This is a genomic window from Methylobacter svalbardensis (genome assembly GCF_037671525.1).
Lineage (GTDB): Bacteria > Pseudomonadota > Gammaproteobacteria > Methylococcales > Methylomonadaceae > Methylobacter_A > Methylobacter_A svalbardensis.
Map to the genome: position 1 here is coordinate 1 of NZ_JAWPOH010000004.1, position 57,671 is coordinate 57,671.

Annotated in this window: 46 protein-coding genes and 1 other RNA gene; 29 read left to right on the top strand and 18 right to left on the bottom strand. The window is 49.8% G+C overall.

The genetic code is table 11. The annotated features are described in order from the left end of the window. Positions 1–221: 221 nt before the first annotated feature. The 4 genes from RW114_RS02530 to RW114_RS02545 are packed head-to-tail and all read right to left on the bottom strand — an operon-like array spanning position 222 to position 4,900. Complete coding sequence (locus RW114_RS02530) at positions 222–2,384, bottom strand: prepilin-type N-terminal cleavage/methylation domain-containing protein (protein ID WP_340121139.1); 2,163 nt, start codon at positions 2,382–2,384, stop codon at positions 222–224. A gap of 32 nt (positions 2,385–2,416) precedes the next feature. Further along, entirely contained in the window at positions 2,417–3,727 is a 1,311-nt protein-coding gene (locus RW114_RS02535) for a PilX N-terminal domain-containing pilus assembly protein (protein WP_340121140.1), read from the bottom strand. Beyond that, positions 3,714–4,364 (bottom strand): prepilin-type N-terminal cleavage/methylation domain-containing protein, encoded by a 651-nt coding sequence (locus RW114_RS02540; RefSeq protein ID WP_340121141.1) that lies wholly within the window; start codon positions 4,362–4,364, stop codon positions 3,714–3,716. The genes RW114_RS02535 and RW114_RS02540 overlap by 14 nt, the downstream gene beginning before the upstream one ends. Beyond that, positions 4,361–4,900 (bottom strand): GspH/FimT family pseudopilin, encoded by a 540-nt coding sequence (locus RW114_RS02545; protein ID WP_340121142.1) that lies wholly within the window; start codon positions 4,898–4,900, stop codon positions 4,361–4,363. The genes RW114_RS02540 and RW114_RS02545 overlap by 4 nt, the downstream gene beginning before the upstream one ends. 165 nt (positions 4,901–5,065) lie before the next feature. Between RW114_RS02545 and RW114_RS02550 the strand changes: the two genes are divergently transcribed. The 8 genes from RW114_RS02550 (at position 5,066) to RW114_RS02585 (ending at position 12,480) form a co-directional block, all read left to right on the top strand. After that, the gene (locus RW114_RS02550) at positions 5,066–5,485 is read left to right on the top strand and encodes a type IV pilin protein (protein WP_340121143.1); all 420 of its coding nucleotides are present in this window, start codon (positions 5,066–5,068) and stop codon (positions 5,483–5,485) included. A gap of 104 nt (positions 5,486–5,589) precedes the next feature. After that, positions 5,590–6,567: a tRNA dihydrouridine(20/20a) synthase DusA gene (dusA, locus tag RW114_RS02555; RefSeq protein ID WP_340121144.1), complete on the top strand. Its 978-nt coding sequence runs from the start codon at positions 5,590–5,592 to the stop codon at positions 6,565–6,567. A gap of 208 nt (positions 6,568–6,775) precedes the next feature. Continuing rightward, positions 6,776–7,324, top strand: a complete 549-nt coding sequence (gene folE, locus RW114_RS02560) for a GTP cyclohydrolase I FolE (protein WP_340121145.1) — start codon at positions 6,776–6,778, stop codon at positions 7,322–7,324. A 25-nt stretch (positions 7,325–7,349) separates the two neighbouring features. Further along, entirely contained in the window at positions 7,350–8,318 is a 969-nt protein-coding gene (gene hemH, locus RW114_RS02565; RefSeq protein ID WP_340121146.1) for a ferrochelatase, read from the top strand. 101 nt (positions 8,319–8,419) lie between these two features. Beyond that, complete coding sequence (locus RW114_RS02570) at positions 8,420–10,018, top strand: MutS-related protein (protein WP_340121147.1); 1,599 nt, start codon at positions 8,420–8,422, stop codon at positions 10,016–10,018. After that, positions 10,015–11,217: a formate-dependent phosphoribosylglycinamide formyltransferase gene (purT, locus tag RW114_RS02575; protein WP_340121148.1), complete on the top strand. Its 1,203-nt coding sequence runs from the start codon at positions 10,015–10,017 to the stop codon at positions 11,215–11,217. Before RW114_RS02570 ends, purT begins: the two co-directional genes overlap by 4 nt. Before the next feature lie 8 nt (positions 11,218–11,225). Continuing rightward, complete coding sequence (locus RW114_RS02580; RefSeq protein WP_422614778.1) at positions 11,226–11,990, top strand: lytic transglycosylase domain-containing protein; 765 nt, start codon at positions 11,226–11,228, stop codon at positions 11,988–11,990. 43 nt (positions 11,991–12,033) lie between these two features. Continuing rightward, complete coding sequence (locus RW114_RS02585; RefSeq protein ID WP_340121149.1) at positions 12,034–12,480, top strand: DUF1810 domain-containing protein; 447 nt, start codon at positions 12,034–12,036, stop codon at positions 12,478–12,480. A gap of 177 nt (positions 12,481–12,657) precedes the next feature. Here the strand turns inward: RW114_RS02585 and RW114_RS02590 are convergent, their stop codons facing one another. Continuing rightward, positions 12,658–13,596, bottom strand: coding sequence for a DMT family transporter (locus RW114_RS02590; RefSeq protein WP_340121150.1), 939 nt, complete (start codon positions 13,594–13,596; stop codon positions 12,658–12,660). Between the two features lie 275 nt (positions 13,597–13,871). Here RW114_RS02590 and RW114_RS02595 point away from each other — a divergent pair, with 275 nt between their 5' ends. From RW114_RS02595 to RW114_RS02625, 7 genes are all read left to right on the top strand, one after another. Continuing rightward, complete coding sequence (locus RW114_RS02595; protein WP_340121151.1) at positions 13,872–15,032, top strand: ABC transporter permease; 1,161 nt, start codon at positions 13,872–13,874, stop codon at positions 15,030–15,032. Between the two features lie 159 nt (positions 15,033–15,191). Then, the gene (locus RW114_RS02600; protein ID WP_340121152.1) at positions 15,192–15,890 is read left to right on the top strand and encodes an ABC transporter ATP-binding protein; all 699 of its coding nucleotides are present in this window, start codon (positions 15,192–15,194) and stop codon (positions 15,888–15,890) included. Positions 15,891–16,119: 229 nt separating this feature from the next. After that, entirely contained in the window at positions 16,120–17,079 is a 960-nt protein-coding gene (locus RW114_RS02605) for an efflux RND transporter periplasmic adaptor subunit (protein ID WP_340121153.1), read from the top strand. Continuing rightward, on the top strand, positions 17,076–18,524 hold the full coding sequence (locus tag RW114_RS02610; protein ID WP_340121154.1) for an efflux transporter outer membrane subunit: 1,449 nt from the start codon (positions 17,076–17,078) through the stop codon (positions 18,522–18,524). Before RW114_RS02605 ends, RW114_RS02610 begins: the two co-directional genes overlap by 4 nt. 103 nt (positions 18,525–18,627) lie before the next feature. Further along, on the top strand, positions 18,628–19,953 hold the full coding sequence (locus RW114_RS02615) for an alkaline phosphatase PhoX (RefSeq protein WP_340121155.1): 1,326 nt from the start codon (positions 18,628–18,630) through the stop codon (positions 19,951–19,953). A gap of 474 nt (positions 19,954–20,427) precedes the next feature. Beyond that, positions 20,428–20,982 (top strand): cytochrome b/b6 domain-containing protein, encoded by a 555-nt coding sequence (locus RW114_RS02620; protein WP_340121156.1) that lies wholly within the window; start codon positions 20,428–20,430, stop codon positions 20,980–20,982. 93 nt (positions 20,983–21,075) lie between these two features. Next, a complete protein-coding gene (locus tag RW114_RS02625; protein ID WP_340121157.1) occupies positions 21,076–22,434 on the top strand; it encodes a deoxyguanosinetriphosphate triphosphohydrolase in 1,359 nt (452 codons plus the stop codon). 389 nt (positions 22,435–22,823) lie between these two features. Here the strand turns inward: RW114_RS02625 and RW114_RS02630 are convergent, their stop codons facing one another. The 6 genes from RW114_RS02630 to RW114_RS02655 all read right to left on the bottom strand — a co-directional run bounded on the left by RW114_RS02630 (position 22,824) and on the right by RW114_RS02655 (position 32,974). Then, entirely contained in the window at positions 22,824–23,186 is a 363-nt protein-coding gene (locus tag RW114_RS02630) for a hypothetical protein (protein WP_340121158.1), read from the bottom strand. A 181-nt stretch (positions 23,187–23,367) separates the two neighbouring features. Next, positions 23,368–24,045, bottom strand: a complete 678-nt coding sequence (narI, locus tag RW114_RS02635) for a respiratory nitrate reductase subunit gamma (RefSeq protein ID WP_340121159.1) — start codon at positions 24,043–24,045, stop codon at positions 23,368–23,370. A 13-nt stretch (positions 24,046–24,058) separates the two neighbouring features. Then, positions 24,059–24,769: a nitrate reductase molybdenum cofactor assembly chaperone gene (gene narJ / locus RW114_RS02640; protein ID WP_340121160.1), complete on the bottom strand. Its 711-nt coding sequence runs from the start codon at positions 24,767–24,769 to the stop codon at positions 24,059–24,061. Between the two features lie 95 nt (positions 24,770–24,864). Further along, a complete protein-coding gene (narH, locus tag RW114_RS02645; protein WP_340121161.1) occupies positions 24,865–26,451 on the bottom strand; it encodes a nitrate reductase subunit beta in 1,587 nt (528 codons plus the stop codon). Then, entirely contained in the window at positions 26,451–30,209 is a 3,759-nt protein-coding gene (locus RW114_RS02650) for a nitrate reductase subunit alpha (protein WP_340121162.1), read from the bottom strand. The genes narH and RW114_RS02650 overlap by 1 nt, the downstream gene beginning before the upstream one ends. An 89-nt stretch (positions 30,210–30,298) precedes the next feature. Continuing rightward, positions 30,299–32,974 carry a nitrate/nitrite transporter gene (locus tag RW114_RS02655; RefSeq protein ID WP_340121163.1) on the bottom strand — a complete coding sequence of 892 codons (2,676 nt, stop codon included), beginning with the start codon at positions 32,972–32,974 and terminating at the stop codon, positions 30,299–30,301. A 636-nt stretch (positions 32,975–33,610) separates the two neighbouring features. Here RW114_RS02655 and RW114_RS02660 point away from each other — a divergent pair. The 4 genes from RW114_RS02660 to RW114_RS02675 all read left to right on the top strand — a co-directional run bounded on the left by RW114_RS02660 (position 33,611) and on the right by RW114_RS02675 (position 37,151). Continuing rightward, a complete protein-coding gene (locus tag RW114_RS02660; RefSeq protein WP_340121164.1) occupies positions 33,611–33,994 on the top strand; it encodes a response regulator transcription factor in 384 nt (127 codons plus the stop codon). Next, positions 33,991–34,605: a chemotaxis protein CheX gene (locus tag RW114_RS02665; protein ID WP_340121165.1), complete on the top strand. Its 615-nt coding sequence runs from the start codon at positions 33,991–33,993 to the stop codon at positions 34,603–34,605. Before RW114_RS02660 ends, RW114_RS02665 begins: the two co-directional genes overlap by 4 nt. Further along, on the top strand, positions 34,602–35,579 hold the full coding sequence (locus RW114_RS02670; RefSeq protein ID WP_340121166.1) for a sensor domain-containing diguanylate cyclase: 978 nt from the start codon (positions 34,602–34,604) through the stop codon (positions 35,577–35,579). Before RW114_RS02665 ends, RW114_RS02670 begins: the two co-directional genes overlap by 4 nt. Positions 35,580–35,693: 114 nt before the next feature. After that, a complete protein-coding gene (locus RW114_RS02675; protein ID WP_340121167.1) occupies positions 35,694–37,151 on the top strand; it encodes a M48 family metalloprotease in 1,458 nt (485 codons plus the stop codon). Positions 37,152–37,575: 424 nt separating this feature from the next. On the opposite strand, the gene RW114_RS02680 is transcribed toward RW114_RS02675, so the two are convergent. Beyond that, complete coding sequence (locus tag RW114_RS02680) at positions 37,576–39,903, bottom strand: TonB-dependent receptor (RefSeq protein ID WP_340121168.1); 2,328 nt, start codon at positions 39,901–39,903, stop codon at positions 37,576–37,578. Positions 39,904–40,123: 220 nt separating this feature from the next. On the opposite strand from RW114_RS02680, the gene RW114_RS02685 reads away from it, so the two are divergent. Together RW114_RS02685 and RW114_RS02690 are read left to right on the top strand one after the other, a co-directional pair. Then, on the top strand, positions 40,124–41,074 hold the full coding sequence (locus RW114_RS02685; protein WP_340121169.1) for a ZIP family metal transporter: 951 nt from the start codon (positions 40,124–40,126) through the stop codon (positions 41,072–41,074). Between the two features lie 69 nt (positions 41,075–41,143). Continuing rightward, the gene (locus RW114_RS02690) at positions 41,144–41,851 is read left to right on the top strand and encodes a TMEM165/GDT1 family protein (RefSeq protein ID WP_340121170.1); all 708 of its coding nucleotides are present in this window, start codon (positions 41,144–41,146) and stop codon (positions 41,849–41,851) included. Between the two features lie 259 nt (positions 41,852–42,110). On the opposite strand, the gene leuB is transcribed toward RW114_RS02690, so the two are convergent. Beyond that, positions 42,111–43,223, bottom strand: a complete 1,113-nt coding sequence (gene leuB, locus RW114_RS02695) for a 3-isopropylmalate dehydrogenase (protein WP_340121171.1) — start codon at positions 43,221–43,223, stop codon at positions 42,111–42,113. Positions 43,224–43,609: 386 nt separating this feature from the next. Between leuB and RW114_RS02700 the strand changes: the two genes are divergently transcribed. Continuing rightward, on the top strand, positions 43,610–44,077 hold the full coding sequence (locus tag RW114_RS02700; RefSeq protein WP_340121172.1) for a hypothetical protein: 468 nt from the start codon (positions 43,610–43,612) through the stop codon (positions 44,075–44,077). Positions 44,078–44,104: 27 nt separating this feature from the next. Here the strand turns inward: RW114_RS02700 and RW114_RS02705 are convergent, their stop codons facing one another. The 5 genes from RW114_RS02705 to RW114_RS02725 form a co-directional block, all read right to left on the bottom strand. Continuing rightward, positions 44,105–44,788: an esterase/lipase family protein gene (locus tag RW114_RS02705; RefSeq protein WP_340121173.1), complete on the bottom strand. Its 684-nt coding sequence runs from the start codon at positions 44,786–44,788 to the stop codon at positions 44,105–44,107. Then, a complete protein-coding gene (locus RW114_RS02710; protein WP_340121174.1) occupies positions 44,751–47,849 on the bottom strand; it encodes an efflux RND transporter permease subunit in 3,099 nt (1,032 codons plus the stop codon). Before RW114_RS02710 ends, RW114_RS02705 begins: the two co-directional genes overlap by 38 nt. A 15-nt stretch (positions 47,850–47,864) precedes the next feature. Then, entirely contained in the window at positions 47,865–49,541 is a 1,677-nt protein-coding gene (locus tag RW114_RS02715; RefSeq protein WP_340121175.1) for a hypothetical protein, read from the bottom strand. Between the two features lie 151 nt (positions 49,542–49,692). Next, a complete protein-coding gene (locus tag RW114_RS02720; protein ID WP_340121176.1) occupies positions 49,693–50,112 on the bottom strand; it encodes a hypothetical protein in 420 nt (139 codons plus the stop codon). 75 nt (positions 50,113–50,187) lie between these two features. After that, positions 50,188–51,669 carry a RimK family protein gene (locus RW114_RS02725; RefSeq protein ID WP_340121177.1) on the bottom strand — a complete coding sequence of 494 codons (1,482 nt, stop codon included), beginning with the start codon at positions 51,667–51,669 and terminating at the stop codon, positions 50,188–50,190. 142 nt (positions 51,670–51,811) lie between these two features. Between RW114_RS02725 and RW114_RS02730 the strand changes: the two genes are divergently transcribed. From RW114_RS02730 to RW114_RS02760, 7 genes are all read left to right on the top strand, one after another. Further along, a complete protein-coding gene (locus RW114_RS02730; RefSeq protein ID WP_340121178.1) occupies positions 51,812–52,909 on the top strand; it encodes a DUF2817 domain-containing protein in 1,098 nt (365 codons plus the stop codon). Beyond that, entirely contained in the window at positions 52,906–54,006 is a 1,101-nt protein-coding gene (locus tag RW114_RS02735) for a peptidase C39 family protein (protein WP_340121179.1), read from the top strand. Before RW114_RS02730 ends, RW114_RS02735 begins: the two co-directional genes overlap by 4 nt. A gap of 296 nt (positions 54,007–54,302) precedes the next feature. Then, positions 54,303–54,399, top strand: an RNA gene (ffs, locus tag RW114_RS02740) — signal recognition particle sRNA small type. A 36-nt stretch (positions 54,400–54,435) separates the two neighbouring features. Beyond that, a complete protein-coding gene (dnaX, locus tag RW114_RS02745) occupies positions 54,436–56,037 on the top strand; it encodes a DNA polymerase III subunit gamma/tau (protein ID WP_340121180.1) in 1,602 nt (533 codons plus the stop codon). Positions 56,038–56,070: 33 nt separating this feature from the next. Then, positions 56,071–56,394, top strand: a complete 324-nt coding sequence (locus RW114_RS02750) for a YbaB/EbfC family nucleoid-associated protein (protein ID WP_340121181.1) — start codon at positions 56,071–56,073, stop codon at positions 56,392–56,394. A gap of 1 nt (position 56,395) precedes the next feature. Then, positions 56,396–56,992 (top strand): recombination mediator RecR, encoded by a 597-nt coding sequence (recR, locus tag RW114_RS02755; RefSeq protein WP_340121182.1) that lies wholly within the window; start codon positions 56,396–56,398, stop codon positions 56,990–56,992. Positions 56,993–57,036: 44 nt separating this feature from the next. After that, complete coding sequence (locus tag RW114_RS02760; protein ID WP_340121183.1) at positions 57,037–57,375, top strand: histidine triad nucleotide-binding protein; 339 nt, start codon at positions 57,037–57,039, stop codon at positions 57,373–57,375. Positions 57,376–57,671 lie beyond the last annotated feature (296 nt).

Consider the following 57,671-nt stretch of genomic DNA (forward strand, 5'->3'; position numbering starts at 1 on the left):
AAATACGGAGCGGCAGAAATATCAGTTCCCGTATAAAAAAATTGGGACAGCGCCATTCAGCTGGAGTGTGAACAGGGCTCTATCTTAAATTAAGGCATTATTTGTCTGGACAATGGGGTCCACTATAGGACTCAACGAGTCGCAATAGCAACAAATCGCCACTATTTTTGAAGCTATGGTGAATTGCCTATTGGCGAATCCACCATATCCACAATATCAGCTTAGTTACAAAGTAGAGCACACGCTGCCGAATTACCTGACTTACTCATCTCAATTGAGCATGTTTTGGTTCCACTCAGCGAAGCAACAGTTAAAGATATGGACGATGGGCAGCTAAAGGTATTTCCTGAGCCAGGATATACGCACTGCAAGCTATTCGTATTACTTGCAGTTACCGTTACTGATGATTGTACGCTTGAATATTCCAGGCAAGACGACGCTCCCCCAGAAGAAGGTGAACAAGCTAAAGTAATGTCGCTCCAGGAACCAACATTTTGAGAGCTATATGTAGGTGCGTTGTTACCAGTCCCCCATGTAAGAGGGCAAGATAGACTCGCATTTGATGCGAGAGAAATTGAATGTGTGGAGCTGCCGCCACTGCTGCTACCGCCGGTAAAAGGCACGGTGACTGAAGCCGAAACCAATGTCGCATCTGTTGAGCCGATTGCAGATGTCCCAACCACACCCGTGTTGCTTGTCTTCATCTGTGCAACAATTTTAATGACAGAGGTGGGGGCATTAGCGTCTGTTCCTATTCTAAAAGCACCTTTTTCTAAAGTTTGGTTTTGGTTCGCATTTGCAACTTGTGAAACCGTAGGACTGTCAACACATGTGTGGTTGGCGCTGGCATTATTGCCTGTTAGCGGACAAGGACTCGCTGTACTTGTGTTAGGACTACTATCGTCAGTTTTGGTTGTCTTCCAATCAGCCAAATTTGTGACATGGTATTCATAAAACGGCACCTCTTGAGGCACTAAGCCCGCTAAGGTAAAGTTTAATCCGGTTTTTTCAGATGGAGCCATGTAATCGACAAATACACCACGCGCCATCATTTGCGTCCCATCTGCTGGAGTAGTTGGTGTAGGCGCAGTCCAAAGGGATGCAGCCGTACCACTGTCTACTACATAAGCATTGACTGTACTTGCCACATAATTTTGATAACTGGTTAAATTAGCGGAATTCGTTAGGTCGTTGCGGACAAAGACGTTGAAGCCTACCAAATTCCAATCACTGACCGCTGTCCAATAACCATCCACACGCTTTAAGCGACACGCCTCAAGGTAAGTCCCTGATGAAACAGCGGTTGACGAACCAGACGTTGCGTAATGCTTATGATTGCCTCCAGAAAATTCACTATCGCCGCGAAAAGGGGTGTAACAATTTTTTCTGCCTTCTGCGGTTGAGGTATCACATACATGATCGCCCGTGGTGTTTTCGTGATGATCACTACAACAGGTGTCGCAAAGCGCATTTTGCCCATTGCTCTGACCTGATTTGACACCTGTTTGTGACTTTGTCACTGCCTTATGTTCTTGATCATAGCCTGGCCCGGTGACGTTGGTTAATTCACAGGAGCAGTTAAGCGTGAAAAATTCCTCTTTTTTAAGTGCAATAGGTGTCGTACCTGACCCGCAGTCTTTATAAGTTGTGGTTGAAAAGCTGACTAAATTGTTATCCGCAGTACCGCCACTGTTAGCGTCGATAGTTGGATCGGGTTTGTCGGTTTCCGTGTAAATGTCGCATGTTCCACCTGAAGACGATGTTGACGACGTTGAAGATGTAGACGATGTTGACGACGTTGAAGATGTAGACGACGTTGAAGATGTTGACGATGTAGACGGAATTCTTTGTTGTGCAACGACATCGGGCGCGGCTTGCTGGGTATAATTGACTACCGGCTTTTCCCCGCTACCACCGGCTGTGTATCCTACCAGCGAGCCGGAAGCATCCGAGGGGTTTTTGTTAATAACATGGGTTAATGCTACTGTATCGCTATTGGCATCAGGATCATTCCATGAAACCGTTACCGTAATCGCTTTTTGGTCAACGCTGCATGGACTACCGCATGGGGTGGTTAAAGCACCGGTGTTATTATAATAGTAATCAGTTGAAGTCCAGGATCGTGCATAGGTGAATGCTGTGCCGCTAGTTGGTGTTGGATTATCTGTGCCACCAGCAATAGCGGAAAAATCAGTGGCGTGAAACTCATCTAATTTTGCTTGAGCCATGCTGACTGCCGTGGCACGAGCATTGGCATTGCTGCCACTCTGAAAAAAAGTTCCCTGTAATTTAACTACCGCACTAATACCAACGGCAAATACCAAGGCAGCTATCAGCACCTCGATTAGTCCCACGCCCTGTTGTTTTTTTCTTTGACTGTTCATGATAGTTTCTTCTTTTGGAGATAATGTGTAAATTAGAAATCGCGCCAGCTACCAGGTATAGAGGCAACTTGACGATAGCTTTCACCAGAGTTGTTTTGGATATTGTCAAATATGTTTTTATCCCAAACGACAGCAACTGTGCCCGTACCACCAGCAATATCAACACCCGAAATCAATGACCCTATAATTTTCGTACCGCCGCCGATGTCAAGATCTGGATCATCAGAATTATCCGCGGGGGTCTCATCAAATAAAAACACAATGCCATAAATCGTCACATTACCCCCAATACTTAGGTCATGATTTTGCACCACAAGAATAACGGGATTCGCCTCGCTACCAATAGTGGCATTAGCATTGATTTGGCAATCGCCAGTAATCCAGATAATACCCTTGGAACTGGAATCAAGGCTGTTGCAATCTGAATATACCTGCGAAGGCGTTAAGCTTTCCGCAGCTGACTTGATAGATTGCCATTGCGTATAAGGCACACCAAAGATATATTCGAATAAATCAGGGGGAAAATTTCCAGCGGGTGAATCAGTTGTATAAGGATCGATTTGGATAATATCAACGCCTTGATCGGGTCCATTGGTTAGTTGTGTATGCAAATCATCAAGACTGGGATTAGGACATTGCCCGCCAGGAAAGAAGCCCAAAATATGACAGGTGGAAATAGAACTTCCCGTATCAACTGCGTTATGCGTCCAAACCGAAACCGCACAACCTGTGCACGAACCGTTGGGATTGGCTACAACATGCATATTTCCCGATACAGCCATGCTGCCGTCAGCAATAATCGGTGTATCAGGGGTATTACCGGCAGTTATAGACCGAATAACTATTTGCTCACTAACCGATGCCGTACCTGTTCTGTCTATCGATTCACCTACTGAAGTTAAGGTGTAAACCGTTACACCACCAGAAGTAGTGGTGCCAACACTCGCAGTAAATCGTGCTTCGCTACCGCTAGCCGTTCCTCCAGCCAGATTATTGTTACTCAGAAATGGATTTGGAATGGCATCTGCGTTGCCGTCTTTATTCGGATCGTATTTATAATCTCCGCCGCTACTGCCAACAGTTTTAATAAAGCTAACATTTTCAGTAAATTGCTGAGTTGCGTATTCCAAACCCCCATCAGCAGCGGCAAAAGCCTCTTTATAACGGTATTCGTTAGCGGACATCCGCTGATCAAATATGCCCACTTTGGCAGCAAAAAAGACCATTAGGGTAATGATTATTAGTACAACGACAGTTACGACTAATGTTGCCATCCCTTTTTGATGGGTGGAAGGAGTACCTTGGAAACCCAGCTTTTCTATGTCTCGCTTAGTATTCATCATTTCGAATCTCCACTGTCTCGGCAATAGTTCGGCGAACGGAAGTGTCACGAACCAGCTGCCCGGTTAATTCAATCGTTATTTGGTGGGTAGTGATGCCAGCGGAGGTCTTGCCTGGGGTAACGGTTTCTTCGGGGTCGTCACCAACTAAATCTGGATCGCTAACGCTGAAGGCAGTTATTTCTACTAGATTTTCATCGGTTATATTTTGCCATGTCGCAACGCATGAAGAAGTGTACCCTCCACTTTGAATTGCGCCGCTGTTTAAGCGAAAGCCGAAGCGTTCGCTATCGCAGTCATTTATGCCATCGTTGTTCACATCATAAGCGAAATTAACAGAAGTTGCCGTAGTCGCCATTAATTCGAAGGGATTGGCTGTTCCTGCTATAACGTGTGTTGCAGCAAGTCCGTTATAACCCGATCTGCGTAAATCCCGCGTAATTAAACTCATCACAGACCTCAGTTCCTGATTGAGCCTAACGGATTTAAGATAGTCATTATCGGCTTTGACCATGGAAACAAACATACCGATGACAGCAGCTAGGATGATGAGTCCTATTACCATAGAAATCATCAGTTCGATAAGAGTAAATCCCCGTTGTGTTTTGTTTAACACTTTTGATTTGATTGCCGGGATCATGGGCATGCTCCACTATCGGAATAGCTGCCGATTGTCGAAGTTGTATCCTTACAGATACGGATTCTGCCAAGCGTAGTTGTGGTAACGCCAAGGGTTTTGTTGTTGCCGGCAGAAAATGTAACTGTCCCTGATGTCCCTGTACCACGCAATGGGCTGAAGTTACGCGATGCTGAGGTATTAAAATTAACGGTTATGCCGTTGAAATCAGAGCTTTGTACTACGCTTCCTGATGCGCAATCACCAGCGACAGTGCAATCACAAGTCGCTGCAGCTGTCGCCATACCATAACACCAAGTGCTCAGATCAGTGCCTGTTGTTATAGGGGTAAAAAAAATGCCCATAGAAGCATTGCTTTTAATCGCCTCGGCTTTGGTATTTTGCAAGGCCGCAACCAACCCTTCCGCTGCGCCTTCCATGCGCTGCTGCTTCATCTGTTCGCTGAACGATGGCGCTGCCATAGCCGCAAGAATACCGATGATGGCAACAACTATCATTACCTCTAGCAGGGTAAAACCGGCGTGTTTTTGTCTGTTCATGTCTATCCACCTTTTTATGTAATCTGATTATAGATTACTATCGATTTTAATCCGTTAGCTAATCTACATTTTGCCGATTAAATTTGAACATTATTCAATATTATCTTCGCGTGTATCGGTTATGCTATATTTGCATCCATTTAATAACTTTAAAAAGGTGTAACAATGTACACGTTTAAACGATCTTCCGGTTTTACCTTAATAGAATTGATGATTGTAGTCGCCATTATCGGAATTCTGGCGAGCATTGCTTATCCGGCGTATACCGAATATGTGATCAGGGCAAAACGGTCTGATGCCAAGGCGGCGCTGCTGCAGGTGCAATTGGCACAGGAAAAATGGCGGACTAATCATACAAGCTACGGCACACTTGCAAATATAGGTGTCAGCGCTACTTCACCTGATGGTCATTACACTATTGCCGTCTCGGGAAACACCGCTACGGCTTACACAGCTACTGCGACTCCGCTAGCGCCATTTGCAGACGCCACATGCGGTACTTTCGCTGTTAATAAAGATGGAAAGACGACTTCGCTTGTCACTCAAACGACTGCCGCAAAAGTGACTGAATGCTGGGGAAAATAATTTTTCTCTCGTGTTTCGCTTGGCAACGCTGGAGCGTTGCGGGATGCGTTCCCACGCTCCGGCGTGGGAATGCCGCCAGGGACGCTCCACATGCATAAAAACTCATGACAAAACCAGATAATCCAAGGCATCGGCTATGTGTTGCCCCGATGTTAGATTGGACTGACAGACACTGTCGTTATTTTCATCGGCTGATTTCTAAACACGCGTTTTTATATACCGAAATGGTGACGACCGGCGCGTTGATTCATGGCGACCCTCACCGGTTTTTGCACTTTCATCCGGCTGAAAATCCGATGGCGTTTCAATTGGGCGGCAGTAATCCACGGGAGCTGGCCCTCTGCGCCAGGATGGTTGAAGATTACGGCTATGACGAGGTCAATTTGAATGTCGGCTGCCCCAGCGATCGGGTTCAGAATGGCCGTTTCGGCGCTTGCCTGATGGCGGAACCCGAGCTGGTCGCAGACTGTGTCGCGGCAATGCGTCAGACGGTTTCATTCCCGGTTACGGTCAAATCGAGAATCGGTATTGATGAGCGCGATTCTTATCAGGAGCTGGTGCACTTTGTCGCGACGGTTGCCGATGCCGGTTGCGAAACCTTTATTATCCATGCAAGAAAAGCCTGGTTAAGCGGCCTATCGCCCAAGCAAAACCGCGATGTTCCGCCATTACGCTATGATATGGTCTATCAAATCAAACAGGACTTTCCTGGGCTTGAAATCATCCTGAACGGCGGCATCACCACATTGGATCAGGCCGAAGACATTTTGCAGCATGTTGACGGCGTCATGGTCGGCCGGGAGGCTTATCACAATCCTTATCTATTGGCCGATGTTGATCGGCGGTTTTATGGCGAACCCAAAGAACCCCGGTCACGGGCAATGATTATGGCGTTGTTAATCCCCTACATTCAGCAGCAACTTGAGCTTAACGATGGCGTTCGTTTAAACAGTATATCCCGACATATTTTGGGGCTTTTTCATGCTGAACCGGGTGCCAGGGCTTGGCGCCGACATCTGAGCGAAAATGCCTGCAAACCCGGCGCCGACATCAATGTTATTTTGGAAGCTTTAAAATTCTGATTGCCGGACGGGGCATGCAGCCCTGTTCGAAACGTTTTTCGTCCGTTAAATGAAACCACTTAGCTCAGCCATCGCAGAAACGTTAGGAACGGGGTTGCAAACCCCGTCCCGCTCGAAACTACATCCCTGTAGGTAAAGAGCGAAGCTTTAAAATTCACAACGCCATGCTGTATACTGACCGACTATTTTTATTACTGAGATTGAGACTATGGAACAGCATTTTGCCAGGATTATCGAAGCAGTCGGTGAAGATTTAAATCGCGAAGGCCTGATCGATACGCCAAAACGCGCAGCCAAGGCTTTCAAGTTTTTAAACAACGGCTACGAAAAAACGCTGGAAGAAGTGCTGAACGGCGCTATTTTTAACGCCGATACCGAAGACATGGTCATCGTGAAAGATATTGAACTGTATTCTTTATGCGAGCACCATTTACTGCCGTTTATCGGCAAATGTCATGTGGGTTATCTGCCGCAAGGTAAGGTGATGGGCTTATCCAAAATAGCCCGCGTTATCGATATGTACGCACGCCGCCTGCAAATTCAGGAAAAACTGACCAAGCAAATAGCGGACGCGATTGAACTGGCAACCGGCGCCCGAGGTGTGGCGGTGGTTATTGAAGCCAAACATTTGTGCATGATGATGCGCGGTGTTGAAAAGCAAAACTCGGTCATGACGACTTCAGTGATGACCGGAATTTTCCGTAAGGAAATCAGCACCCGCTCGGAATTTTTAAATCTGATCAGCCGACATACCTGATCCTGTGGTGAGCGAAGCCGAACCAATGTCAGCAAAAAAAACCGGCGTATTACTGGCAAATCTGGGTTCACCTACCGCACCGACACCCAAGGCGGTCAGGCGATTTCTCAAAGCGTTTCTTTGGGATCCCCGCGTCGTCAACCTGCCCAGGCCGTTGTGGTGGGTGATACTGCATTTTTTTGTACTGCCTTTTCGTCCCCGAAAATCGGCCTTAGCCTATCGCAAAATCTGGGATGAAAAAGGTTCGCCGTTAATTTTTCTGACTTTGCAATTGGCCGAACGGGTTGCCGACAAGCTGAATGCCAAGGGCGTGACAACCCGGCATGTGATGCGCTACGGCGAACCCTCGATAGCGAAGCAGTTAAAAGCCTTCAAAAAGGCAGGCATTGATAACTTGATCATCCTGCCGTTGTACCCCCAATATTCCTCGACAACTACCGCATCAATCTATGATGACGTGATTAAGGAACTCAATCAGTGGCGACATCTGCCCAGCATCCAATTTATCAGTGATTATCACCAGCACAGCCACTATATTGATGCGGTTGCGGAATCCATCGAGCAGAGCTGGCGGGATCACGGCAAAAACGAGCTGTTAGTGATGTCTTTTCACGGTTTGCCCGAGCAACTGACTCAATGGGGCGATCCTTATTTCCACCAGTGCCATAAAACCGCAGCCTTGATTGCCGGGAAATTGGGCATTGACCAAAAACAATGGATGATTGTGTTCCAATCACGGTTCGGCAAGGCGCAATGGCTAAAACCTTATTGTGTGGACACGTTAAAGAGCCTTCCTGGACAAGGCATTAAGACCATAGATATTGTCTGTCCCGGGTTTGCGGTGGATTGCCTGGAAACGCTGGAAGAAATAGCAATGGAAAACAAGGCTATTTTTATGGAGTCCGGCGGCGTGGAGTATCGCTATATAACGGCGCTGAATGATTCAGAAACTCATGTTGCTGCTATAGTTAATCTGATTGAACAGAAGCTTTAACCACTGGAGTGCAGGCTCTGCCTGCAAGTACAAGCAAAGCTTGCACTCCCGTTGAAATAAAACTTTTAGTGATGCAAACAGCGAACCAAAAGGCTAAAAAAATGAAACGAACACTCTTACAAAACTGGCAGAATAGCAGCTGGCCGGCCATCAAATCCAGCAAACCACTGGAAACCGGCGACGGTGTTATTGACCAAAGAACCTTCAATACGATTGAAGTCGATCAGCTGTTCGACGCCGTCAATCACGCCTCAACGATTGCCGGGCAAGCGGTGTTATTTCGTTCGTTAACCCAGCCTCTGGATACGCTGGATCAGATTAAAGCCAAACAGCAAGCCGTTGAAGAACTGCGCAACAATCCGGCACTCAAAGAGCAGCTTGAGCGCATCGTTCAACACGCGCTACTCGATGAAAAAAACTTCTATTTGCTGTTGTTCGGCGAATTTTTAGGCTCGTTCGGCACCGCCAGAGAAGAGCACGAAATTGAAGGCTACGGCTATCTGCAATATAAACGCGGCATCCGTTTTATGCTGGAACTGGTCGATCAAATTCAAGCGGTAGAAGCCCCCCAAAGCGACTATCTAAAAGCTATTTTCGAGCAAATAAAAACTTTTTCAGAGTCAAGACCTTATTCGCTGATGGAAGGGCCTGTTTATATTGTTGAAAATAATCTCCAGTGCAAGGAACAGCGGAAGGCGTCGTTTTCGCCTGCGATTATTTTTAAACCCCGCCTGTTCAAACCGCTGCTGATCACGCTGTTTTTCGGAGCCATCTGGGCGCTGGCGCATTTTTTTCCCACCGACATGTTCAAGGTTTCAGTTGAGGCTATCCCGACCGCGACTATTTTCCTGGTGCCTTTGTTGCTGGTTTATTTTCCGATTATCGGCGGCTTTGATCGCGACAGCTGCATTATCCCGCTAAGAAATGAATTTAAAAAATCCCCGGCGGTAGCTGACACTTTAGATGCGCTGGGCAAGCTCGACGAATTGCTGTCGTTTATAAAATTTTCCGAGGCATTCGGCGGGAGTCATGTATTGCCCGAACTGATTGATGCGACGCATCACCGGATAAATCTGGTTGATGCCAGGAACCCGGTTTTAGGCAAACAAAACCCGGATTATGTCGGCAACGATTTTGTCTTGGATGATGACAAACTGGTACTGGTCACCGGCCCCAATAGCGGCGGCAAGACCGCTTTTTGTAAAACGGTCACCCAGATCCAGCTGCTCGCGCAAATCGGCTGTTATGTTCCTGCCAAATCGGCAATACTGACCGTCGCCGACCGGATTTTCTACCAGGCACCCGAGATCAGTCATCTGGATGACGGCGAAGGCCGGTTCGGTACGGAATTGAAACGCACCAAAGACATCTTTCTGGCGGCTACCCCTAAAAGCCTGGTGATTCTGGATGAATTATCCGAGGGCACGACCTTCGAAGAAAAAATGGAATCGTCGTCGAATGTGCTGAACGGCTTTTACCGGAAAGGCAACAGCACTATTTTAATTACCCACAACCATCAACTGGTCGATCATTTTGTCGCTCAGGGAACAGGCTTGCCAAGACAGGTCGAGTTTGCCAATGACGCGCCAACCTACAAACTGGTCGCAGGCATTTCCCGAGTCAGCCATGCCGATCGCGTGGCGAAAAAAATCGGTTTCTCCAAAGAAGACATAGACAACTATCTGGCGGATTCAGAATGAAAATAGGCACCCCCTTATCAAACAGCGCAACCAAAGCCCTGCTGCTCGGCAGCGGCGAGTTGGGCAAGGAACTGGCTATCGCACTGCAACGCTACGGCGTGGAAGTGATTGCCGTAGATCGCTATCCGAATGCACCGGCACAACAGGTGGCGCATCGCAGCCACGTGATCGATATGACCGACACGGTAGCGGTCAAAAAGCTGATTGCGCTGGAACAACCGGATTTCATCATCCCTGAAATTGAAGCGATTGCGACCCAGGCGCTGGTCGACATTGAAGCGGAAGGGTCATGTACGGTGGTACCTAACGCCAGAGCGATACAGTTGACCATGAACCGGGAAGGCATCAGAACCCTTGCCGCCGAGCAGCTTAAAATCCCCACCTCGAACTATGCGTTTGCACAAAGTTTTGATGAACTACAAGCGGCAGTTGATGCAGGCATCGGTTATCCGTGCTTTATCAAACCGACTATGTCGTCATCCGGCAAAGGCCAATCGATGGTTAAAAACGCCGATCAGCTGAAAGCCGCCTGGGATTACGCCAAATCCAGCGGGCGAGTGGATACCGGCAAGGTCATTGTCGAAGCAAAAATCGACTTTGATTTTGAAATTACCCTGTTAACCGTTCGTTTCCTGAATGATGGCGGCGAAGTCGAGACTTGCTTTTGCGCACCGATAGGCCATGTGCAGGAAAACGGCGATTACCGGGAAAGCTGGCAACCGCAAACCATGAGTGCCGCCGCGATCAAAGCATCGCAGGATATTGCGCTTAAAATAACCGATGAAATCGCCGGACTCGGTCTGTTTGGCGTTGAATTGTTTGTCAAAGGCGATACCGTCTGGTTTAGCGAAATCAGCCCCAGACCGCATGATACCGGCATGGTGACGCTGGTCACCCAACAACAAAACGAATTTGAATTACATGCCAGAGCCATCTTAGGCTTGCCCGTCGATACCGGCATACACAGCCTGGGAGCTAGCGCGGTGATCTTAGGCGGCCTGGATGCACAAGGCGTGATTTACCAAGGACTGGATAAAGCCTTGTCTGTCCCGACCAGCGAAATCAGATTGTTCGGCAAGCCTGAAGCTTTTACCAACAGGCGCATGGGAGTTGCGTTAGCCACCGCTGAAACTGTCGATGAAGCCAGAAACAGAGCGGTTAAGGCCGCGAGTATGATCGTTATTAAACCTGATAGATAGGTGTAGCCATGATGAGAATTCACGTCAGGCTATCCTGCCTGCCGCCCTTCGGGTTAATGCAAATCTGTTCCAGACAGATTTGTCACGTCAGGCTATCCTGCCTGCCGCCCTTCGGGTTAATGCAAATCTGTTCCAGACAGATTTGTCACGTCAGGCTATCCTGCCTGCCGCCCTTCGGGTTAATGCAAATCTGTTCCAGACAGATTTGTGCCATTATCTTAGCCAGTTTACTCATCTCAAACGAGGTGCAGGCCGACATCTATAAATTTATCGCCAATGACGGCAGCATCTACTATACCGACAAGCCTAAAAACAGCCTGTACAAACGCATCATACGAACGAGGCCGGTAAATTATGCCGCAGCCCTACCCTATATGGGCTCCAACAGGAAGAGATTCGCCGACCTTATTACCGAGGCGGCCAACCGGCATCAGGTTGATGTTAGACTGGTACACGCCGTTATCCAGGCGGAATCCGCTTACAATGCCAGAGCAATCTCCACAGCCGGGGCCGTAGGCTTAATGCAGTTAATGCCCGACACTGCAAGACGCTATGGCGTTGTTAACCGGAATGATCCTGTGCAGAATATTGACGGCGGCACCCATTACTTGAAGGATTTGCTCAGAATGTTTAATTCGAATCTGGATCTGGCCGTTGCCGCCTATAACGCCGGCGAAGGGGCGGTGATGAGATACCATAACTCCATCCCTCCCTACCCTGAAACGCGCAATTACGTCAAAACTGTGATGGCTTTGTATAACAGGCGCTCTTGAGCTGGATCGTAACCTGCCGGGGTAGATCAACAAGGAGATCAGCATGATAAACGCAAGCGACAACGTCGACTTAAGTCGTTTCACGAGTGCGCAAGAAAGCATCTATGACAGCGTCCTCGCAGAGTTAAGAAACGGCCGGAAACGCACTCACTGGATGTGGTACATATTCCCGCAAATTGATGGCTTGGGGCACAGTACAACGTCAAAACACTATGCCATTAAGAGCATAGAAGAAGCTCGACAATACCTGAACCACCCTGTTCTTGGAAAAAGGCTGTTGGAATGCGCAGAAGCGGTTTTTACCGTTGAAGGACGATCAATTTCAGAAATATTTGGTTATCCTGATAATCTAAAGCTTAAATCTTCCATGACACTGTTTGCCTGTGTGGCAGATCCATACTCCATGTTTTCCCGTATCCTTGACAAGTACTTTAATGGAGAGAAGGATGCTTTGACGCTCCAATTATTAGAGAAACTTAAGACGAAATGAGCCAAATGTGTAGGTCGGATTGGGCGCGCCGGTCATGGAGTTCAGGCATCTTTGCTTTCCACGCCGTAACCCGACATGGGAAGCAGGAATAACTCTGATTACGTTAAGCCAAGCCGATAAACCAGGGTCACACCCGTTGGGTTACGGCGCAAAAAGCCGCGCCTAACCCAACCTACTTCACTTAGCCCGGCTGACCACATAAACGCCGATTAACACCAAAGCAGTCCCGGCCAGTTGCGCCGCGGTCAATGTCTCGCCTAACAATAAGAAAGCCAGCGCCAGAGTGCCTATCGGCCCTATAGAGCTGATAATGGATGCCGAACCGGCGCCGATGCGCCTGATCCCTGCATTCATTAAAAATGCCGGAAGTACGGTGGAAAAAATCGCCATGATCAGCGCCAGCCAATAAACATTGGCCGGCAAATTCAACAGTTTAACGCCGTGCTGAATCACGAAATGCAACCCGGTTGCCAAACACGCTACCGTCATCGAGTAGGCGGTAAAACGCGTCGAGCCTATCCGTTTAACCATCATGCCGCTGCCCATCAAAAAAAAGGCAAACTCGATCGCACTACAAAAAACCAATGCCGAACCTAACAATAAGCCCGATGATGCCATTGCCGCCCTATTGTCAGCAAACACCAACATCATCCCCGCATAGCTTAAAGCCAACGCAACAGCTTGATGACGGTTAATGGCCCGGCGTTGCAGCGCCGCCGTGAACAAAACCACAAAGGTCGGATAAAGGAAGACTATCAAGCGCTCAAGACCGGCCGAGATATATTGCAGCCCGGCAAAATCAAGGAAGCTGGCAATGTAATAACCCAATAGTCCCAAACCGAAAATCATCAGCCAGTCTTGTTTGTTTAAGCGTTGCGCATCGTTTGTTTTTGCCGAATCATGAGCCGACCATAACGCCACTACCAGAAAAAAAGGCAATGAAATCGCCATGCGCAGCACCATCAAGGTGATGGCATCCAGTTGATGACTGTAGCTGTAAGCCAGTTTGACCAATACCGCTTTAGCAGAAAAGCCAAACGCGCCGAGTAAAACAAACAGATAACCGAAAATAACCTGACGATTGTTTTGCGATATAACGGATTCGGGTTGATGCACAAACTTCTCCTTAGAATGGAAAACTGCGAATCTTGCCGGAAAGACTACCAAAGCAACCGCGACAAGACCCGCAGTTGCTTTGCTAAAATGGAATTAATGAACCAAAAACACAGCACTGCAGTGAAAGCTAATAATCTTTCGCAGCCATCGTGTGTTGAGTTTTAGCAAAAAAGTCATTTGGTTCATGATTTGTATTCTATGAATACGGTTGTACGTTGTCAATTTGCGTTGCATGATAAAATTTCTTAATTTCAGCCAACCAAGAGCCCAAAGCCATGAATCACATTGCCTTAAAAATGCTGATGGGAGATCGAGGCAAATATCTCGGTATCGTCATGGGTCTGACTTTTGCATCGTTGATCATGACCCAGCAACCGGCTATTTTTTTGGGGCTGATGTCGCGCTCTTACAGTTTCATTTCGGATGTGGGTTTGCCCGACATATGGGTGATGGACTCGAAAGTGCAGTTCGTCGATGACATCAAGCCCTTGCAGGATACCGAGCTTTACCGGGTACGCGGCATTTCCGGTGTGGAGTGGGCGATGCCGATGTACAAGGGGCTTTTAAAAGCGCGGCTTGCCGACGGCACTTTTCAAACCTGCAATGTCGTAGGCTTAGACGACGCCACATTAATCGGCGGCCCGCCGGTCATGCTCGAAGGGACAATTGAAGATTTGCGCCGTAGCGACGGCGTCATCGTCGATATAGACGGCGCCAGGGATAGACTGGGCAAGCCTTCGCCGACACCCGGCGGCAAACCCATTCCGCTTAAAGTAGGCGACAGCCTGGAGTTAAACGATCACCGCGCCATCGTTGTCGGCATCGCCAAGGTCACCCGCACTTTTCAGTCCCAGCCCGTGGTCTATACCACGTATTCCCGCGCCAAAAGTTACGCGCCCAAGGAACGCAAGCTGCTGTCCTTCGTTCTGGTTAAAGCCAAGCAAGGACAAGATCTCGCCGAATTAACCCGCCGCATTCACGCAACAACCGGTCTGGCGGCTTATACGAGTGAGGAGTTTAAATCCCTCACTTATGAGTATTTTATGCGCAACACCGGCATCCCGATCAACTTCGGCATTTCGGTGCTGTTGGGTTTTATCGTCGGCGCGGCCATTGCCGGGCAAACTTTCTACAACTTCACGCTGGAGAACCTGCGTCAATTCGGCGTGCTGAAAGCGATGGGCACCAGCAACTGGATATTGCTGCGCATGATTTTGCTGCAGGCGGTTTTAGTCGGTACTATCGGTTACGGTTTAGGCGTGGGTTTGACTGCGGTGTTCGGCTATTCGATGCGCCATTCGATACTGGCGTTCAAGTTTCCGTGGCAACTGCTGGTGTTTAGCGGCGCGGGGGTTAGTACGATTTGTGTTTTTGCGGCGCTGATCAGCATCCTTAAAGTAATCCGTCTGGAACCGGCTATCGTGTTTAAAGGCTAGCAAGACTATGAAAAATTGCCAAAAAAAAATATTCACCACGAAGGACATGAAGAGAATAATTTCATTCATTCAACGTATTGAAACTTCATGCCCTTCATGTTCTTCGTGGTTATTTTTTGAGTCAATACTAATAATGAATTTTTTCAAAATCCCTAAGACATGAATCCATCATCATTGGCGGTACGTTGTCAGAATGTGGTCAAGATTTACGATACCGGCGACCAAAAAGTGACCGCGCTTAACGGCGTAAACCTGGATATTGCGATGGGCGAGCTGATGATGCTGGTCGGCCCCTCAGGCTGCGGCAAGACCACGTTGATTTCAGTCATCGCCGGCATTCTCGATCAGGACAGCGGCTATTGCGAGGTATTCGGCGAGGATTTGCTGAACATGAGCAATCAGCACAAACTGAATTTCAGGGCGCGCAACATCGGTTTTGTTTTTCAAGCTTTCAACCTGTTGCCTGCACTCAGCGCGGCAGAAAACGTGTCGGTACCGCTGATCATCAACGGCATGAAACGCAGCGATGCCGAGCGCAAAGCCATCACCGTGCTGGAGCAAGTAGGCTTGGGCGCGCGGGCGACAGCCTTACCCTCGGAGCTTTCCGGCGGCCAGCAGCAACGTGTCGCCATTGCCCGAGCGCTGATTCATAGCCCGAGACTGATTGTTTGCGACGAACCCACCAGCTCACTGGATCATGAAACCGGACATAATGTGATGACCTTGCTCAAGGAAGTGGCCTTGCACAAAGACCGGGCGCTGGTCATCGTAACCCACGACGCCAGGATTTTCGACTTCGCCGACCGCATTGCCGAAATGGATGACGGGCATATTGTTAAGGTCAAAGAGGCAAGGTGAAAGGCATGTTTTGCATCGTCTATTCTGAAACAATCATAGTAGGGTCCACGAAAAACACAAAAAGCACGAAAAATAAGATCATTACCCAAGGGATAAATTGCTAATGCGATTAGTCTATTGCTTAATTTCGTGTCTTTCGTGTCTTTCGTGCTTTTCGTGGACAACAACCATTAAATTAAGCCGCTCGTAGTGAGCTTGTCGAACCATAAAATTATCCACAGGAGGTGATATGCAAGTCAAATACACATTACCGATACTGGCAGCGGCCGGATTCCTTTTTGCGGCTTATACGGTCGTCAACAGCAATAAGCCGATACCCATTGCTCCCGCCGTTGCGGTGCCTGCCTCCGCGCCGTTTAAATCGTTTATTGCCGGATCGGGTATTGTCGAGGCAAAAAGCCAGAACATCGCGATCGGCACGCCTTTGTCCGGCATCGTCAAGACCGTGGCCGTCAAGGTTGGCGATAAGGTCAAAGCTGGCGCGCCGCTGTTTTATCTGGACGACCGAGATACCCGTGCAGAGTTGGCCGTTAAACGTGCCGATCTCGCCAAAGCTCGGGCAGGCGTTAACGAAGCCTTAGCCTCAGTCAAAGATACCCAATCGCTGAGCGATTTGGCCGAAGCCATAACCGACCGGCGCGCCATCAGTTCCGAGGAACTGCTTAGACGCCGCAATGCGCTGCTGATCAACTCAGCCAGACTGGACAGCGCCAAGGCCCTGGTGCAACAGGCCGAAGCCGCGCTGACAACGACACAAACCACGCTGGCCCGGCTCGCCATTCAAGCGCCGGTCAATGGCGAAGTTTTGCAAGTCAACATCCGACCTGGCGAATTCGCCCAGGCCGGAGCCCTGAACACGCCTCTGCTGGTGCTGGGCAACATGGACCAGCTGCATGTGCGGGTAGACATCGACGAGAATGATGCCTGGCGGTTCGACAAAAACAGCAAGGCCGTGGCCTTCCTGCGCGGCAATCGAAACTTCAAAACCGACCTGATTCCGGCTTATGTGGAGCCTTACGTCATACCCAAAAAATCACTGACCGGCGACAGCACCGAACAGGTGGATACGCGGGTATTGCAGGCGCTGTACAGTTTTGACAGGAACCAACTGCCCGTCTATGTGGGCCAGCAGATGGACGTATTCATTGAAGCCAAGGATTATTCCGGCGACGGCGGTTCACCGTTATGATTTGTCGTCCCCTTGCGCTTTTTGCCGCGCTGCTGTTATCCGGCTGCTTTGCTGTCGGCCCCGACTATCAGCGCCCGAAAATACCGGTTCCCCGGCAATGGACTGAATCGACTGCGGCTACAGGTTCCCAACCGGACAAATGGTGGAAGGCTTTTAATGATCCGGTACTCGACCAACTGATCGGCGACGCGATCGCGTCCAACCTGGATTTAAAGCTTGCCTTGGAACGGGTTAAAGATGCCCGCGTCCTGCGTTCTGCGACCATTGCCACAGGCTTGCCCAGCTTGGACGCCAAGAGCAACGTCAGCAGGCGGTTCAACAACTCATCCTCATCGGCTTCCCAGTCCGGCACATCCTCTGCGGGCGGCGGTTTTGGCATCGGTAATCAGTTCATCAACATTTTCCAAATGGGCTTTGACACCCAATGGGAGCTGGATTTTTTCGGCGGCGTCAGACGGGCGGTGGAAGCCGCCGATGCAACGATTGATGTCGAAGTGGAAAACAGCCGGGATGTACTGATCACCCTGCTGGGGGATGTCGCCCGCAACTACATCGAGCTACGCGCCAATCAACGGCTGATCGCAATAACCCGTGAAAATTTACACGCGCAACAGGAAACCCGGGAACTGACGCAAATCCGCCAACAGACAGGGCTTGCGAGCATGCTGGAAGTGACCCAAGCGCAAGCCCAGGCCGCCACGACCGAGGCGCAGTTGCCGAACTATGAAACGGCAGTCAAGCAATCGGTACACGCACTCAGCGTGTTGCTCGGCAAGGAACCCGGTGCGCTGGTCGTTCGGCTTGATCGACAAGGCATTATCCCGACCATTGCTACTAAGGTGATAACCAACCTCCCCTCAGAATTATTACAGCGCCGACCGGACATTCGCCGCGCCGAACGGCAGCTGGCCGTCGCCAACGCATCGGTCGGCGTTGCGACCGCCGAGCTGTACCCGAAAATCAACCTCGCGGCATTCATCGGCTTGCAAAACACCACCATCACCGACTTCACCCCACTCGGAAAATCATGGTCGGCAGCGTCGTCATTAACGATGCCAATCTTCAACTGGGGAAAATTGAACGCCAATATCAACAGCAAAAAAGCACAATTTGAACAAACCTTCCTGACTTATCAATCCACGGTTTTATCCGCTTTCAAGGAAGTCGAAGATGCACTGATCGCCTACAGCAAAGAACAGGAACGACACAAGGCGCTGGCGCAAGCCGTTGCAGCAAACCAGCTGGCGGTTCAACTAGCCAACGAACGCTATCAAAAGGGCCTGACCGCATTTCTCGATGTACTGACAGGCCAAACGACGCTTTATCAGGCCCAGAGCTTGCTGGTCAGCAGCGAGTCCCAGCTCTCCAGCAACATGGTTGCCCTGTATAAAGCGCTAGGCGGCGGCTGGCAAACCGAGGCTATTGTAGATAATGTTAAAAAATAACTTAACCAAGTTGTAACACTACCCACTCCGTTTTGTAACATAAGCTATTTACTATAAGCGTTGGCTGCCAGCCAAATAACCCTATGCTATCCTGGAGTACATAATGAAAGTTACAAAAACACTATTATCGCTTGCTATTAGCGCAATTATCCCGACTCTTGCAATTGCCGATTCTGAAATTCAAGGGCCTATGGCGTTTGATTCTATTTCCGGTTCCGCCTACGGCCAGCAAAACGCTACCGACCTTAACACTACACCCTGGATCATCCCAGAAGGCTATAGCCAATCTATCATTTCTGACGAAAACGACCTGAACATCTATGTCGGCACCGACTGGAACGACATGAACACCGTGAACGAAACCCAAAAACACGCGGGCCGTTATCTGTACCGCACCCATGAAGTTCGCGGCGGCGCCATCGGCAACGATGGCAATTCTCTACGTGTTGATGGTAATAGCGGCGGCGCGGTTTCCGTCGTTGACCTGAAAACCGGGGAAGCCAAGGAAGTGGTCGGACGCGACGATTGGGAAGCGATCGACGGTATCGTCTGGACACCATGGCATACTATACTGTTTTCGGAAGAAGTCATCGATTCTCAGCGCCCTGATCCGGATGCTCCACTAGCCGAAAGCGGTCTGGTCTATGAGCTGAAACTGAAAGCCGGCGACCCGACCACCATGGAAAGCGTGACCGTTCTGCCTAAACTCGGTTCTCTGTCGCATGAAGGCCTGGAAATCGATGTCGAAGGCAATGTCTATGTGATCGACGAAGATAAAAAAGGCTCGATCTACAAATTCATGCCGACTACTTATGGCGATCTAAGCGGCGGACAGCTTTACGCATTGAAAGTGAATTCAGGTAAAACCGGCGCGGCGGAATGGATAGCTCTGGATATGAACCAAGCGCAAATCAGTGCCCGCGTAGCGGCAACTGCTGTCGGCGCAACCCCATTCTGTCGCCCTGAAGACCTGGAACGCATTGGCAAGACCCTGTACGTCGCGCTGACTTGCGAGGATGTCGATAACGCTACCAACACCAGTGGCCGTAGCGCAGTCTTGGCCGTAACACTGGAAGAAACGCCATCAGTCAAATATGCCGTTGCTGCCGGCAAGAATGCGCCGATCGAAAATCAGGCGACTGGTGCGACCGGCTTCGCGAAAGTAGACAATCTGGCCAGCGGCCCTGACGGCAAGTTGTGGATGGTGGAAGACAACGGCTTCAGCGACATCTGGGTTTATGACCCAGCCTCTGAAGATGCCAACAACGACGGTTATCAAGACGGCGTACACCTGTTCGCTTCCTTGAAAGACGAATCGGCAGAAGGCTCAGGCATTTACTTCGGTAAAGACCCTCACACCCTGTTCGTGAGCGTCCAGCATTCTGGTACAGGTAACGACAAAACGATGGCGATCACTAATCGTAAATAATCCGATTATTTAGTTCAAGAAAACGGCACCTGCGGGTGCCGTTTTTTTTGGCCTGATTTTTAACAGATTTACGTTGTCATCCAATTCTAAGCCGTTATCCTAGAAAAATCATTTGCTCCACGAAAGACAAAAAAAGCACGAAAAGATTTAAAGAGATACCAAATGTGAATCGCCACCAAAAGGGTGAATGGCTGTGTAATACAACATACTGATTTTTTTCGTGTCGCCTAGAGGCGCCTACTTTTGGCTTTCGTGCTTTTCATGGACTAATTGCGGTTTTTAGGGTTATCGAACAGGTTGTTACAAAAAAACAGTCCCTATTAAAATCACTTAGCGCGAAATGGTATTTCCGGCTTGCCGTGCGATAACTGCAAAGCTAATGATCTACCCGTTTTTTTTATGTCATGTTAAGCTCGATTGCATTTTCAATTTCTCTCAATACCCTATCCACACAACAGAAACAGGAGTACAAAAATGGAATCGCAAGAATTAGTTAAAGTATGGGATCTTCCGCTTAGAATTTTTCACTGGCTGCTGGTTGCCGGATTTTTTATCGCTTACCTGACTGAAGATGACTTATTAACGGTTCACGTCTGGGCCGGTTATCTGGTAAGCGGATTATTGGTGTTCAGATTAATCTGGGGATTTATCGGCAACGACTATGCCCGGTTCTCAAGTTTTTTATGCAGTCCCGCCAAGTCGATTGCCTATCTTAAAGATTTGATCGCATTAAAAACCCAGCGTTACCTCGGCCACAATCCGGCGGGTGCGGCGATGATTGTATTATTGCTGGTCAGTTTATTGATGACGGTTATCACCGGCTTTGCGGTGTACGGCGCAGACCAGGCAGCCGGACCGCTGGCGGCTATAGGCTCCGCTAACGAAAAGATGTGGGAAGAAGTGCATGAATTTTTCGCCAACTTCACGCTGATTTTGGTGGTTGTACATGTTATAGGCGTAGCTGTTGAAAGCTATATCCACCATGAAAATCTGGTTCGAGCGATGCTGCATGGGTTTAAAAAGAAATAACCCCTGTACGAAAATGTTCTTAAATCAGATAGGATGTCAGGCTCTTTTACCCTTCCTATTTAGCTAAACACACTCAACTTAAAAGACCTGATTATGGAATGGAACACACTATTAAACACTGATAAATTGGGGCGTACAGCAGCCAAACAAGAGCTTGGGCGCTCGCCTTTTAATTCTGATCACGACAAGATTATATTTTCAGGCGCATTCAGGCGCTTGGCAAAGAAGACCCAGGTCCATCCGCTAGCGACGAATGATCATATACATAATCGTTTGACGCACAGCCTTGAAGTTGCCTGTGTTGGACGCAGCTTAGGCATTAAAGTCGGCCATGCATTACAGGAAAAAGGCCGTCTTCCTGGGGAATTTGTACCCACCGATTTGGGGGACATTGTCCAATCTGCTTGCTTGGCACATGATATTGGCAATCCGCCCTTCGGCCACACCGGTGAAGAAGCCATTCGCAACTGGTTTAAATATGATGGCAACCGTCATTTGACCGACCTTAGCGTTGAAGAGAAACATGATCTCCTGTTTTTTGAAGGCAATGCCCAGGGATTGCGCTTATTAACTTCTTCAGAATATCACCCTGATGACGGCGGCATGAGATTGACCTACTCAACGCTTGCCTCGTTCATCAAATATCCGTGGACGTCACTACCTAGTGCCGAAGGAAAGCGTCCGAAGCCGAATAAATATGGCGTTTTTCAGTCAGAATTGGCCATTTTTGATGAAATTGCCTTAGCGGTCGGATTGGAAAAACAACCAGGCAATAACTGGTATTGCCGGCATCCACTGGTTTACCTCATGGAAGCCGCTGACGATTTTTGCTATGGCATTTTGGATCTCGAAGACGGCCTTGAAATGGACATTCTTCGCTGGGATGATATTTTTGATATATTGAAACCGGTGTTGAACCCAGCGGAAATCGATAGCCTGGAAGCTGATTTAGCAAAAGCCTCTGATAGGCAAAAACCGGCCCTCATTAGAGGAAAGGTTATTTCAGCGTACATTGACGCGGCAACAGAGGCCTTTATTAGCAATGAACAAGGACTCCTTCAAGGCAAACATGGCGATTTAATTTCCTTATGCCCTGCTAATATCAGAGAGTCTGTAGAACAGGCCAAAAATACCGCAAAAACCAAAATATTTTCACATCCCCGAAAAATTGAACTGGAAATAGGCTCATACCACATCATCTCGACACTGTTAGATATTATGTGTAGCGCCGCTATAGAATTGGTCGACAACCCTACTCAAATATCTTTTAGAAGCAGACGGGTAGTCGATCTGATTGGCAGGGATACTTTTGACCGTCAAATCAAAAAAGGCGAAAAATTAACGCCCAAATATCTGGCATTGATGCGCGTGATTGATTATATCAGCGGCATGACCGATAACTATGCGAGCTATTTGGCAAAACAATTTAACGGCATGGGCGAGTCCCGATAAGAAAAGCCAAGTAGGATGGCTGCAGGAGGCAGAGCACCCAAAGTAGGCGCTTTACGACTGCATGGATGCAGAAGGTAGAGCAATGCAGGAGCAGTTGCCGAGAGGCATAGCCGGAACCCATCATAATCCAATATCGCCGATGTGATGGGGTTCGCGTTGCTCTACCTATCCTACCGCGCTGCATAGCTTGTTAATCTGCCGTTAAGGGAACCTGCTCTATCATGAGTCCGATCTAAAATAATGCCTAGCTTGTGTTAATGAATGAATTAACGGATTTAGCAATGAATCAGATTCAACTAAGGCCTTAGATCCGCTATTTTTATTGAACAATTAACTCGCGGTAATTTTAGACAACCATTTTTTTAAAATTTTTTATCTTACCAATCTAACTAAATTAAAGGTGTAAACATGAAATTAAATATCCTGCTGACAACTGGCATTATCAGCCTTGCTTTACTTAGTGGCTGTGATAAAGGCAGCGAACAACCAACCACAACCGTTGGTGGTGAAATCGCAATTCCAGCACCTACTCCAGCTTCTGAAGCAACTACTGCTCCAGCTGAAACGGCTACTCCTGCTACCAAAGAAGACAGATAACCGACTGAGTTGTAAATTAACAGCAATTTATGGCTCTCATTCACAATAAAAAAGCGGCTAATTTCTTTAGCCGCTTTTTTTTTAAGCCTTAATATTTGCCTGATGCTTTGCTCACCTTGATGACGCGGTAATTCAACGACCAGTAAAGAAAGCACCCTACTTATTCTTTAACCTAGAAAAATCATTTGATCCACGAAAAACACAAAAAGCACGAAAATATTCAAAGAGATACCAAGTTGTAGATCGTCACCCAAAGGGTGAATGACTGCGTAATACAACATACTGATTTCTTTCGTGTCTTTCGTGCTTTTCGTGGACTAACTGCGGTTTTTAGGTTTAACGCTTACGTACGACTTGATAAGGTCGCGTGATATAACCCAGCGGCACACTCCAGACATGCACCAAACGACTGAACGGGAAAACCAAAAACAAGGTCTGTCCTAAAAATAAATGCCATTTGAAGATAATGCCGATCTCGCTGACTTGATCCGCTGCACCGCTACGAAACGTCACGATGCGTTGCGCCCATTCCGACAGCAGCAACATATTGGCGCCGTCATAATGATAAAGTGAAATCGGCAAGGTCAGCAGACCCAGCGCCAGCTGTACGCCGATCAGCAGCAGAATGAATATATCCATACGACTGCTGGTGGCCCGAATGCGCGCATCGGTCAGGCGACGGCGTATCAGGATGATGATGCCTTTTAAACATACGCCACCGAAAACGCCACCGGCAATAACAGCCAGTATTTGTTTTGCCGACGTCGACAAGCCAAAGGCGTGATAAACCGCAGGCGGCGTCAACAGGCCGACGAAATGCCCGACGAACAGCAACAGGATGCCGATATGGAATAAATTGCTGCCCAGCCTTAATTCGTCGGCGCGCAGAAACTGGCTGGAACCGGTGCGCCAGGTGTATTGATCACGGTCATAGCGCGCCAGGCTGCCGATGAAAAATACGCTGATCGCGATATAAGGGTAATAGCCGAATAGTAAGGTATTGAGATAATCCACGATATGACTCCTTTTAAAGAGAACGGTTTTGCGCTTTTAAATATTCATCGCGCGGCGTGATGGTGATCGGGCTGACGGCGGCGGCTTGACTTTTGCACGCATCCCCTGCCCCCATAAAACTGACGGCTTCTTCTTCCCAGATTTCATCCATATTGACCAGAGTTTCATCCTCGCCTTCGGTTGCGGCTTGTAGGCGGATTTCGGCCAGCGCTTCGGGTTCGCCGGCAAAACCCGATAGCGCATCGAAAACTGCGCTAAATTCGCTGCCGCGTTCGCTTAGCCGTGCACCCAACAGACTGAGTACAGGCATCGCATCGTGCAATAACTGCACGGCTTCTGCCCGTTCCTGCTGCGACAGAAACTCCAGAAATAACGGGATGTAATCGGGCAATTCATGCGTGGACATTTCAAAGCCGTGCGCCTCGTACATTTGCAGCAGATTAACCATGGCCTGCCCCCGGTCGCGGGATTCGCCGTGGACATGCTCGAAAATATGCAGCGACAAAAACCGTCCCCGGTCGAATAGCGCCACATAATCCTCTTGAACATCCAGCAGATCTGCGCCGCGGTAGGAATCGATCAACGCCAATACGGATTTTTTATGGTCGTCCGGCAACAGATTTTCCTGCTCGACAACCGCCGCCATTTCGTCCAATGCTTCGAGCATCTCGGCTTCGGGATAGCTCAGCAGTAGCGATAGAACTTTTAGGGTTTGCATGCTCATTTTAGCTCCTGCGTTATCGTTCCCACGCTCCAGCGTGGGAACGATATGAGGTGTTGGGTCGGAGAGACTACTTTTAATGTTTGCATACTAATTCCTTATTTTGCCGGTTCCACTTTAATCGGAATCTTGATCGGAATACCGCCGCCACGTTGCGGCTTCTTGTTGCCGCCGAACAGGTTGGTCTCATTGTTTCCGGTAGAACAGCCGCTGCCGAAACTGAATCCGCAGTCGCCTTGCTCGCCGTAAGCATCAAAAGTGGAACTGGCGTATTCGCGATGACTGCTTGGAATCACAAAACGGTCTTCGTAATTGGCAATCGCCATGTAGCGGTACATTTCCTCGACCTGCAACTGGGTCAAACCGACGCGCTCCAAGACTTCGGTATTAACCACGCCATCGACGGTAAGACTGCGCATGTAAGCCCGCATTGCCAGCATCCGTTCCAAACCCAACACCACGGGTTCTTCCTTGCCCGCTGTCAGTAAGTTGGCCAGATACTGCACCGGAATGCGCAGGGAGCGCACGTCGGGAATATCGCCATCCATGCCGATCTGGTCGTTTTCCGCGGCCGACTGTATCGGCGATAGCGGCGGTACATACCAGACCATAGGCAATGTGCGAAATTCCGGATGCAGCGGAAACGCGACTTTCCAGTCTATCGCCATTTTATAAACCGGCGATTCCTGCGCCGCTGTCAGCCAGGATTCGGGAATACCGCCTGCTCGCGCTTCCGCTATCACTGCTTCATCGAATGGATCGAGGAAAACATCCAGCTGTTGCTGGTACAAGTCCTGCTCGTTTTCGCAGCTGGCCGCGGCTTCGATACGGTCGGCGTCGTACAGCAACACGCCTAAATAACGAATCCGCCCGACGCAGGTTTCCGAGCAAACCGTAGGCTCCCCCGCTTCGATGCGCGGGTAGCAGAACGTGCATTTTTCCGATTTCCCCGTCTCCCAATTGTAGTAGATTTTTTTGTACGGGCACGCCGAAACGCACATCCGCCAGCCGCGGCATTTGTCCTGGTCGATCAACACAATGCCGTCTTCTTCGCGCTTGTAGATCGAGCCGCTGGGACAGGCCGCAACGCAGGTCGGGTTAAGGCAGTGTTCGCACAACCTCGGCAAATACATCATGAAGGTGTTTTCAAATTCACCGTACATGTCTTTCTGGATGTTGTCGAAGTTGATATCGCGCGAACGAGATGAAAACTCGGTACCCAGAATTTCTTCCCAGTTCGGGCCGCCTTCGATTTTTTCCATGCGCTCGCCGGTAATCAACGAATAAGGGCGCGCAGTTGGCGGGTTTTTCGATTCTTTGGCATTATGCAAATGCTGGTAATCGAAATCGAACGGTTCGTAATAATCGTCGATGGCAGGCAAATCAGGGTTTCCGAAAATATTGCGCAAGATCATACGCTTACTGCCTTGACGCGGTTCTATCTTGCCGTTGATTTTACGCACCCATCCGCCGTTCCATTTGTCCTGGTTTTCCCATTGCTGCGGAAACCCTATCCCCGGCTTGGTTTCGACATTGTTAAACCACGCATATTCAACCCCTTTGCGCGAGGTCCAGACGTTTTTACAGGTGATGGAGCAAGTGTGACAGCCGATACACTTGTCCAGATTTAACACCATGCCTATTTGTGCGCGAATATTGCGCGGTCTTTTCCTGGCATTAGTCATTACACTTCCTCCTGTTGATTCGCAGCTTGACCATCTTGATTGGGCTCGCTGGTTTCATCCAGCCAATCGACTTTGCTCATCTTGCGCACAATCACAAACTCATCCCGATTGGAGCCGACCGTGCCGTAATAGTTAAAGCCGTAACTCAGTTGGGCGTAACCGCCGATCATGTGCGTCGGTTTAAGCGTCGCCCGGGTAACCGAGTTATGAATGCCGCCGCGCCCGCCGGTCATTTCCGAACCCGGCACATTGACTGTTTTTTCCTGGGCGTGATACATCATGCACATGCCTTCGGGAACACGCTGACTGACGACCGCCCTGGCGACCAGCGCACCGTTGACGTTAAAGGCCTCTATCCAGTCGTTGTCCTTGATGCCGACTTTCGCCGCGTCAATCTCGCCCATCCACACGATCGGGCCCCCGCGCGACAAGGTCAGCATCAACAGATTGTCGGTATAGGTGCTGTGTATGCCCCATTTCTGGTGCGGTGTGATGAAATTCAATACCAGCTCGTCATTGCCGTTGGGCTTTTGTCCCAAAATCGGCGCGATGGAGCGGGTATCGACCGGCGGCTTGTAGACGCACAGAGTCTCGCCGAACGCCCGCATCCAGCTGTGATCCTGATAAAACTGCTGGCGGCCGGTCAGGGTGCGCCAGGGAATCCGCTCGTGTACGTTGGTGTAGCAGGCGTTATAACAGACTTGCTCGGATTCCAAGCCGCTCCAGGTCGGCGACGAGATAATCTTGCGCGGCTGCGCCTGTACATCGCGGAAGCGGATTTTATCGTCTTCACGCGGCAGAGCCAGATGAGTATGATCCCGTCCGGTGATTTTGCTTAAAGCTGCCCACGCTTTAACCGCGACATGACCATTGGTTTCGGGCGCCAGCATCAGGATCACTTCGGTCGCATCAATATCGGATTCGATACGCGGCAAGCCTTTGCTGATGCCTTCGTCAGTCACCAGTCGATTCAGTTCGCCCAGTTGCTTGACTTCGGTCTCGGTGTTCCAGGCGATACCTTTGCCGCCGTTGCCGACTTTGCTCATCAATGGCCCCAGCGAGGTGAACATTTTATAGGTGTTCGGGTAGTCACGCTCAACCACCACCAGCGTCGGCATGGTTTTACCGGGAACCGGGTCGCATTGCTTTTTCTTCCAGTCCTTGACCTCCAGAGGCTGAGCCAGCTCTGCCGGTGTGTCATGCAGAATCGGCACGGCGACAATATCTTTTTCCACGCCCAAATGCCCTACAGTTAATTCCGAGAATTTCTTGGCGATACCTTTGTAAATATCCCAATCGGAACGCGACTCCCAGGCGGGATCGACGGCCTTGGATAGCGGATGGATAAACGGGTGCATATCCGAGGTGTTCAGGTCATTTTTCTCGTACCAGGTTGCAGTCGGCAGAATAATGTCCGAATACAGACAGGTCGTGGACATCCGAAAATCCAAGGTGACCAGCAAATCGAGTTTGCCTTCTGCGGCGGTTTCATGCCATTCGACTTCCGAGGGTTTATCGGCGCTATCTCCCAAGTCTTTGCCCTGCAAACCGTGTTGCGTGCCCAGCAAATACTTCAGGAAATATTCATGGCCTTTGCCGGACGATCCCAGCAAATTGGAACGCCACACAAACATGTTGCGCGGAAAATTAAGCGGGTTGTCCGGGTCTTCGCAGGACATCTTCAACTTGCCGCTTTTGAGCGATTTGACGACGTATTCAATCGGGTCTTTTTTGGCTTTTTCCGCATCCCTGACCACCTGCAACGGATTGGTTTGCAATTGCGGCGCCGACGGTAACCAGCCCATGCGCTCGGAACGAACGTTAAAATCGATCAAGCTGCCTTGCCAGTCTTTGGGCTTGGCCAGCGGCGATAAAATCTCGCTGACTTTGAGTTTTTCGTAACGCCATTGGCTGGTGTGGTTGTAGAAAAACGAGGTGCTGTTCATCTGCCGGGGCGGACGCTTCCAATCCAGACCGAACGCCAGCGGCAGCCAGCCGGTTTGCGGACGCAGTTTTTCCTGTCCGACATAATGCGCCCAACCGCCACCGGACTGTCCGACGCAGCCGCACAGCATCAGCATATTCATGATGCCGCGGTAATTCATGTCCATGTGGTACCAATGGTTGATACCCGCGCCCAGAATCACCATCGAGCGACCCCGGGTTTTTTCGGCGTTTCTCGCAAATTCCCGCGCCACCGCGATCACATTTTTTCGGGTAACGCCGGTGATTTTTTCCTGCCAAGCCGGGGTATAAGGGAAATCTTCATCGTAAGAGCTGGCGACATTGCCGCCGCCCAATCCCCGATCTATGCCGTAGTTGGCAACCAGCAGATCGAACACCGTCGTCGCCAATACTTCGGTGCCGTCGGCCAGGGTGATTTTTTTGACCGGGACGTTGCGCCGTTGAATCGCATCATGGGCGGAATGGGTAAAATGCGGATGTTCGGAGCCGCCGAAATAAGGGAAGCCGACGCCGGCGACATCATCCTTAATATCGATCAAGCTCAAGCGTAAGCGCACTTCCTGATTGTCTGCGGTTTTTTGTTCGATGTTCCAATGCCCGCTTTCGCCCCAACGGAAACCGATGGAACCGCAAGGCGGAACGATGTGGCCGTTGATTTCATCGTAGGCGACCGTTTTCCAGTCGGGGTTGTTGTCCTGGCCCAGCTGGCCTAAAAAGTCCGAGGCCCTGAAGAAACGGTCCTGCACATAACAGCCGTCCTGTTCTTTCAGCATGACCAGAAACGGCAAGTCGGTATTTTCGCGCACATACTGGTTGAAATAAGGGCTTTGGCGCTCGACATGGAATTCCTTCAATATCACATGACCTATCGCCATCGCCAGCGCGGCATCGGTGCCTTGTTTGGGATGCAGCCATAAATCGGCGAATTTGCTGGCCTCCGAATAATCGGGACTGACGACCACGACTTTCGCGCCTTTATAACGCGCCTCGGTCATGAAATGGGCATCGGGGGTGCGGGTTTGCGGCACGTTCGAGCCCCACAGCATCAAAAATCCGGCGTTATACCAGTCGGCCGATTCGGGCACGTCGGTTTGCTCGCCCCAGGTTTGCGGCGACGCCGGCGGCAAATCGCAGTACCAGTCGTAAAAACTCATGCTGACGCCGCCGATCAGCGACAGGTATCGGCTACCGGCCGCATAAGACACCATCGACATGGCCGGGATCGGCGAAAAACCGATAATCCGGTCGGGGCCGAAGGTTTTTGCGGTGTAAATATTGGCCGCCGCGATGATCTCGTTGACTTCTTCCCAATTGGCGCGGACCAAACCGCCCAAGCCGCGTATCGACTTGTATTCTGCCGTTTTAGCCGGATCTTCGACTATCGACGCCCAAGCATCAACCGGGTCTAAAGTCAGCCTGGCTTCCCGCCACAACCTGACCAAGCGGCCGCGTATCAGCGGATATTTAAGCCGGTTGGCGCTGTACAAATACCAGGAATAACTGGCGCCGCGAGGACAGCCGCGCGGCTCGTGGTTGGGCAGGTCGGGACGGGTTCGCGGGTAATCGGTTTGCTGGGTTTCCCAGGTTACCAGGCCGTTTTTAACGTAGATCTTCCAGCTGCAAGAACCGGTACAATTAACGCCGTGCGTGGAGCGCACGATTTTATCGTGCTGCCAGCGCGATCGATAGCTATTCTCCCAGCTTCGGTCTTCATTGGTCACCACGCCGTGATTGCCGGAAAAGGTATCTACTTTTTTCTTGAAGAAAAGTAAGCGGTCCAGGAAATGGCTCATAAGATTTACCTATTATTGTAGGGGCAATCCCTTGTGGTTGCCCTTAGTGTTTATCGTTCCCACGCTCTGCGTGGGAACGATAGAATTCATCAACAAGGCATAGCCGCCGTTTTACGTGCGTAATTCCACCAGGTAATACCTATACATACCAGATAAAAAGCCATAAAACAATATAACGCCGCATCAGGCGTGCCGGTCATGCTGATCGCCGTGCCGTAACTCTTGGGGATAAAAAATGCGCCGTAAGCTGCAATCGCCGAGCTGAAACCCAGCACCGCCGCCGCTTCTTTTGCCGCATCTTTTTTGGCTTTGGCAATCGCTTCTTCGCTCTGTCCTTTGGCTGCACATAAACGCTCAGTCATAAAGATAACCGGAATCATCCGAAAGGTAGAACCGTTACCGATGCCTGTGGTGATAAACAACAGCATGAACATCGCCAGAAAGCCCCAGAAATCGCCGGCATTACCGGCCGAAGGCATAAAATGCAGCACGCCGAACACCGCGACTATCATGATCACGAAATTCCATAGCGTCACTCTGGCACCGCCCAGCTTGTCCGCCAGCCAACCGCCGACCGGCCTGATTAATGCGCCAACCAGCGGCCCCAAGAAGGCGTATTGCATCGGGTTAACCTCGGGGAACAGGATTTTAATCAGCATCGGAAAACCGGCCGCATAGCCGATAAACGAGCCGAATGTTCCGGTATAAAGCCAGCACATCAGCCAGTTATGTTTGCGCTTAAAAATGACCGACTGCTCTTTGAAGGAGGCTTTGGCGGAAGCAATATCATTCATGCCGAACCACGCCGCGATACTGGTTGCGATGATAAACGGCACCCAGATAAAACCGGCGTTTTGCAACCAGATGGATTTGGTCACCGCGCCCTTAACCCACTCTTGCGGCTCGCCGCCCAGCGAACCAAACACGCCCGCCGCGATAACCAGCGGCACCACAAACTGCACGGTACTGACGCCCAAGTTGCCTAAACCGGCATTCAAGCCCAAGGCCGTGCCTTTTTGCGATTGGGGATAGAAAAAGCTGATATTGGCCATGCTGGACGCAAAATTACCGCCGCCGAAACCGCATAACAAGGCCAAGACCACCATTAATACATAAGGCGTTTCAGGATTTTGCACCGCAAAACCTATCCATAAGGACGGCAACAGCAACGAAGCGGTACTGATCGTCGTCCAGCGACGGCCGCCAAAAATCGGCACCATAAACGAGTAGAAAATACGTAAAGTCGCCCCGGACAATCCCGGCAAGGCCGCCAACCAGAACAGTTCGTTGGTGGTGTATTTAAAACCGATACTAGGCAGGTTAATCACCACGACGCTCCATACCATCCACACCGCAAAAGCCAGCAGCAAGGCGGGGATGCTGATCCACAGGTTACGTGCAGCGATACGCTTACCGGTCTTTTCCCAAAAATCCTGGTCTTCAGGATTCCAATCGGTCAGCACCAGCGGTGCCGGATGACTCAACTCATGCAGGTCTTTGGATATTTTGGCCAGTTCGGGTACGACGCGGCGTTCCATCCGCACAATGGAAAAATGCATCCAGGTCAGCGCGATCGCCATCAATACGAACAGCAACATGAAGCAGCTGCTCCAGATGCCGGTCAAATCGTTCAACATACCGAAAGTCAGCGGCAACAAGAATCCGCCCAGACCGCCGATCATGCCCACAGCGCCGCCGACAGCACCGACGTTATCGGGATAATAAACCGGGATATGTTTGTATACCGCCGCCTTGCCGAACGACATGAACAGACCCAGCACCGAGACCAGGAAAATAAAGCCCATCGGTTGAAGCGCCAGACTAAAGGCAATGTCGCCCTTGCTGCCGTGCACGATGTAATCCGTAGGGGGATAGGACAGGAAAAATGTACAAATAGAGGCGACAATAAACGTCCAGTACATCAACAACCGCGCGCCGTAACGGTCGGACAACCAGCCGCCCAGTGCGCGAAACAGGCTGGCAAAAATGGAATACGCCGCAGCCAGCATACCCGCCGACTTAATATCAAAACCGTATGCGCCGACCAGATAGCGAGGCAACCACAACGCCAAGGCGACAAAAGCGCCGAATACGCAGAAGTAATACAGCGAAAACCGCCAGACCCGCATATCCTTCAGCGGCTCCAGTTGCTTTAAAAACGAATCAGGCTTGCTGCCGGACTCGCGGCGCTGTTTAAGCATCGGTTCGTCTTCAGTGACAAACCAGAAAAGGACCGCCAGCAGCAGCAAAGCTGCCGCCCAGATTTGTGCTACGGCATGCCATCCGAATGCGACCATCACAAAAGGCGCGACGAATTTGGTCACCGCCGCGCCGACGTTGCCGAGCCCGAAAATACCTAACGCCGTGCCTTGCCTCTCTTTAGGATACCAGCGCGAAACATAGGCGATGCCCACCGCAAACGAACCGCCGGCGACGCCGATACCGAGCGCCGTCACCAGAAACATCGTATACGTTTCAACAATGGTCAACAGGAAGGTGGCAATAGCCGCCGTCACCATCACCAGCAGGTAAACGATACGGCCGCCGTACTGATCGCTCCAGATGCCCAGCATCAGCCGGATTAGCGAGCCTGAAAGTATCGGCGTGCCGACCAGCAAGCCGAATTCGGTCTCGCTTAGCTGCAGGTCTTTCTGAATTTGCAAACCGATGATCGAAAAGATGGTCCACACCGCAAAGCAGGCGGTGAATGCCACGGTGCTCGCGGTAAGAGCGCGTTTTTGGCGGGAGGAATTAATGTCAAACACGGTGTTTTCACTCTTTTGTTATTATTGTTATCCGCTCGTACATTATCATGAAACGCGTGACATACGCACCCAATTAGGTTTACCGACGATACCGGACCGATACCTTCTCTACCGATACTGAAAAAGTCTGGTACAAGACAACATCAATTTCTAATCCCCCAACAATTTGCGCTTGGAGTAACGATTTTTCTCATTACTAATTGATGTTGCGCACTGTCCACGAAAAGCACGAAAGCCACGAAAAAATGTAAAGCCCTATATTCCTCGACTTACGGTGTAATGCCAAATTATTCATTCATATCAATGTGACTGAAACTGGCATTCATGCCGACATAACGATACTAGCCAAGGTTCATTGTAATCAGGATGCATTTTCGACATGCTTCTATGTACCCGTTTGTTTTTCGTGCTTTTTGTGTTTTTCGTGCTTTTTGTGTTTTTCGTGGACTACGATTTTTTATAGGTACGCCGCGCGTAACATCAGTTACTAATTCGGTTACAACATCAGCTCTCAAAGGCTATTCCCATCCAATAAAAAAAACTTTATATCTTGAGCACCCAACCATGAATTGCTACGCGCGCCACTCACTTTTAATGTAGAATATCGCAAATTTAAATTCAGAAAAAAAACCAATCATGCCTGTGGACAGTCCAACAAAAAAGCTTTTGATCGTCGATGACAGCAAGGTATCCAGAATGTTAATCCGCACACATATTCTGGCTCAACGCCCGGAATGGATCATCTCTGAAGCCGTCTGCGGCGAAGACTCTATTGCACTTGTTGCTAATGACCTGCCTGACTACTGCACCATGGACATCAACATGCCGGGCATCTCAGGAACCGACGCCGCAGAGCAAATACTAGCCAAACATCCGTCGGTAAAAGTTGTTATTTTCTCGGCAAACATTCAAGAAGCACACCAGGAACGCGCCCGCTCACTTGGCACGATATTGGTCGCAAAACCGGTTACAGAAAAATCGATTGCCTTGGCGTTAGCTTATCTTACAAATCCTAAATGAACAGCCTCAGCGAACTTCATCTTGATGCTCTCGCAGAAGTATTCAGTATCGGCGCAGGTCGTGCTGCATTAAGTCTGAGCGAGATTGTCGGCGACGAAGTGCGTATTTCCGTGCCCTCGGTACAACTCATAAACTCAAATGATATAAGTTCGGCAACATTATCACTGAAAAGCGGCCGATTCGGCGCGGTAAGCCAGCACTTTAGCGGCCCATTTAATGCAGAAGCCGTGCTTTTATTTACCGAAGAACAGGCCTTAAAAATCGTTAGCGATATGATGGGCTCGCAAATAAGCCTTGAAGAACTCGCAGAGTTCGAGCACGAAGCCATGTGCGAATTAGGCAATATCATCTTGAACGCTTGCCTGTCCGCGATGGCCGACATACTCAACTTCACACTGGAAAGTTCCTTACCCAGTTACAGAGTAGCATCAGCCGATGACATATTAGCGCGACTCAAGAAGAATACTAATCAACCGTATATTATGATTCTGCATATCGACCTAGCCATTGAAAATCAAAGCACGGCTGGCAATCTGGTCTTCCTGTTAAGCTCCGCGTCTTTGACCAATCTTGTTACCCATGTCGATCAATTCCTTGGCAGCACTTCATGAATACAATCGACACAAGACGTTTTGGTGTGGACGATATATCCAATGCAATTAACCTCGGGTTAATTGTTGTTGATGCCGACGGCCAGATATTGCTCTGGAATAACTGGATCGCCAAACATAGCGGCATTAACGAAGCAGACGCCCTTAATCGGCAACTTGAACAGGTGTTTTCAGAGTCTATGTCACCCACATTCCTGACCGCACTCAAAAACACCCTGACGCACAGACTGCCCGTGGTTTTGTCCACTGCCCTGCACCGCACACCACTGCCTCTGTACAACGCATCCGAAACCAATCAACAGCAAACCAGGATGTACCAATCGATCACCATCATGCCCATTCAGTCACAGCTGAATGAATCATGCTGTCTCATTCAAGTAACGGATTCCAGCACTTCAATCAAGCGCGAAAAAATGCTGCGCTCTCATTCGGAAATCCTGAAGAAAGAAGCAACAACAGACAGTTTGACTGACATCTGCAATCGCAGATTCTTCGATGCGCATTACGAAATAGCCGTAGCCGATGCAAAAAGACAAAAACACTGTCTATCCATTTTCATGATCGACATCGATTTTTTTAAAGCCTATAACGATTATTACGGGCACATAGCCGGCGATAATGCAATAAGGCTAGTTGCAGAGGCATTAAAATTGCAACTCTCACGCGCCACCGACATCGTTGCCCGTTATGGAGGCGAAGAATTCGTTCTGGTAATGCCCTATTTACCCGAAAAAACCGCCGAACAATTTGCAGAAAAACTGAGAAAAGCTGTTTTTAATTTGGCAATACCGCATATAAACTCAGGCCCATTTAATCGGATAACCATCAGCGTCGGCGTTTGCACCGGCATTCCGGAAAATGACGATAACCCGCTAAATAAAGCTGACGCAGCCCTTTATCAAGCCAAACAAAAAGGGCGCAACCAGTTTATTTCCCTCCCGCTTTGCGAAACCGAAGAATATCTGGAACAATAGACCTATCTTGCATCACATCCGCCAGAAAAAACCCAAGATCATAAACCGGACGATATGATCATTGAGCAACCAATAATCCGCTTGAAAACCGGCTAACAAATTCAGTCCTACGGTATGAAATTCAAACTTTCCGCTATTACCCTGGCTTTAAGCCTGGTTCTCTTCCCTGCCTCGCAGCAGGCCGACCCGATCAGCAAAATCGAATTGCCTGACATGGGCGATTCTTCCGGCACCCTGATCTCACCCGCCGAAGAAAAAGAATTCGGCGAAGCATTTTTCCGCAGCCTGCACTCGCAAATCGCCATCAATCAGGATGCCGAAATCCAGCAATACATTCAGACGATTGGTGAAAGACTGGTCTTCAATAGCGACGCGCCGGGCAACCCATTCCATTTCTTCGTGGTTATGGAAAATGACATTAACGCTTTTGCGGGGCCGGGCGGTTATATTGGCGTAAATTCCGGATTAATTTTAATCACCGAAGCCGAAAGTGAATTAGCCTCGGTGATGGCGCACGAAATTGCCCATGTTACCCAGCGCCATTTGTACCGCGCTTATGAGGCCGCCAGTCGTTTATCGATCCCTACCGCCGCCGCAACCTTGGCCGCGATTTTATTGGGCACCCAATCCCCCGCATTGGGCCAAGCAGCCATCATCGCCATTCAAGCCGGTAACGTTCAGTTTCAGATCGATTTTACTCGCGAAAACGAGGCAGAGGCAGACCGGGTAGGCATGCAGACCTTGGCCGGTTCCCAATTCGACCCGCGCAGCATGCCCACTTTTTTCGAACGCTTGCAGCAATCCAGTCGCTATTACGGCCAGAATATTCCCGAGTTTTTAAGAACTCACCCGGTTACCGCCTCGCGTATTTCCGACACCCGGGGACGCGCCGAAACCTATCCCTACAAACAATATCCCGACTCACTCGGCTATCAGTTAACCAAAGCAAAAATCCGGGTGTTAACCAGCACTGACAATGCCGATACGCTTAAATATTTTCAATCCAGATTGAATCAAGGAACGACCGAACAACGCGCCGTTACTCGCTATGGACTTGGGATGAGCGCACTTAACTCGCAAAAATTCAATGAAGCGGAGAGTATTTTCCAACAACTGAGCACAGAATACCCCAACCAGCCGCAATACGTAACCGCACTTGCCCACACAGCACTGGATGCCAAAAATTACAGCACGGCGCTGGCCCGATATAAAAAACTGACCGAGCGATTTCCGGGTAACGAAGCCATTAAGCTCGAATACATTACCGCTCTACTCAAAGCCGGCAATCCCGAATTGGCACGGAAAAATTTATTTCAGTTACAGCCTAAAACCCAGCGCCTGCCGATTTATTCGCAATTGCTGGCCCAAGTTTATAGCGATTTAAATCAACCGGCCGAATCGCATCGTTATCTTGCAGAATACTACTATGCGACCGGGCAAACCAAAAATGCGATCCTGCAAATAAAACTGGCACAAAAATCGAAAGGCCTTAATTTCCAACTCTCCTCCATCCTCAATGAACAACTTAACTTCTTTATCAACCAGGAAGAAGAAGCCAGACGTGACCGGTAAAAACCTGAATGCTACCTGAATAAAAAGGCACCACTTGCCTGCCATTTCGTATATTAGAATACTTTAAAATATTGTAATTAACTGTATTTATTAATAATTTCATAACATCCAATATTTTTCCCGGCAAACTTTATTTTTAAATAGACAAAGAAGATGCATTTGAATAGAATTCCCCCAGCTTAACGGAGTAAGCCCGGTTTAATTACCGACTAAGAGGGGGAAATTAGTCTTTTAGACTAGCTGATAATAATAATAAAATAAGTGTCACTGCTTGGGTCGAGTTGTAAAAACAACAACTAAATAACAATAATAACAGCACTCAACACGCCCGCTTCATGCGGGCTTTTTATTGGCAAAAAAAGGCAAAGGACGAAAGGCGCAAGACGAAAAAACATCTTTCACCTTTTCACACTTCGCCTTTCGTCTACAGACTCAAGCGCACCCCAATCCAGCCTGCCCTTGGCGCACCGGGCGACACAAACCGGTTATTGTCAAATTGCGGAAATACCTCATTGGCCTGCCCGTAAACGCCAAAAGAGTTATAGTTCTTGTCGAAAATATTATCGACCTTGCCGAATACCGCAAAATTCTTGGTCACCTTGTATTCCGCCTTGGCATTAAATACCCAGTAACCGGCCAGCGGCGCAGTCACATTGGCCTCGTCCCCCCTGAAAACCTTGTTGCCGCTGTAGATGCCGTCGATACCCAACGATACGCGCTGCCATAAATCGACACCCACAGCAGCCTTATAGATATGCTCGGGGATGCCTGGAATTCTGTCGCCCTTGCCAACAGCAATCGCCTCGTCAGTATTCAGCGGGTTCTGGATATCAAAATCATCCATAAACCGGGCATTCAAATAGGTATAGTTGGTCGAAAAATGCCAGTCATCAATGCTGCTGAACAGCTGCGGATAGTTGGCCGTTGTCCCCGCTTCTATGCCGTAGCGGCGGGTCTTGCCCACATTATCGAAATAACCCTGGCTGATAAGACCGCTGGAGGCATCGCGGCGAAAAATAATATCATTGTGATTGATCGTGTTGAAATAACCCAGGTTCCATTTCAAATCCCCGTTGCCTAACAGCTCATCCAGATCACCCCTGACCCCGCCTTCCCAGGTTTTGGCAACCACCTGTTCCAGCGGCGGATCGGCCACAAACGAGTTGGGCAATTTACACGGAGCCGTCGGATCGGCACAGCTTAATTCCATCGGCGAAGGCGCACGGGCCGACTCGCTGTAGCTGCCGTACACGTTCAGATTATCCCTGATTTGATAAGTCAATCCGGCAGAAGGATTAAGCCGCTCAAAGGTATGCGAACCGTCCAGGGTTTTTGCAGGATCTTTTATATACTTATCCTCCATATTGATATGACTGTAGTTATAACGCCCGGCGATAGTCGCCGTTAGCTCATCGGTAATGGAAAAACTGTCGGTCAGAAATACGCCCACCGTAGAGGTATTGGTATGCAAACGAACCCTGGATTCGTCGATAAGAATTCCGCTTTGCGTGGTGCCCCGGGTATCGGTCAGCGAACCAAGCTCGGTGTCCGAAGCGAAATGGGTCTCGGCATAATCGTAACTGGTGCCCACCGTCAGGTTGTTCTCATGCTTGAACAAATCCCGGGCGAACACCGTCTGCAAGGTGCCGCCACGGCTGCGCATCTGAGTTTGACTGGTGTTGTTGGTTGCGCCTTCCACCGCGTCGCTGGCAAACACATTATTACCGTTCACATCGACAGCAACTTCTTCATCATCAGCGCCCGAGTTTGCGCACAAGAACCCCGCATTTCCAGACAGTTCGCAGGCATCAAAATCGCTGTTATCGCCATTAAAAGTCCTGATGCGGTTCTGCCTGAAATAGCCATTACCGCTGACTTCAATATCATCAGCCAGATCATAACTGCCCGCCAATTCGGAAAAGAACATCCGGGTAACGGTCTGGTCGGGGTGGGTGAATACCGCCGCCCGGTCTTGTTGCTGCAACTGGACCGGCGCGGCGCCATTGCCGCGCATGTTATTATCATTGCCGCCCAAGGTTAGGTCTAACGAACCCTTATCGCCGCGCCAGCTCAAGGTGCCGAATGCCTGATCGGCCTTGGTCGGCGAAAAATCCCGCCAGCCGTCTTCCTCAAAGTGATGCAGGTCTAGAAAATAGCCCCAGGTACCGTTATTCCAGCCGCTGCTTAATTCTTCCGAATGTCTGCCCCAGGAACCGCCGTAAGCTTCCAGTTCATGCTTGGGCGCCGAAAACCCGGTTTTGGTCTTGATCGATATGGCTCCGCCCAGACTGTTCAAGCCGTAAACCGGGTTAGATCCCGGATACAAAGCCATCGACTCAATCGCCCCTTCGGGGATCAAATCCCAATTAACCGTATCGCCAAACGGTTCGTTAAAGCGGACGCCGTTAACATAGGTCGATAAGCCTTGCGGCAAACCGAGCAGCGGTGAAGCGACAAAACCGCGATAAGAAATGTCCGGCTGTAACGGGTTATTCTGCGCTTCGTTAATATGCACGCTGCCCAAATAGCGGTTTATATAATCGGCCAGGCTAATGCTTTGGGCTTTTTCCAGCTGCTCGGCAGTAACGGTTTGAATATTGGCCGGTATTTTATTGGCCGCTACCCCGGAACCCTGTAACGGCGTAACGCCGACTACGTCGATAATGCCCAGATCCTGCGGCTGATCTTTGGCCGACACGGCGCTGGCCGCCGTCAGGCTCAGTCCGAGTATTGTGTAGGTCAGTTTTTTCATTGTTACCCTTAAATTTACCTTGTTAGTTTTAATTTTTGTAACGCATCATAGTCAAATCAACGCACACTCACCAGAGAGCCGCCGATAAAAGGAAATATTCCCAAACACCCCGCATGGTCACTAAACCTCTGGGCTCACTACAAACAAACCCAAGTTGTGGGGTATTTGGTTATAATGCCTCGCGCACATCCCAAAACAAAAGCCGATACAGGTAAATCTTATGACCTTAACCACAAAGACTGTAAATCAATGGCAACGCTATTTTGAAAATCAAGTAGCCGCGATAAAATCCAGCGAAAACTATCAAAAACTGCTGGCTATGCCGCCGCTCAAACGTTGGGCGACCGTGGCGGGATTATTCCTGTTATCACAGCTAATCGTATTTGGCAGCTTGTATTTGATTTTCGGCCGGGTTGTGGTTATCGGTTTTTTTGCCAGTATTTTAGCCGGACTGGCTACCGGCCTTGGCGCCTTACCGGCCCTGTTTTTCAAAGACATATCCAAAAACCTGTTCAACAGCATGCTCGGTGCCGCCGCCGGCGTGATGCTGGCAGCGACCGCATTTTCCCTGCTGGTTCCCGGCATGGCCTACGGCAATCAAATCTGGCCAGGAAAAGGCATATACATCGTGTCCCTGGGCATGTTGGTCGGCGCCCTGTTTTTGCATTATGCCGACCGCCAACTGCCGCATGTGCATTTCGATTCCGTTTCCGATGTTCATCTGAGTTCCCTGAAAAAAGTCTGGCTGTTCATCATTGCGATCACCATCCATAACTTTCCTGAAGGCATGTCGGTCGGCGTCAGCTTTGGTTCCGGGGAAATGAAAAACGGCGTGGTTCTGGCTATTGCGATAGCCCTGCAAAATATACCCGAAGGTTTGGCCGTCGCCCTGCCCCTGGTCGGACTGGGTTACAACAAGTGGCGAGCCGTGGGTATTGCCACGCTAACCGGCCTGGTGGAACCGGTGGGCGGCCTGCTGGGCATCACCATGGTTACCGTGTTCGAACCCATCCTGCCGGTAGCCATGGGCTTTGCCGCCGGCGCCATGCTCTTTGTGATCAGCGAAGAGATTATTCCCGAAACCCATTCCGATGGTCGTTCGCGTTATGCTACCTTTGCCTTAATGATCGGCTTCATTATTATGATGACCCTGGACAACATGCTGGGCTAATACCCTACCTATCCACGCCGTTGCAGGGTGCTCTGTAGGCGCCTTGCTACGGCGGACACAGGAAACAAAATGGATCAACTTCAAAGCTACTTACAACATTTTCTAACATCACTGAGTACAGCACATATTTTTCAAAGCCTTCAAGGCTCTTTCCACCAAGCGCTATCGTTACTGAGCGCCGACAACTTTAGCGAAATTTCAGCCACGGCGGCGACCAGCTTTGTGCTGATTGCAGCCGCCGAAATTGGCGACAAAAGCCAACTAGTGTGCATGACGCTAGCATCCCGACACAGAGCCATGCCGATTTTACTGGGCGCTATTTCGGCTTTTGCCTTTTTAAACACCCTTGCCGTTGTTTTTGGCGTTGCCATTGCCAGCTGGTTACCGGAATATATTGTCGCGACTATCGTCGCCGTCCTGTTTGCCGCGTTCGGCATTCATTCCTTGCGGATAGAATCTGAAGATGAAAATGTGGAGGTTAAGGAAAAAAGCGGTCATGGTATTTTCTTCACCACTTTTTTACTGATTACCGTGGCTGAATTCGGCGACAAAACCCAGCTGGCGGTCGTCGGCTTAAGCAGCACCGCAGCACCTGTTGCCGTATGGTTCGGTTCGACAATCGCACTCGCCTCAACCTCCGCCCTGGGAATTCTGGCCGGGCGCACTATTTTGAAAAAAGTTCCGCTCATATTGCTGCACAAGATCAGCGGGACTATCTTTCTGATGCTGTCCGTTATTGCTGCTTACCGGGCTTATGTCGGTTACATAGCGCTGTAGGCATAGCACCGCAGGTTGGGTTAGGCGGTAACGGTAGCCGTAACCCAACATTTGCCTTGAATATTGCTGGGTTACCCTATCGAGACATTGTGAAAGTATTCGATATAGAAGAAATAATCATGAAGCACATGAAGAGCATGAAGATTTAATCCACTGATTAACTTGGTCTTTTCTTCATATCCTTCATGAACCTCATGGTTAATAGTGCTTTTTATGCCGCACTCATTCATTCTTTCACAGTCTCTATCGCCAACCCAACCTACGCCGGCACCCTTGGCATCTGTCTCAGCTTTTCAACAACCTTGTCACCGAACTGTTCGGTGCTGATCATCTTAACGCCGCTGCCCGGCTTGGACAGGTCTGCGGTTGAGTAGCCGTCGCCGAATACGCCTTGCATCGCATCCCAGACATTCTTGGCTTCTGCGGCCATATCGAAGCTGTTTTCCAGCATCATCGCAACCGAACCGATCATCGAATAAGGATTGGCGATATTTTTCCCGGCGATGTCCGGTGCGGAGCCATGCGACGGCTCATAGTAGGCTTTTTCATCGCCAATACAGGCAGACGGCATCAAGCCCAGAGAACCTAACAGGCCGCCACCCTGATCGCTGAGGATGTCGCCAAACATGTTTTCCATGACCATTACGTCATACTGGGTCGGCTTTAGACACAGGTTGGTCGCGGCAGAATCCACCAGCTGATGAATCACTTCCACGTCGGGATAGTCTTTAGCCACTTCATCGAGTATTTCATTCCACAAGACGCTGGATTTCAGCACATTACTTTTATGAATGTTGTGCAGCACTTTCTTGCGTTTTTGGGCGAGTTTGAATGCCTGATGCAAGATTTGGCTGATTTGCTGTTCATCGTATTCCAGGGTTTCTTTGACATAACGTAAGCCCTGCTCGTTAATGCCGGTTTCCTTAGCTCCGAAATACAGACCGCCGACCAGCTCCCTAACTATCATTATATCAATGCCCTCGCCGATGATTTCCGGCTTTAGCGGCGAAAAATGCGCCAGGGCTTTGGGCAAAAAAACCGGCCGAAAGTTTGCGTAGGTGTTGTAACGACGACGTAGCGGCAGCAGCGCACCGCGTTCAGGCTGTTTATCAATAGGAATGGTTTTGGATTGCTCATGGCTCAAACCAATCGGGCCTTTAAGAATGGCATCGGCCTGGTCGCAAATATCGATAGTCGATTGCGGAAAGGCATCGCCAAATTCGAAGTAGGCGCAGGCACCGAAAGCGGCCGGCATCAGCTCGAACGAAACATCGTTACGCTCTTCAACAAGCTTAAGAACTTTGATGGCTTCCCGAGTAATTTCCGGGCCGATACCGTCACCGGCTAGCACTGCGATTTTATAATTCTTCATGTATACCTTTGCTGTCTGCGTATTTCTACGGAGTAATATTTTAAAAAGCGGTTATTTTACTTTATTTCTAACGGCTCAGCAGTTAGAAAATCAGAACACGGTGACACCGATTTGGCTGATAAACGCCGATATGCCTATCCCCGCTTCACAGCTCAAACGCTCCAGTACCGTGCCGGAGCGTTTAAGTCAGGTTTTTTGGTCATTTGACACGAATAGTTTACCCAAGTCGATGTATCTGGGGCGATGCTTTTTTGCCCTAGCTCATTCTAGGTAATCGCGCTTATTGATTGCAGAAGCCAAGCTCTCTATCCTACAGACAGCTGCACAATACCGACCGAATTTTTTAGATTAATGCACTTTCGTCTATGTGAAAAAAATGTCCCATTATGTTCAATTTCACTAAAAAACACGGCAACGCTCTGGTTGATATGAATGAACAAGCCGCCGGAGTGAGCGAAAAATATAACGCCGCGATAAAAAAGATCGAACGGCTTGAGGGCGAGCTTAACCAAAAAACCCAGGCATTAAACCAAAGTTTCAAGGCTCAAGCTATAATGAGCGAAGGCATAAATAACAGCCTGGCCTCTCTTTTCATCGTTCAAAACCAACTGCAAGTCGTAGCGACACATTTAGACCATTCAAACAAACGTATTTTTGAGTTAATACAAAAAAACAAGGTGCTTGAATCATCAGGCAATGAGTGGTTCAGGCGCTCCATCAAACTTGAATTTGAAGTTTTAATGGCTAAGGACGAGCTTAAAAAAATCGAAAATGAACGCGATTCGGCGGTAAAAATGTGTGAACTTCTTCGAGCCGAGCTAATGTCGAATAACCCAAGCAGAAAGCAGGGCTAACACCTGCGCATCAACTTAAGACGCAACTCATCTCGCAAAATAACCCTGCTGAATAAAATGCAACGCCTGCTCTATGACCGCCACCCGTCGCATGATAAACGGATGGGAATAAGGCATCACGATGAAATCTTGCATGCCTGCCACCTGCGCCCTGCTTACCGACACCTTGCCGTCGTTGACGTCGGGAATCAGCCTTGATAAAAATGGATTGGCGGTTTTGCTACCGGCAATAACCCCAAGCTGAAAATTCACCGGGCCAAGCCGATTCGGCACGCTGTTGCTACCGGTACCCAGCTGCAATCCGGCCGGGCCGTTTAAATAGTAAAAAAGCCGCCAACTTCCGAGTTTATCCACGACTTCGCTGCCTTGGTTGGGCGGAGCCAGCATCACCACCCGACCCAATTTATCGATAGCTTGGTTTGCCAAATAATCACGCAACAAAATGCCGCCCATCGAATGCGTCAAAAAATGGATTTTTTTAACGCCTTCCGTAGCGCATTGTTTCAAGGCCTGACCGATGTATTGTTGCGCCAAGGCGCCGATGTCCGCGCTACGCGAAGGGTAATCCACATTGATGATGTTATAGCCGTAGGCGGCCAGCAGCTCGCCGGCCTTATTCATGCTGCGGCTGGTTCTGAACAAGCCATGCAGCAGAATAATCGTCTCCGAGCCTTTATCTATCGGTATCAGTTTGGCTGTTAAATTTTCCATAACGCAGCAAAATGGCAGGCAGCAATAACAAGTTCAGCAATGTCGAAGAGGTCAGGCCGCCGATGATGATCGCAGCCATCGGCCCCATGATTTCTCGACCCGGATTATCGCTGTTGAACGCGATCGGGAACATCGCCAGCGCGGTGACCAGAGCGGTCATCAGGATCGACGGCAAGCGTTCCTGCGCGCCCAGTATTGCAGTGTCCAGATTCCAGCGCTTGCCTTCGACCTCGACCAGATAGCGATAGTGCGACAATAACATAATACTGTTGCGCACGGTAATGCCGAACAGCGTCACAAAACCGACGACCGAGCCGACCGACAAGGTAGCCCCGGTCAACACCACGGCCGCAACTCCGCCGATCAGCGCAAAAGGCAGGTTGGCAAGGGTCAGCAACACATGGCGGATGCTGCCGATCGCGATATAAACAAAAATCAGCACCCCGGCTCCGGCCAGCAGCGAATGCAGGATCAATTCTTTCCGCGCCTGCGCCTGCTCAACCGCCGCACCGGTAAATTCCGGATAGCTATCCGCAGAGAACGGAATCTCCTTTAACACCCGCGCCTTAAGTTCTTCGACAAAAGCATCCAGATCCCGGTCGATCACATTGCCGGTGACGGTTTGCCGCCGCTGCGAGCCTTGATGCAGGATGTTGTAACGGCTGGCCGCATGCCTGATTTCTGCGACCTGCTCCAGCGCGATCATTGTCCCGTCCTGCGTCCTGACCGGCAACTTGGCTATCGATTCGGGCTGCTGTCTCAGCTCCGGCGTTAAGGTCACCGCAACGTTATAGATTTTGTTGCCCTGAATGTTTTTGCCGACCACGCGGGTTTCGTAAGCCGCTTGCAAGGTATCGACAATCTGGGCAGGTAACACGCCCCAGAAGCTGAGCTGATCTAAATTCAACACAATTTGCAGCAACGGCGTGCCGGGCGGCGAGCGCAACTGCACATCGGTAGCGCCGTCTATGTCGCGCATAATATCAGCAATTGCTTTTGCTTTGGCATCCAGCTGATTCAGGTCATTGCCGTAAATATTAACCGCCACCGGCGAGGTGTAACCGGAAATAGTCTCGTCGACCCGTTCCGTCAAAAAGGTGTTGGCTTCAAACAAAATGCCGGGAAAACCGACCAGGGTCGCCCGCAACCTGTCCTTGATCTGCTGCTGCTCCGATCCCGACATCGGCTCAAGCCGCACTTCGTACTCGCTGTAATGGCTGCCGTAAGTATCGGCGCCCCGCTCTGCCCTGCCCGCCCATTGCGATACCGATTGTATGCCGGGAATCGCCATAAACTGCTCGGTCAGCTTGCTGCCGATTCTGATCGACTCCTGCAACGAGGTGCCGGGAATACTGGTGGTGTGGACAATATAATGCCCTTCGCGCAATTCGGGCAGGAACTTGCTGTCCAGACTGAAAAAAGCCAGCAAGCCCGACAGACAAACGATAACGCTGCCGATCATGACCGGCCTGAAATACCTGGAAACCTTGCCCAACAAATCCTTGTATAGCGGCTTGATACGCCTGATCAGCGGCGGATCGTCATTAACAAGATCAGCGTTGCCGAGCAACGCATAGCACAGCGCCGGTGTTAAGGTCAGCGCCACCAGCAGCGACATTAAAATCGCCAGAATGTAGGAATAGCCCAGCGGCGCAAACAAGCGTCCGGCAACGCCGTTCAAGGTCAACAGCGGTACAAACACCAGCGCGACGATGAAGCTGGCGTAAACCACGGAGCTCCGCACCTCCAGCGAGGCGCTATAAACCACATCGGCTACCGGCAGCGGCTTGTCTAACAAGCGGTTTTCGCGCAAGCGCCGGAAAATGTTTTCGGTATCGATAATCGCATCGTCGACCACCTCGCCCAACGCGATAGCCAAGCCACCCAACACCATGATATTGAGATTGACCCCGGTTTCCAGCAGCACAATGACCGCGCCGATCAACGACACCGGAATGGCCAGCGCGGAAATAAACGCAGTGCGGAAATTAAACAAAAACAGGTACAGGATAATCAGCACGAACAAGCCGCCGATCAGCAAATGCCCGGACAAATTGCTCAGCGAGCGCTCGATATAATCGGCGGGGCGGAACAGGTGCGAGTAAAAGTTAATCGCCTGTTTGTTGAAAATAGGCTCGAACTCGTGCAGCGTCTGCTCGACCTGTCTGGACACCGACAAGGTATTGGCCCCGTATTGGCCGATCACCATCATCACGATGCCGGGCTTGCCCATGATTTGCGCCGCACCGATCGGCGGTTCCGGCGCATAGCCAATCGTAGTGACTTCGCCCAAGGTAACGCTACGCCCCTGCTCCCGCTTGACGATAATCTTGGCGAATTGTTCCGGCGTGGCGGGCTGTCCCGTCACCTGCAAGGTGAAGCGCTGGTTGTTGTTTTCGATAAAACCGCCGCCCTGAATGTTTCCGGCTTTTGAAGCGGCCAAAATAATGTCCTCCAGCGTCAGGTTAAAGCGATGCAATTGCAGCGGATCGACCTGAATCTGCAACTGCTGAATGTCGCCGCCGAATACATTCACGTCGGCGACGCCCGGAACAGCCTTCAAGCGCGGCACTATCGTCCAGTCGACCAGACTGCGCAAAGCCATTAAGTCGGTCTGATCGTCCTTGCTTAAGCCGATGGTCAGAACCGTCGCGGAAGACGAGGACAACGGTATCGCAACCGGCGTAATGCCCAACGGCAGCTGTCCCGTCAGCGTGGACAAGCGCTCGCTGATCAGCTGGCGGTTGCGGTACACATCGCTGTCTTCGGCAAAGGTCGCGATAATAATCGACAGCCCCTGGATGGATTCCGAGCGTACCGATTTCATGCCGATCAAGCCGCTGATCGAGGTTTCGATTTGCTGGGTCACCAGCACCTCAACCTGTTCGGAAGAAAGGCCGGGCGATTCGGTCTGGATAATGACCTGCTTGGGAGAAAATTCAGGAAAAATATCCAGACCCGCCGTGGCGAAGCGATAACTGCCGTAGAGCAGAATTAATAGCGCAAGCGCGATGACGATACCGTAAAAACGGATGGAAAAACGGACGAGGGTGGCTAGCATGGGTTAGTGGGTTGATTATTCATCATCAACTTGAATCTCATATAGAATGACTCTTGATTTATTAATTTCGCTATCCTTTGCTATCCTTTTCAATGCTTCCGTTGCTCTATTGGCAATTTCCTTTTGTTGGTCGCTAGCATTTGAGAAGCGTCCAAATTGTAGACAGGTGTTTATGAAAGATGAGCGCTTATACCTACCTTTAGTGGATTTAAATATTTCGTAATACTGATCAACAGTAGTATTTGAGAGAATTATTTCATCTTTTTGATTCCATCCATTTTTTCCTGAGAGGCGCTCCAATACCTGTTTAGTAGTTTCTTCACATAGAACAGATGAATGATAAGTAGCGTTAAATTTCTGACTCATTGAACTATCTTTAATGCCAAAAAAGTGTGAATCTGGATTAAATAGCTCTATTTCTACATTTCTGGCATCAATATAAAAATCAATTATTTCTTCAGCTTTACCATTTTCACCTAATTCCCTAAAAAGACAGACTGTTCCATCGAGATTGCCAGGCGATATATTTTTTACATTCTTTTTGAAACTCTTATAAAGCGTTGTAATAACTTGATTCTGGTTATCGTCAAAACTTTCGTGATACAAATCCCAAGCATTATGAAATGATCCTTCAGATTTTGAGGCAACTATTTCTTTATTCTTTTTCGCGGCTTTAGCCTTGACTTCACCTTCAATGAAGTACCCTGTCCGAACTGATGTGGAAAGCAATAAATCAAATTCGTCCGTCTCTCTATATCCATAGTCATGAATTATTGACTTCCACTTTTTATGCTCATCACCGTCTGCTTCAAAACTTTTTTCAAAAGAAAAGTTTGTCAGATTAATAAGAACATCTAAAGAAGGCGCTTCGTCAGTGTTATGGCAAAAGTAACACCAAGAGAAAAGGGTTAACGAGTGAACTCCTTGATGGGTAATCTCCTGTTCATATTCCTTAAGATAAGGAATAATGAGCTTAACAAGTCGTTCAATTTTTTTCAGAATGCGGATATTTTTGATATTAAGTTTTATAGTGCATTCTTCTAAAATTTCGGCTGCATACTCATTTAATTCTGTGCCATCAAAAGCTATTTTCGCACTCTCTTCCGCAGTAGGCAAAAACTCCAATTCAAAGTCAACAACCTTTTCACGATACTTAATGTAAGCTTCTAACCCTTCTTCGCCATCGTTGAGAAGCAATACAACTTTGCATTGCTTTTGTTCTTTCAGCAGGGACACCAAGCCAAGAACATCTTGAATATCAAGGCTTTTCCCTTTTCTCTCCAAATCATCAATACAGATTATGGTGTTGCTAAGTGATAGAAAGGCGAATGATTCAATTGCATGAGTTGTACTTCTTGATTTAAAGAAATCAAGCCCTTTTTTTCCTAATGCTGTCGAAGCACCAACAATATTATTTCTAAAAGTTTCGATATTGGCTTCCGTGCCTATCAAATTACGATCTACTATTTGTTCAAAAATTGCGTACTTAAATGCATCCAAGGAATTAATGCCAAACAAAGAAACATACGAATATTTTTTGAGCGTAATTCGGTTGTTTTCTTTAGCTTCTAAAAGAAACTTGTTCCAGCTATAAGTTTTTCCTATTCCCCAACTGCCTTTAATAGCCATTACTTCTGGAATTTCATTACTTAAAAAATTATCGATTTGCGATTTGATTACTTCAATCGACATCTGTTTATCCTTGTGTGTCGCTAGTTCCCAAGCTCAAGCCTGGGAATTCAGTTATGGAATCTCCAGCTTCCCGTTTCACGAAGCTGGAGCTTCGTCTTCTGGGTTCCCAATCTGGAGATTGGGAACCAGCTCGAACTCATCTGGAACAATATCAAAAGTCTTGAAGGTAGATTGCTGATGTCTCGAATCCTTCTTCCGGTGTCCCTTCGAAACTCCCGGTATTAAATACGCTCGGCTCATATTTTTCGTTGCTGTAGGTAAAAAAGGCCATGCTCCATCGTTCCTCCTCAAAGTAACGTAACCGGCACAAATGTAGCGGTATGTTCCTGCACCGCTCAAGGTACTGTTCACGCGTCTCCCCCGTGATGAGAAGCAGCGACTCAGCAGGTTCTGTAGGATCAGTGTAAGCGTCGATGTAACAGAACACTCCGCGAAAGCGTATTTCTAAGCGGGTGAACTTTCCGGCATAATGAGCCTCAGCATAGGAGCGAATCCGCCGCTCGGTGCGTTGCCGGACAGCTGCGGGAATCTTGACTCCGCCAGAGTGTGGATCGTATACCCATGCATACATAGTTTTCTCCGCTTTAAAATGTTTCGTCTAGTTCTGAAAAGTTTATATTTTACTTCAACTACCTATTATTCCAGCCTACAACGTTATTATCCCTTTACTGCGATTTTCCATGCGCCGCAGTAACTCGGTCATAATCAACCGGTACAGTTCGTCGCCCAGATATTTGTCCTCGACGCCGCTGTCGATGTTGGGGTTGTCATTGACTTCTATCACATAGCCTTTGCCGTCTTTTTCCTTAACATCCACGCCGTATAAGCCGTTGCCTATCGGCAAGGTCGCTTTTAATGCGGCGTCCAGCACGGCTTTGGGAACCTCAAAAGTCGGCAAGGTGGCAAAACTGCCGGTATCGATCCGGCTTTCGCCGTGACGGTATATCTGCCAGTGGTTTTTAACCATGTAATAGCGGCATGCATATAAAGCCTTGTTGTTGAAAATACCGATGCGCCAGTCGAAATCGGTATAGAGAAATTCCTGTGCCAACAGCAGCGCGGATTTTTGAAACAGCTCATCCACTTTGAGTTCCAGCTCTTTGCGGTCATGCACTTTGACGATGCCGCGGGAAAAGGAGCCGTCCGGGATTTTTACTACCATCGGAAATCCGGCTTCCGCTTCGACTCTATCCAGGTGGGCGGCATTGCCTTTGTGCAATAGCCAGGTTTTGGGCGTCGGCACACGATGGGTGCGGAATAAATCAGCCAAATAGACTTTATTGGTACAACGCAGCATCGACGTCGGATCGTCGATAACGACCAACCCCTCGGCCTCGGCCTTTTTGGCAAAACGGTAGGTGTGGTGATCGATGCTGGTGGTTTCGCGTATAAACAAGCCGTCAAACTCGGGCAGGCGTATGTAATGTTGCTGGGTTATCAGTTCTATTTCAATGCCCAGTTCCCTGCCGATTTTGATGAATTTTTTCAGCGCGCCGCGGTTACTCGGCGGCAATTGTTCTTCGGGATTAACCAGTATCGCCAAATCGAACCGCGCCGCTTTACGGGTGCGTCCCTTGCGCCAGACTTTGGTGCTGAATTTATCCAGCGCGTCGGCAAAAACGGTTTGCATCGCATCATCCAGGTGCCGGTGCGAAACGGCCTTTAAGCCGATAATTTCCCACTGCTGCTTGCAGCGCAACGTCACTTCCAGAATCGGACAGGAAAAGCGCTCAAACAGCAGTCTGGTGAGTTCCTGAAAAACCGGGTCCGGCGTGGTGCCGAAATAGCTCATCAAGGTGATTTCACTGTCCTTGTCGGTGGTTTTAAATGCGCGTTCCAGGGTCTGCGACAAGTCGTCAAGCTGTAGCCGGTACAGCGCCTTTTTGCCCAGATCGTTCAGCACTTTAACCGAAGGGATCACGTGATGGCCTCTGGCCTCGGCCAGCAACGAGCAGTAATAGCCGTCGGAAAGATAACGGTAGCTGCTGCAAAGATTGATGATGCGGACACGCTGATGCGACTCGCCTTGCTCGGTCGCAAGATAGGTTTCAAAGGTGATGACCTGGTCGCTGGGATAATAAGGATTCCAGTCGGAAAGATCATCAACAACCAGAAGGGTACGCGCCATAACAATAAGATCCTGTAGTAAGATGAGGCTTAATTCTGGAACCAGTCAGTTGTTTGCACAAGGAGTTTTTATGGGTATTGAAAAATATGTCATGATTAACTTAACTTAAGGCTATGCCAAGAAAAATTTTCAGGAAACCGTTATGTCTTATTGTCTCCCTCTTGCCGCTATCGATACCGCCGTTTTTCCCGACCGCTATGCCGCCGGTCGGCGACGCTGGCTGGCGCGATTAAATCAATTATCCTGCCACACACGATGCCTGCCTTATCCATGCAAAGGCGTCGGACCTGAAGGCGAAGAGCTGGTTACCGACACGGTCTGGATCGGCCCGGAAGACGCAGCAAAAGTGCTGGTTTTGCTCGGCGGAACGCACGGCATTGAAGGCTTTGCGGGCAGCGCGATACAAATAGACCAGCTGGGTTTGCTTGCCGATGGCCTGTCCGTTATTCCGGCCGATACCGCGGTGTTGATGGTCCACGCGCTGACGCCGTGGGGCTATGCCTGGCAACGGCGTTGCGATGCGGACGGCGTCGATCTTAACCGCAATATCGTCGATTTTTCCAGGCCGTTGCCTGAAAACAAAGACTATGCCTTGCTTAAAGATACTCTGTATTTAGCGGATGCCGCCCAACGGAAAATCGACCTTGCCGGGTTCGAGCAACAGCATGGCCGCGTGGCGCTGGAAAAAGCGATCAGCGCCGGGCAATACAGCGATCCGTCCGGGCCGTTTTACGGCGGCAAAGCGCCCGCGCACGGCAGGCGGGTCTGCGAAGACCTGATGCGCCAACACACACTGCAACAGCGGGATTTGGCGGTCATCGACCTGCACACCGGCCTGGGTTCTTACGGCTATGGTGAAATCATTTGCGATCATCAGCCCGACAGTGCCGGAACGCGTGCCGCCCAAAACTGGTACGGCGATTCGGTCGCATTGCCGTTGTTGGGCACGTCCAGTTCGGTGCCGAAAACAGGACTGCTGGATTATGCCTGGCACGCGATCATGAATGACCGCAGTTGCTACATCACCCTGGAATTCGGCACTTTCAGCACCGATCAACTATTTGAAATCTTGCTTCGCGACCATCAACTGTGGGCGCAAGCCGACAACCAACAAGCCCGCCTGGAACACAGCAAAGTCATGCGCCGTCATTTTTGCCCCGATGATCGGGCCTGGCAGGAAATGGTGTTGTTCCGTGCCAGACAGGTGATTGCGCAAGCCTTGCAGAGAGTATCGTCTTGAGTATTTTAATCCGCCCCGCCCTGTTAGCCGATCTCGATCAGCTGGTAGCCCTCGAAAAAACCTGTTTCGATACCGACCAGTTAAGCCGGCGCAGTTTCAAACACTGGATAAGCGCAGAGCATCGCGCCTTGCTGGTTGCCGAGCAATTAAATGTAATTAGCGGTTATGTGCTTATTATTTATCATCCCGGCACCCGGCTGGCCCGAGTCTACTCGCTGGCCGTTGCGCCCGAGCAAAGAGGCACAGGCGTCGCCAAACTGTTGATGGCGGCAGGCGAACAGGCCGCCAATGATGCCGGAAGACTGTACCTGCGTCTTGAAGTCAGCGTCGATAACACTCCGGCGATCAAGCTTTACCAAACGCTGGGCTACCAGAAATTCGGCATCTACCGCGATTACTATGAGGATCACAAAGACGCGTTGCGTTACCAGAAACGTATCCGCCGTTATCGCGATACCCTGCAACACCGGTCGGTACACTGGATAAGACAAACCACGCCGTTTACCTGCGGCCCCGCATCGCTGATGATGGCGATGCACGGCTTGAACAGAGCTTATCAGCCCTCGCAGGAAGAAGAGATCAACCTGTGGCGCGAAGCCACCACCATCTTCATGACTTCGGGACATGGCGGTTGCCACCCGATAGGTCTGGCGCTGGCGGCAAAGCGGCGGCAATTTACGGTGGAAGTCTGGGTTAACCAGACCGGAACGCTGTTTATCGACGGCGTGCGCAATGAGGAAAAAAAACAGGTTGTGGAACTGGTCGACAACTGCTTCAAGCGCGAGGCGACTGAACAAGGCATCAAGATACATTACGCCAATATCAGCCAGAACGACCTGATCAGCGCGTTCAAGTCCGGGGCGATACCGTTGATCCTGATCAGCACATTTCAAATGGATCGCAAAAAAGCCCCGCACTGGGTGGTGATGAGCGGCTTCGACGACGACTGCCTGTACATGCACGATCCGGACCCCGAAGAAGGACGGCAAAGCGAAATCGATTGCCAGTTTATTCCTATTGCCTGCGAGGATTTCGACCGGATGTCCAGTTTCGGCAAGAACCGGCTCAGGACGGCGGTAATTATTTGGCCGGGTTAAGATCGTTCCCGTCAAGAACCGGATCCGTAAAAAAACAAAGTCCACGAAAGACACGAAAAAAAATAATAGGTGGAAGGTTGGCACAAAGGGAGCGTATAAAATTCAGTTACTAAACTACCGTACGCAACAGTCGAACAACTTGTGCTATAAAGCTTTTTCGTGCCTTTCGTGTTTTTCGTGGACAATACATAACATCAGCTTTGCAAAACATATTTCATTTCAGCTTGTGTTATTAAACCGATTCAACGATAATGGCCGTCCTTTAGCCAGTACGGCTGATGTTTTAATGGTGACCGTGTCGGTCCTCTCGCAACGATACGCTGTAAACCCCGCCAGGCCCGGAAGGGAGCAACGGTAGCAGCAGATTCGTGTGCCGGGATGTGGCTGGCATGGTCGCCGCCCAAATCATACTTACCTTTCGAGCCTGCCATGAATTATCAGGTTCTCGCCAGAAAATGGCGTCCCCATAATTTCACCGAAGTTGTCGGACAAGAACATGTCGTCAAATCGTTAATGAACGCTTTGCAACATGACCGACTGCATCACGCCTATTTATTTACCGGAACGCGCGGCGTAGGCAAAACCACCATCGCCCGAATCTTAGCCAAAGCCATTAATTGCGAAAATCTCCAGGATTTCAATCCTTGCGGCGAATGCAGCGTGTGCCGCGATCTGGATGAAGGCCGGTTTCTGGATTTAATCGAAGTCGATGCGGCATCGCGCACCAAGGTCGAAGACACCCGCGATTTACTCGACAACGCCCAATATGCGCCCAATCACGGCCGCTATAAAGTCTACCTGATCGACGAAGTACACATGCTGTCCGGGCACAGCTTCAATGCCTTGTTGAAGACGCTCGAAGAGCCGCCCCCGCATGTAAAATTCCTGCTGGCTACCACCGATCCCCACAAAATCCCTGTCACCGTATTGTCCCGCTGTTTGCAGTTTAATCTCAAGCGCTTACTGCCCAGTCAGATTTTCACCCAGATGGAATTCATCCTCGAACAGGAACACATTGAAGCCGAATCCGGCGCGTTAAAACTATTATCCCGCGCCGCCGACGGCAGTATGCGCGACGGCTTAAGTCTGCTGGATCAGGCCATTGTTTACGGCAACGGCAAAGTCGGCACCGAAGATGTCAACGCGATGCTGGGCACGGTAGCCCAGCAACCGGTCGACGACATATTAACGGCTCTGGCCGAGGGTGATGCGGCGGCGATACTCGATAAGATAAACGAGATAGCCAATTTAACGCCGGACTTTAGCGATGTGCTGCAACAGATTTTGCAAGTCCTGCATCGCATCGCCTTGCTGCAACAAATACCGGGAGCCATTGATCACGATTTTGATCAGGATATGATTGCGGCCTTGGCGGCCAAACTGACCCCGGAAGATGTGCAGCTTTATTATCAGATAGGTCTGGTAGGACAACGCGACCTGGATTTGGCGCCCGACCCGCGCAGCGGCTTTGAAATGGTCATGTTGCGGATGCTGACTTTCAGACCGGTCGGCATAGCATCGGCACCGGTTAAACCGGCACAGACTCATCCGGCCATTAACAAACCGCAGGCTCAACCTGTTTATAAACCGACAGTAACGAAACAACCCGCCGTTGCCTCCGAAAAAAGCGCTCCGGAAACCGTTGTGCAAAACCACGATGCCAATTGGGCGGAAATGGTTGCCGCGATGAAGATTAACGGCCTAACACGGGAGCTGGCTCATAATTGCGTACTGGAAAATATTGACGATACTGTCTGCACCTTGATCCTGGATCCCGGACATAAACAACTGCGCAGCAGCCGTACCGAAGAAAACCTGCAAAAGGCGTTGCAAGCTTATCGCAAAGCACCTTTGAAACTGGTGATTACGACCGAAAAAACCACGGTCGCCACACCCGCCGTACAATTGACCAAGGCGCGCGAAGACAAACAACAGGCGGCGGTTGACGCGATTAATTCAGACGAAAATATTCTGGCATTAAAAGAACACCTGGGAGCCAGGATCATGCCCGGCACCATAGAGCCAATCTAAGCAGCCCCCTATAACGATAATGGAGAAAAACACATGAAAAACGCACTCGGCAACATCATGCAGCAAGCCCAAAAAATGCAGGAAGACCTAAAGAAAGCGCAGGAAGAGCTGAACGCGATGCAAGTCATGGGCGAGTCCGGCGGCGGACTGGTAACCATCCTGATGACCGGCAAACGCGAAGCCAGAAAGGTAACCATCGATCCGTCCCTGCTGGGCGATGACAAGGACATGCTGGAAGACTTGATTGCGGCGGCCATCAACGACGCGGTCAACAAAGTCGCAAAAATGAAGAAGGAAAAAATGGCCGATGTCACCGCCGGAATACCGCTGCCTCCCGGATTCCAACTGCCTTTTTAAGATGAAAAAATCCGGCTTACTGGGGCAATTAATACAGAATTTGTGCTGCTTGCCCGGCGTCGGCCCCAAAACCGCCCAACGCATGGCATTCCATCTGCTTCAGCGCGACCGCAACGGCGCAACAATGCTGGCCCAAACGCTGCTGCTGGCCATTGAAAAAATGGGCCACTGCAATCAATGTCGCACCCTGACCGAAGGCGATGTCTGTTCAATATGCGCAGACAAGTCGAGAGACGATGCCATCATCTGCATCGTCGAAAGCCCCGCCGACGTCTGGATTATCGATCAGGCCACCGCTTTCAAGGGGCGCTATTTTGTGCTGCATGGCCGGTTATCGCCGCTGGACGGCATAGGACCGGACGAACTCGGCCTGGATCAACTGGAACAACGGCTGGCAACAGGCCATATCAAGGAACTGATACTGGCGACCAACTCCACGGTCGAAGGCGAAGCGACCGCTTATTTTATCGGCGAACTGGCCAGGAAACATCAGGTACCGGCCAGCAGAATCGCCCACGGCGTACCGATGGGCGGCGAGTTGGAGTTTACCGACAGCGGCACTTTATCGCATGCATTTAATGGCCGCGTAGGCATGTAAAGACGATCGCATGATCGCTCACCAACCCACAACAGGTAAAAGCCATGACCGATTGTTTATTTTGTAAAATGGTTGCCGGTGTCATCAATCCGGATATAGTTTTTGAAGATGAAAATGTCCTGGCTTTCAGGGACATTAATCCCCAGGCTCCGGTACATATCCTGATTATCCCGAAACGCCACATTGCAATCCTGAATGATCTGGATGATACCCTGTTGGCAGGCCAAATATTACAGACGGCGGTAAAGCTGGCTACACAGGAAGGCATAGCTGAAACAGGCTACAGAACCGTATTCAACTGCAACAAGCACGGCGGGCAGGACGTTTATCACCTGCATTTACATTTGCTGGGTGGCAGGCAAATGACCTGGCCGCCGGGTTAAGTGAACGATGGCATGCGGTAATAGCCTGGATTTAACCTGACGTTATAGATTCCTGATTCAACCCTCTGCCGGCAATAGCTGAAACTATAAATTGTCCGCTATCGGCCATTATGCATAGCCTTGCATAACGGCCAGAAGCGGCCGCTCGTAGATCATTCAGCCCATGTATCGAATTTCTTCACACTAACCTAATCGATTAACTCGTTGGTATTGTGTTATATAAGGCGGCGTCATAATGCCGTCATGTATATGCGTTAGTCTTAGCCTTCAGATAAAAATAATATATGTGAGGTGAA

Bases quoted from the DNA above. Each gene is read 5' to 3' on its own strand.
- RW114_RS02530 (WP_340121139.1), bottom strand. From the start codon at position 2,384: ATGAACAGTCAAAGAAAAAAACAACAGGGCGTGGGACTAATCGAGGTG.
- RW114_RS02535 (WP_340121140.1), bottom strand. From the start codon at position 3,727: ATGATGAATACTAAGCGAGACATAGAAAAGCTGGGTTTCCAAGGTACT.
- RW114_RS02540 (WP_340121141.1), bottom strand. From the start codon at position 4,364: ATGATCCCGGCAATCAAATCAAAAGTGTTAAACAAAACACAACGGGGA.
- RW114_RS02545 (WP_340121142.1), bottom strand. From the start codon at position 4,900: ATGAACAGACAAAAACACGCCGGTTTTACCCTGCTAGAGGTAATGATA.
- RW114_RS02550 (WP_340121143.1), top strand. From the start codon at position 5,066: ATGTACACGTTTAAACGATCTTCCGGTTTTACCTTAATAGAATTGATG.
- dusA (WP_340121144.1), top strand. From the start codon at position 5,590: ATGACAAAACCAGATAATCCAAGGCATCGGCTATGTGTTGCCCCGATG.
- folE (WP_340121145.1), top strand. From the start codon at position 6,776: ATGGAACAGCATTTTGCCAGGATTATCGAAGCAGTCGGTGAAGATTTA.
- hemH (WP_340121146.1), top strand. From the start codon at position 7,350: ATGTCAGCAAAAAAAACCGGCGTATTACTGGCAAATCTGGGTTCACCT.
- RW114_RS02570 (WP_340121147.1), top strand. From the start codon at position 8,420: ATGAAACGAACACTCTTACAAAACTGGCAGAATAGCAGCTGGCCGGCC.
- purT (WP_340121148.1), top strand. From the start codon at position 10,015: ATGAAAATAGGCACCCCCTTATCAAACAGCGCAACCAAAGCCCTGCTG.
- RW114_RS02580 (WP_422614778.1), top strand. From the start codon at position 11,226: ATGATGAGAATTCACGTCAGGCTATCCTGCCTGCCGCCCTTCGGGTTA.
- RW114_RS02585 (WP_340121149.1), top strand. From the start codon at position 12,034: ATGATAAACGCAAGCGACAACGTCGACTTAAGTCGTTTCACGAGTGCG.
- RW114_RS02595 (WP_340121151.1), top strand. From the start codon at position 13,872: ATGAATCACATTGCCTTAAAAATGCTGATGGGAGATCGAGGCAAATAT.
- RW114_RS02600 (WP_340121152.1), top strand. From the start codon at position 15,192: ATGAATCCATCATCATTGGCGGTACGTTGTCAGAATGTGGTCAAGATT.
- RW114_RS02605 (WP_340121153.1), top strand. From the start codon at position 16,120: ATGCAAGTCAAATACACATTACCGATACTGGCAGCGGCCGGATTCCTT.
- RW114_RS02610 (WP_340121154.1), top strand. From the start codon at position 17,076: ATGATTTGTCGTCCCCTTGCGCTTTTTGCCGCGCTGCTGTTATCCGGC.
- RW114_RS02615 (WP_340121155.1), top strand. From the start codon at position 18,628: ATGAAAGTTACAAAAACACTATTATCGCTTGCTATTAGCGCAATTATC.
- RW114_RS02620 (WP_340121156.1), top strand. From the start codon at position 20,428: ATGGAATCGCAAGAATTAGTTAAAGTATGGGATCTTCCGCTTAGAATT.
- RW114_RS02625 (WP_340121157.1), top strand. From the start codon at position 21,076: ATGGAATGGAACACACTATTAAACACTGATAAATTGGGGCGTACAGCA.
- narJ (WP_340121160.1), bottom strand. From the start codon at position 24,769: ATGAGCATGCAAACCCTAAAAGTTCTATCGCTACTGCTGAGCTATCCC.
- narH (WP_340121161.1), bottom strand. From the start codon at position 26,451: ATGACTAATGCCAGGAAAAGACCGCGCAATATTCGCGCACAAATAGGC.
- RW114_RS02650 (WP_340121162.1), bottom strand. From the start codon at position 30,209: ATGAGCCATTTCCTGGACCGCTTACTTTTCTTCAAGAAAAAAGTAGAT.
- RW114_RS02660 (WP_340121164.1), top strand. From the start codon at position 33,611: ATGCCTGTGGACAGTCCAACAAAAAAGCTTTTGATCGTCGATGACAGC.
- RW114_RS02665 (WP_340121165.1), top strand. From the start codon at position 33,991: ATGAACAGCCTCAGCGAACTTCATCTTGATGCTCTCGCAGAAGTATTC.
- RW114_RS02670 (WP_340121166.1), top strand. From the start codon at position 34,602: ATGAATACAATCGACACAAGACGTTTTGGTGTGGACGATATATCCAAT.
- RW114_RS02675 (WP_340121167.1), top strand. From the start codon at position 35,694: ATGAAATTCAAACTTTCCGCTATTACCCTGGCTTTAAGCCTGGTTCTC.
- RW114_RS02680 (WP_340121168.1), bottom strand. From the start codon at position 39,903: ATGAAAAAACTGACCTACACAATACTCGGACTGAGCCTGACGGCGGCC.
- RW114_RS02685 (WP_340121169.1), top strand. From the start codon at position 40,124: ATGACCTTAACCACAAAGACTGTAAATCAATGGCAACGCTATTTTGAA.
- RW114_RS02690 (WP_340121170.1), top strand. From the start codon at position 41,144: ATGGATCAACTTCAAAGCTACTTACAACATTTTCTAACATCACTGAGT.
- leuB (WP_340121171.1), bottom strand. From the start codon at position 43,223: ATGAAGAATTATAAAATCGCAGTGCTAGCCGGTGACGGTATCGGCCCG.
- RW114_RS02700 (WP_340121172.1), top strand. From the start codon at position 43,610: ATGTTCAATTTCACTAAAAAACACGGCAACGCTCTGGTTGATATGAAT.
- RW114_RS02705 (WP_340121173.1), bottom strand. From the start codon at position 44,788: ATGGAAAATTTAACAGCCAAACTGATACCGATAGATAAAGGCTCGGAG.
- RW114_RS02710 (WP_340121174.1), bottom strand. From the start codon at position 47,849: ATGCTAGCCACCCTCGTCCGTTTTTCCATCCGTTTTTACGGTATCGTC.
- RW114_RS02715 (WP_340121175.1), bottom strand. From the start codon at position 49,541: ATGTCGATTGAAGTAATCAAATCGCAAATCGATAATTTTTTAAGTAAT.
- RW114_RS02720 (WP_340121176.1), bottom strand. From the start codon at position 50,112: ATGTATGCATGGGTATACGATCCACACTCTGGCGGAGTCAAGATTCCC.
- RW114_RS02725 (WP_340121177.1), bottom strand. From the start codon at position 51,669: ATGGCGCGTACCCTTCTGGTTGTTGATGATCTTTCCGACTGGAATCCT.
- RW114_RS02730 (WP_340121178.1), top strand. From the start codon at position 51,812: ATGTCTTATTGTCTCCCTCTTGCCGCTATCGATACCGCCGTTTTTCCC.
- dnaX (WP_340121180.1), top strand. From the start codon at position 54,436: ATGAATTATCAGGTTCTCGCCAGAAAATGGCGTCCCCATAATTTCACC.
- RW114_RS02750 (WP_340121181.1), top strand. From the start codon at position 56,071: ATGAAAAACGCACTCGGCAACATCATGCAGCAAGCCCAAAAAATGCAG.
- recR (WP_340121182.1), top strand. From the start codon at position 56,396: ATGAAAAAATCCGGCTTACTGGGGCAATTAATACAGAATTTGTGCTGC.
- RW114_RS02760 (WP_340121183.1), top strand. From the start codon at position 57,037: ATGACCGATTGTTTATTTTGTAAAATGGTTGCCGGTGTCATCAATCCG.